The 56,193-nt window shown below is 71.4% G+C and carries 55 protein-coding genes and 1 pseudogene (1 of these 56 cut by a window edge); 39 read left to right on the plus strand and 17 right to left on the minus strand.

Going from position 1 to position 56,193, the window contains the following annotated elements:
* From AB0G16_RS07845 to AB0G16_RS07875, 7 genes and pseudogenes are all read right to left on the minus strand, one after another.
* Positions 1–621 (minus strand): annotated as a pseudogene (locus AB0G16_RS07845) (hypothetical protein); the annotation flags it as partial.
* Between the two features lie 224 nt (positions 622–845).
* Complete coding sequence (clpB, locus tag AB0G16_RS07850; protein ID WP_362800357.1) at positions 846–3,428, minus strand: ATP-dependent chaperone ClpB; 2,583 nt, start codon at positions 3,426–3,428, stop codon at positions 846–848.
* 121 nt (positions 3,429–3,549) lie between these two features.
* Positions 3,550–3,897, minus strand: a complete 348-nt coding sequence (locus AB0G16_RS07855; protein WP_362800360.1) for a helix-turn-helix transcriptional regulator — start codon at positions 3,895–3,897, stop codon at positions 3,550–3,552.
* Between the two features lie 2 nt (positions 3,898–3,899).
* Positions 3,900–5,102, minus strand: a complete 1,203-nt coding sequence (dnaJ, locus tag AB0G16_RS07860; protein WP_362800363.1) for a molecular chaperone DnaJ — start codon at positions 5,100–5,102, stop codon at positions 3,900–3,902.
* 34 nt (positions 5,103–5,136) lie between these two features.
* A complete protein-coding gene (grpE, locus tag AB0G16_RS07865; protein WP_362800365.1) occupies positions 5,137–5,748 on the minus strand; it encodes a nucleotide exchange factor GrpE in 612 nt (203 codons plus the stop codon).
* Positions 5,749–5,776: 28 nt separating this feature from the next.
* The gene (gene dnaK / locus AB0G16_RS07870) at positions 5,777–7,654 is read right to left on the minus strand and encodes a molecular chaperone DnaK (RefSeq protein ID WP_362800368.1); all 1,878 of its coding nucleotides are present in this window, start codon (positions 7,652–7,654) and stop codon (positions 5,777–5,779) included.
* Positions 7,655–8,022: 368 nt separating this feature from the next.
* Positions 8,023–8,511, minus strand: a complete 489-nt coding sequence (locus tag AB0G16_RS07875) for a hypothetical protein (protein ID WP_362800371.1) — start codon at positions 8,509–8,511, stop codon at positions 8,023–8,025.
* A gap of 129 nt (positions 8,512–8,640) precedes the next feature.
* Between AB0G16_RS07875 and proC the strand changes: the two genes are divergently transcribed.
* From proC to AB0G16_RS07915, 8 genes are all read left to right on the plus strand, one after another.
* Complete coding sequence (proC, locus tag AB0G16_RS07880; protein WP_362800374.1) at positions 8,641–9,435, plus strand: pyrroline-5-carboxylate reductase; 795 nt, start codon at positions 8,641–8,643, stop codon at positions 9,433–9,435.
* 280 nt (positions 9,436–9,715) lie between these two features.
* Complete coding sequence (locus AB0G16_RS07885) at positions 9,716–10,879, plus strand: acetoin utilization protein AcuC (RefSeq protein ID WP_362800377.1); 1,164 nt, start codon at positions 9,716–9,718, stop codon at positions 10,877–10,879.
* Between the two features lie 85 nt (positions 10,880–10,964).
* The gene (locus AB0G16_RS07890; protein ID WP_362800380.1) at positions 10,965–11,744 is read left to right on the plus strand and encodes a phosphatase; all 780 of its coding nucleotides are present in this window, start codon (positions 10,965–10,967) and stop codon (positions 11,742–11,744) included.
* 322 nt (positions 11,745–12,066) lie between these two features.
* Positions 12,067–12,270: a helix-turn-helix domain-containing protein gene (locus tag AB0G16_RS07895; protein ID WP_012887307.1), complete on the plus strand. Its 204-nt coding sequence runs from the start codon at positions 12,067–12,069 to the stop codon at positions 12,268–12,270.
* A 300-nt stretch (positions 12,271–12,570) separates the two neighbouring features.
* Positions 12,571–12,669 carry an AURKAIP1/COX24 domain-containing protein gene (locus AB0G16_RS07900; protein WP_018654693.1) on the plus strand — a complete coding sequence of 33 codons (99 nt, stop codon included), beginning with the start codon at positions 12,571–12,573 and terminating at the stop codon, positions 12,667–12,669.
* 22 nt (positions 12,670–12,691) lie between these two features.
* Positions 12,692–13,717 carry an NAD-dependent epimerase/dehydratase family protein gene (locus AB0G16_RS07905; protein ID WP_362800383.1) on the plus strand — a complete coding sequence of 342 codons (1,026 nt, stop codon included), beginning with the start codon at positions 12,692–12,694 and terminating at the stop codon, positions 13,715–13,717.
* A complete protein-coding gene (locus tag AB0G16_RS07910) occupies positions 13,714–14,658 on the plus strand; it encodes a lysophospholipid acyltransferase family protein (protein ID WP_362800386.1) in 945 nt (314 codons plus the stop codon). The genes AB0G16_RS07905 and AB0G16_RS07910 overlap by 4 nt, the downstream gene beginning before the upstream one ends.
* A gap of 302 nt (positions 14,659–14,960) precedes the next feature.
* On the plus strand, positions 14,961–16,031 hold the full coding sequence (locus AB0G16_RS07915; RefSeq protein WP_362800389.1) for an alpha/beta hydrolase: 1,071 nt from the start codon (positions 14,961–14,963) through the stop codon (positions 16,029–16,031).
* A 44-nt stretch (positions 16,032–16,075) separates the two neighbouring features.
* On the opposite strand, the gene AB0G16_RS07920 is transcribed toward AB0G16_RS07915, so the two are convergent.
* From AB0G16_RS07920 to AB0G16_RS07930, 3 genes are all read right to left on the minus strand, one after another.
* Positions 16,076–16,873 carry an HAD-IB family hydrolase gene (locus AB0G16_RS07920; RefSeq protein ID WP_362800857.1) on the minus strand — a complete coding sequence of 266 codons (798 nt, stop codon included), beginning with the start codon at positions 16,871–16,873 and terminating at the stop codon, positions 16,076–16,078.
* A 419-nt stretch (positions 16,874–17,292) separates the two neighbouring features.
* Positions 17,293–17,904: a DUF5667 domain-containing protein gene (locus tag AB0G16_RS07925; RefSeq protein WP_362800392.1), complete on the minus strand. Its 612-nt coding sequence runs from the start codon at positions 17,902–17,904 to the stop codon at positions 17,293–17,295.
* Positions 17,905–18,273: 369 nt separating this feature from the next.
* A complete protein-coding gene (locus AB0G16_RS07930) occupies positions 18,274–18,918 on the minus strand; it encodes a sigma-70 family RNA polymerase sigma factor (RefSeq protein WP_362800394.1) in 645 nt (214 codons plus the stop codon).
* 204 nt (positions 18,919–19,122) lie between these two features.
* Between AB0G16_RS07930 and AB0G16_RS07935 the strand changes: the two genes are divergently transcribed.
* A complete protein-coding gene (locus AB0G16_RS07935) occupies positions 19,123–21,084 on the plus strand; it encodes an antibiotic biosynthesis monooxygenase (RefSeq protein WP_362800397.1) in 1,962 nt (653 codons plus the stop codon).
* 136 nt (positions 21,085–21,220) lie between these two features.
* Here AB0G16_RS07935 and AB0G16_RS07940 read toward each other — a convergent pair whose 3' ends face one another.
* Positions 21,221–21,469: a glutaredoxin family protein gene (locus tag AB0G16_RS07940; protein WP_362800400.1), complete on the minus strand. Its 249-nt coding sequence runs from the start codon at positions 21,467–21,469 to the stop codon at positions 21,221–21,223.
* 242 nt (positions 21,470–21,711) lie between these two features.
* Between AB0G16_RS07940 and AB0G16_RS07945 the strand changes: the two genes are divergently transcribed.
* From AB0G16_RS07945 to AB0G16_RS07970, 6 genes are all read left to right on the plus strand, one after another.
* Entirely contained in the window at positions 21,712–22,407 is a 696-nt protein-coding gene (locus AB0G16_RS07945; RefSeq protein WP_362800403.1) for a redox-sensing transcriptional repressor Rex, read from the plus strand.
* Between the two features lie 100 nt (positions 22,408–22,507).
* The gene (locus AB0G16_RS07950) at positions 22,508–23,842 is read left to right on the plus strand and encodes a glutamyl-tRNA reductase (RefSeq protein WP_362800406.1); all 1,335 of its coding nucleotides are present in this window, start codon (positions 22,508–22,510) and stop codon (positions 23,840–23,842) included.
* A complete protein-coding gene (gene hemC, locus AB0G16_RS07955; protein ID WP_362800409.1) occupies positions 23,839–24,759 on the plus strand; it encodes a hydroxymethylbilane synthase in 921 nt (306 codons plus the stop codon). The genes AB0G16_RS07950 and hemC overlap by 4 nt, the downstream gene beginning before the upstream one ends.
* Positions 24,756–26,336 (plus strand): bifunctional uroporphyrinogen-III C-methyltransferase/uroporphyrinogen-III synthase, encoded by a 1,581-nt coding sequence (locus AB0G16_RS07960; RefSeq protein WP_362800412.1) that lies wholly within the window; start codon positions 24,756–24,758, stop codon positions 26,334–26,336. Before hemC ends, AB0G16_RS07960 begins: the two co-directional genes overlap by 4 nt.
* 134 nt (positions 26,337–26,470) lie before the next feature.
* Positions 26,471–27,457 carry a porphobilinogen synthase gene (gene hemB, locus AB0G16_RS07965; RefSeq protein WP_362800415.1) on the plus strand — a complete coding sequence of 329 codons (987 nt, stop codon included), beginning with the start codon at positions 26,471–26,473 and terminating at the stop codon, positions 27,455–27,457.
* A gap of 254 nt (positions 27,458–27,711) precedes the next feature.
* Complete coding sequence (locus AB0G16_RS07970) at positions 27,712–28,353, plus strand: bifunctional DNA primase/polymerase (protein ID WP_362800418.1); 642 nt, start codon at positions 27,712–27,714, stop codon at positions 28,351–28,353.
* Positions 28,354–28,371: 18 nt separating this feature from the next.
* Here AB0G16_RS07970 and AB0G16_RS07975 read toward each other — a convergent pair whose 3' ends face one another.
* Positions 28,372–28,557: a hypothetical protein gene (locus AB0G16_RS07975; protein ID WP_362800421.1), complete on the minus strand. Its 186-nt coding sequence runs from the start codon at positions 28,555–28,557 to the stop codon at positions 28,372–28,374.
* Positions 28,558–28,737: 180 nt separating this feature from the next.
* Here AB0G16_RS07975 and hemL point away from each other — a divergent pair, with 180 nt between their 5' ends.
* Positions 28,738–30,033 (plus strand): glutamate-1-semialdehyde 2,1-aminomutase, encoded by a 1,296-nt coding sequence (hemL, locus tag AB0G16_RS07980; RefSeq protein WP_362800424.1) that lies wholly within the window; start codon positions 28,738–28,740, stop codon positions 30,031–30,033.
* A 40-nt stretch (positions 30,034–30,073) separates the two neighbouring features.
* Here hemL and AB0G16_RS07985 read toward each other — a convergent pair whose 3' ends face one another.
* Both AB0G16_RS07985 and AB0G16_RS07990 read right to left on the minus strand, forming a co-directional pair.
* The gene (locus AB0G16_RS07985; RefSeq protein ID WP_362800427.1) at positions 30,074–30,670 is read right to left on the minus strand and encodes a Uma2 family endonuclease; all 597 of its coding nucleotides are present in this window, start codon (positions 30,668–30,670) and stop codon (positions 30,074–30,076) included.
* Positions 30,671–30,712: 42 nt separating this feature from the next.
* On the minus strand, positions 30,713–31,645 hold the full coding sequence (locus tag AB0G16_RS07990) for an EamA family transporter (RefSeq protein WP_362800430.1): 933 nt from the start codon (positions 31,643–31,645) through the stop codon (positions 30,713–30,715).
* A gap of 73 nt (positions 31,646–31,718) precedes the next feature.
* Between AB0G16_RS07990 and AB0G16_RS07995 the strand changes: the two genes are divergently transcribed.
* The 6 genes from AB0G16_RS07995 to ccsB all read left to right on the plus strand — a co-directional run bounded on the left by AB0G16_RS07995 (position 31,719) and on the right by ccsB (position 37,699).
* The gene (locus AB0G16_RS07995) at positions 31,719–32,711 is read left to right on the plus strand and encodes a LysR family transcriptional regulator (protein WP_362800433.1); all 993 of its coding nucleotides are present in this window, start codon (positions 31,719–31,721) and stop codon (positions 32,709–32,711) included.
* Between the two features lie 119 nt (positions 32,712–32,830).
* Positions 32,831–33,469, plus strand: a complete 639-nt coding sequence (locus AB0G16_RS08000; RefSeq protein ID WP_362800436.1) for a histidine phosphatase family protein — start codon at positions 32,831–32,833, stop codon at positions 33,467–33,469.
* A 56-nt stretch (positions 33,470–33,525) separates the two neighbouring features.
* A complete protein-coding gene (locus AB0G16_RS08005; RefSeq protein ID WP_362800439.1) occupies positions 33,526–34,095 on the plus strand; it encodes a TlpA disulfide reductase family protein in 570 nt (189 codons plus the stop codon).
* A complete protein-coding gene (locus tag AB0G16_RS08010) occupies positions 34,085–34,819 on the plus strand; it encodes a cytochrome c biogenesis protein CcdA (RefSeq protein ID WP_362800442.1) in 735 nt (244 codons plus the stop codon). The genes AB0G16_RS08005 and AB0G16_RS08010 overlap by 11 nt, the downstream gene beginning before the upstream one ends.
* Positions 34,820–34,854: 35 nt before the next feature.
* Positions 34,855–36,720, plus strand: coding sequence for a cytochrome c biogenesis protein ResB (locus AB0G16_RS08015; RefSeq protein ID WP_362800445.1), 1,866 nt, complete (start codon positions 34,855–34,857; stop codon positions 36,718–36,720).
* Entirely contained in the window at positions 36,710–37,699 is a 990-nt protein-coding gene (gene ccsB, locus AB0G16_RS08020) for a c-type cytochrome biogenesis protein CcsB (RefSeq protein ID WP_362800447.1), read from the plus strand. The genes AB0G16_RS08015 and ccsB overlap by 11 nt, the downstream gene beginning before the upstream one ends.
* 88 nt (positions 37,700–37,787) lie before the next feature.
* Here the strand turns inward: ccsB and AB0G16_RS08025 are convergent, their stop codons facing one another.
* Positions 37,788–38,087, minus strand: coding sequence for a PLD nuclease N-terminal domain-containing protein (locus AB0G16_RS08025; RefSeq protein ID WP_362800450.1), 300 nt, complete (start codon positions 38,085–38,087; stop codon positions 37,788–37,790).
* Positions 38,088–38,322: 235 nt separating this feature from the next.
* Here AB0G16_RS08025 and AB0G16_RS08030 point away from each other — a divergent pair, with 235 nt between their 5' ends.
* A complete protein-coding gene (locus tag AB0G16_RS08030) occupies positions 38,323–39,036 on the plus strand; it encodes a hypothetical protein (RefSeq protein ID WP_362800453.1) in 714 nt (237 codons plus the stop codon).
* 10 nt (positions 39,037–39,046) lie between these two features.
* Positions 39,047–39,286: a hypothetical protein gene (locus tag AB0G16_RS08035; protein WP_362800455.1), complete on the plus strand. Its 240-nt coding sequence runs from the start codon at positions 39,047–39,049 to the stop codon at positions 39,284–39,286.
* Between the two features lie 276 nt (positions 39,287–39,562).
* Here AB0G16_RS08035 and AB0G16_RS08040 read toward each other — a convergent pair whose 3' ends face one another.
* Positions 39,563–39,802 (minus strand): BldC family transcriptional regulator, encoded by a 240-nt coding sequence (locus AB0G16_RS08040; protein WP_012887349.1) that lies wholly within the window; start codon positions 39,800–39,802, stop codon positions 39,563–39,565.
* Positions 39,803–40,064: 262 nt separating this feature from the next.
* Between AB0G16_RS08040 and AB0G16_RS08045 the strand changes: the two genes are divergently transcribed.
* Entirely contained in the window at positions 40,065–40,262 is a 198-nt protein-coding gene (locus tag AB0G16_RS08045; RefSeq protein ID WP_362800458.1) for a DUF4229 domain-containing protein, read from the plus strand.
* On the opposite strand, the gene AB0G16_RS08050 is transcribed toward AB0G16_RS08045, so the two are convergent.
* The gene (locus AB0G16_RS08050) at positions 40,246–41,571 is read right to left on the minus strand and encodes a hypothetical protein (RefSeq protein WP_362800461.1); all 1,326 of its coding nucleotides are present in this window, start codon (positions 41,569–41,571) and stop codon (positions 40,246–40,248) included. The two genes, AB0G16_RS08045 and AB0G16_RS08050, sit on opposite strands and share 17 nt — an antisense overlap.
* A gap of 77 nt (positions 41,572–41,648) precedes the next feature.
* Between AB0G16_RS08050 and AB0G16_RS08055 the strand changes: the two genes are divergently transcribed.
* The 14 genes from AB0G16_RS08055 to nuoL form a co-directional block, all read left to right on the plus strand.
* Positions 41,649–42,386, plus strand: coding sequence for a demethylmenaquinone methyltransferase (locus tag AB0G16_RS08055; protein ID WP_362800464.1), 738 nt, complete (start codon positions 41,649–41,651; stop codon positions 42,384–42,386).
* 149 nt (positions 42,387–42,535) lie between these two features.
* Positions 42,536–43,813, plus strand: a complete 1,278-nt coding sequence (locus AB0G16_RS08060) for a geranylgeranyl reductase family protein (RefSeq protein ID WP_362800467.1) — start codon at positions 42,536–42,538, stop codon at positions 43,811–43,813.
* Positions 43,814–43,940: 127 nt separating this feature from the next.
* Positions 43,941–44,300 (plus strand): NADH-quinone oxidoreductase subunit A, encoded by a 360-nt coding sequence (locus tag AB0G16_RS08065; RefSeq protein ID WP_362800470.1) that lies wholly within the window; start codon positions 43,941–43,943, stop codon positions 44,298–44,300.
* 2 nt (positions 44,301–44,302) lie between these two features.
* Positions 44,303–44,854, plus strand: coding sequence for an NADH-quinone oxidoreductase subunit B family protein (locus AB0G16_RS08070; protein ID WP_344891063.1), 552 nt, complete (start codon positions 44,303–44,305; stop codon positions 44,852–44,854).
* Positions 44,851–45,540, plus strand: a complete 690-nt coding sequence (locus AB0G16_RS08075; protein WP_362800475.1) for an NADH-quinone oxidoreductase subunit C — start codon at positions 44,851–44,853, stop codon at positions 45,538–45,540. The genes AB0G16_RS08070 and AB0G16_RS08075 overlap by 4 nt, the downstream gene beginning before the upstream one ends.
* Entirely contained in the window at positions 45,537–46,862 is a 1,326-nt protein-coding gene (locus AB0G16_RS08080; protein WP_362800478.1) for an NADH-quinone oxidoreductase subunit D, read from the plus strand. The genes AB0G16_RS08075 and AB0G16_RS08080 overlap by 4 nt, the downstream gene beginning before the upstream one ends.
* On the plus strand, positions 46,859–47,695 hold the full coding sequence (nuoE, locus tag AB0G16_RS08085) for an NADH-quinone oxidoreductase subunit NuoE (RefSeq protein ID WP_362800481.1): 837 nt from the start codon (positions 46,859–46,861) through the stop codon (positions 47,693–47,695). Before AB0G16_RS08080 ends, nuoE begins: the two co-directional genes overlap by 4 nt.
* Positions 47,696–47,771: 76 nt before the next feature.
* Complete coding sequence (gene nuoF / locus AB0G16_RS08090; protein ID WP_362800484.1) at positions 47,772–49,058, plus strand: NADH-quinone oxidoreductase subunit NuoF; 1,287 nt, start codon at positions 47,772–47,774, stop codon at positions 49,056–49,058.
* A gap of 67 nt (positions 49,059–49,125) precedes the next feature.
* A complete protein-coding gene (locus AB0G16_RS08095) occupies positions 49,126–51,714 on the plus strand; it encodes an NADH-quinone oxidoreductase subunit G (protein WP_362800487.1) in 2,589 nt (862 codons plus the stop codon).
* On the plus strand, positions 51,714–53,063 hold the full coding sequence (nuoH, locus tag AB0G16_RS08100; protein WP_362800490.1) for an NADH-quinone oxidoreductase subunit NuoH: 1,350 nt from the start codon (positions 51,714–51,716) through the stop codon (positions 53,061–53,063). The genes AB0G16_RS08095 and nuoH overlap by 1 nt, the downstream gene beginning before the upstream one ends.
* A complete protein-coding gene (nuoI, locus tag AB0G16_RS08105; protein WP_362800493.1) occupies positions 53,050–53,565 on the plus strand; it encodes an NADH-quinone oxidoreductase subunit NuoI in 516 nt (171 codons plus the stop codon). The genes nuoH and nuoI overlap by 14 nt, the downstream gene beginning before the upstream one ends.
* Positions 53,558–54,394 carry an NADH-quinone oxidoreductase subunit J gene (locus tag AB0G16_RS08110; RefSeq protein WP_362800496.1) on the plus strand — a complete coding sequence of 279 codons (837 nt, stop codon included), beginning with the start codon at positions 53,558–53,560 and terminating at the stop codon, positions 54,392–54,394. Before nuoI ends, AB0G16_RS08110 begins: the two co-directional genes overlap by 8 nt.
* Positions 54,391–54,687 carry an NADH-quinone oxidoreductase subunit NuoK gene (nuoK, locus tag AB0G16_RS08115; protein WP_362800499.1) on the plus strand — a complete coding sequence of 99 codons (297 nt, stop codon included), beginning with the start codon at positions 54,391–54,393 and terminating at the stop codon, positions 54,685–54,687. The genes AB0G16_RS08110 and nuoK overlap by 4 nt, the downstream gene beginning before the upstream one ends.
* 66 nt (positions 54,688–54,753) lie before the next feature.
* Positions 54,754–56,193, plus strand: the 5' portion of a protein-coding gene (nuoL, locus tag AB0G16_RS08120) for an NADH-quinone oxidoreductase subunit L (protein WP_362800860.1). It continues 423 nt past the right edge of the window; only the first 1,440 of its 1,863 coding nucleotides appear in the window; its start codon is at positions 54,754–54,756; the stop codon falls past the right edge of the window.

Consider the following 56,193-nt stretch of genomic DNA (forward strand, 5'->3'; position numbering starts at 1 on the left):
GGCCGGTGCCGCGGGGGCCTCGGCGGGAGCCGGTGCCGCGGGGGCGTCGGCGGCCGGGGCCGGGGTGTCGAGGGTCGGGGCCTGAGCCTCGGCCGGGGTGTCGGTGGGGGCGGAGGCCTGGGGGGCTTCCGCGATCACCGGGGTCCGGGCGGACTCGGCGTCGGCCGGGGCGGCCTCAGCCGGGGCCGGGGCGGGTGCCTCGGCCGGGGCCTCAACGTCGGTAGGGGCAGGAGCCTCGGCGTTCGCCGGGGTTCCGATCTGCGGCCGGGTCTCGTCAACGGCGGCCGGGGCCTCGGCGGGTGCCGGGGCCATGACTGCCGGCGTCGCGCCGGCCGGCGCCTCCGCAGAAGGTGCCTGAGCGGAAGGTGCCTCGGCGGAAGGTGCCTGGGCAGAAGGTGCCTCGGCGTTCGCCGGAGTCCTGGTCTCCCCGCTCGCCGGCGCCTCGGGCTCGTCGCCGGGCGGAGGAACCTCGTCACCGGCGGTCGCCGTGTCACCGGTGACCGTGCTCTCCAGGATCACGACCTCTTCACAGGCGCCCGAAGCGGTCCCGGGCGTCTGGGACGTCCCCACCGCGTCCGGGTCGGCGCAGGGCGCCATTCCCGCCGCGGCCGGAGCGACCATCGTCCATCCTGCACCGGCCGTGAGCACCGCCACCGCGAGAAATCCTCGGATGTTCCGTGATGCGTTCGACATGCACATCCCCCTGTTGCGTTCGGTAATCCGACGAATGCCGAACGTAACAGGGGGGTCTCGACGGGGAGCCGGCTTGGCTCAATGCTGGTCAAGCCCTTACCGGTCCTCAAACGCTCGCGACCGGTCGTCTGGTGGGCCTCACTCCCCCGTGGTCAGCCTCTTACCGCGCCGATCGTCAGGCTGTCGCTCGCCGGGTCCAGGTCGACCAGCACCTCGTCACCGTCCTGGACCTCGCCGGAGAGCACCTTCCTGGCCAGGCTGTCGCCGATCGCGGACTGCACGAGGCGGCGGAGCGGACGGGCGCCGTACAGGGGGTCGAAGCCCGTCAGCGCCAGCCAGTCGCGTGCCGCCGGGGTCACGGTGAGCGTGAGCCGCCGGTCGGCCAGGCGCCTGGCCAGGTGGGCCACCTGCAGATCAACGATCTTGGACAGTTCCTCCGTGCCGAGCGCGTCGAACTGGATCACGTCGTCGAGCCGGTTGAGGAACTCCGGCTTGAAGGCGTTCCTGACCGCGGCCATCACGGCCGTCCGCTGGGCCTCCTTGGTCATGCCCGGGTCCACCAGGAACTGCGAGCCGATGTTCGAGGTGAGGATCAGGATCACGTTGCGGAAGTCGACCGTGCGGCCCTGACCGTCGGTGAGCCGCCCGTCGTCGAGCACCTGGAGCAGGATGTCGAAGACCTCCGGGTGGGCCTTCTCGACCTCGTCCAGCAGCACCACGGTGTACGGGCGGCGCCGTACGGCCTCGGTGAGCTGGCCGCCCTCCTCGTAGCCGATGTAGCCGGGAGGGGCGCCCACGAGCCGCGAGACGCTGTGCTTCTCGCCGTACTCGCTCATGTCGATGCGGACCATCGCCCGCTCGTCGTCGAACAGGAAGTCCGCCAGCGCCTTGGCCAGCTCGGTCTTGCCGACGCCCGTAGGGCCCAGGAACAGGAAGCTGCCGGTGGGCCTGTCCGGGTCGGAGATGCCCGCCCGCGCCCGCCGTACGGCGTCGGAGACGGCCTCGACGGCCTGCCGCTGGCCGATCAGGCGCCTGCCGAGCTCCTCCTCCATGCGCAGCAGCTTGCTGGTCTCGCCCTCCAGCAGGCGTCCCGCGGGGATGCCGGTCCAGGAGGAGATGACCTGCGCGATGTCGTCGGAGCCGACCTCCTCCTTGACCATGGCGTCCTCGGGCTGGGCGGTCTTGCTGGCCTCGGCGAGCTCGGCCTCCAGCTTGGGCACCTCGGCGTACATCAACCGGGAGGCGTTCTCGAAGTCGCCGTCGCGCTGGGCCCGCTCGGCGGCGCCGCGCACCTCGTCGATCTGCTTCTTCAGGTCGCCGACCCGGTTGAGCCCGGCCTTCTCCTGCTCCCAGCGGGCGACCAGGGCGTTGAGCTCCTCCTGGCGGTCGGCGAGCTCCTTGCGGAGCCGCTCCAGCCGCTGCAGGCTGCTCTCGTCGGTCTCCTTGGCGAGCGCCAGCTCCTCCATCCGCATCCGGTCGACGTTCCGCTGGAGCTGGTCGATCTCCACCGGGCGGGAGTCGATCTCCATGCGGAGCCGGGAGGCGGCCTCGTCGACGAGGTCGATCGCCTTGTCCGGCAGGAACCGGGAGGTGATGTAGCGGTCGGAGAGCGCGGCGGCGGCCACGAGCGCGCCGTCGGCGATCTGCACCTGGTGGTGCGCCTCGTAGCGTCCCTTGAGGCCGCGCAGGATGGCGATGGTGTCCTCGACGCTGGGCTCGCCCACGTAGACCTGCTGGAAGCGCCGCTCCAGCGCCGGGTCCTTCTCGATGCGCTCGCGGTACTCGTCCAGCGTGGTCGCGCCGATCATCCGCAGCTCGCCGCGGGCCAGCATGGGCTTGAGCATGTTGCCCGCGTCCATCGAGCCCTCGGCCGCGCCCGCGCCGACCATGGTGTGCAGCTCGTCGATGAAGGTGACGACCTGGCCGTCGCTCTCCTTGATCTCGCCGAGCACGGCCTTGAGGCGCTCCTCGAACTCGCCGCGGAACTTGGCGCCGGCGACCATGGCGCCCAGGTCGAGCGCGATCAGGCGCTTGTCGCGCAGGCTGGAGGGCACGTCGCCGGCCACGATCCGCTGGGCGAGCCCCTCCACCACCGCGGTCTTGCCGACGCCGGGCTCGCCGATGAGCACCGGGTTGTTCTTGGTACGGCGGCTGAGCACCTGGACGACCCGCCGGATCTCCGAGTCGCGGCCGATCACCGGGTCGAGCTTGCCCGCCCTGGCCTGCTCGGTCAGGTCGATCCCGTACTTCTCCAGCGCCTGGTAGGTGTCCTCGGGCGTCGCGCTGGTCACCTTGGCGTGCCCGCGCACCTTCTCGAAGGCGTCCAGCAGGGCGGCCGGGCTCGCGCCGGCGGAGGTGAGCAGCCGGGCGATCGGGCCGCCGTCGGTGGCCAGGCCGACCAGCAGGTGCTCGGTCGAGACGTACTCGTCCTCCAGGCTGCGGGCCCGCTGGGCGGCGGTGTTCAGCACGGTGAGGAGCTGCCGCGAGCTGGAGGGCGCACCGACCGTGGAGCCCTGCGCCTTGGGCAGGGCGGCGAGCTGCGTCTCGGCCTCGGTCCTGAGCTTCTTCCAGTCGGCGCCCACCGCCTCCAGCAGGGGCACGGCGGTGCCGCCGGTCTGGGCCAGCAGCGAGGTGAACAGGTGGGCCGGGGCGACCTCGGGGTTGCCTTCGGCGGCTGCCCGCCGGATGGCGGAGGAGACCGCCTCCTGGCTCTTCTGGGTGAGCTTGTAGTCCATGCTTACCAGGCCTTAGTGCAGAGGGCGACGCTGCGCGCCGCGGTTCGGACGCTCGTGCCCGGTCCGACGACGGCGCCGTGCGCCGCGCGCGTTCGCTGTGGAACGGGACCGGACGGGACTCTCAGGCGGGGGGCAGCTGGTATTGGATCAGGGCGCGGATCATGTTCATCTCCGCGCGGAGACGGTGGTTCTCGTCGCGCAGCCGCAGGGCCTCGTTCTCGAGGGCCAGGATGCGCTTGATGCCCGCGAGGTTGATGCCCTCCTCCTGGGAGAGCCTCTGGACCTCGCGGAGCATCACGATGTCGCGGGTGGAGTACAGGCGCCCGCGTCCGGCCGTACGGCCCGGACTGACCAGACCGAGACGGTCGTACTGGCGCAGGGTCTGCGGGTGCAGACCGGACAGCTGGGCGGCCACTGAGATCACGTAGACGGGTGTGTCGTCCGACAGATCGAAGTAGTTGGCTTCCATGGCTACTCGCTCCTGGCCTGTGCTATCAGGTCAGCCCGCGGGTCACCTCCCGAGGTGGCGTCGCGGAACTCCTCCAGGGCGCCTCGCGCCTTGTCCTCCAGCGTCTGCGGCACCAGGACCTCGATCGTGGCGAGCAGGTCGCCCTTGGTGCCGTCCTTGCGGGTCACGCCCCTGCCGCGCACCCGGAAGGTGCGGCCGTTCGGTGTGCCCTCGGGGATGCGCAGGGTGACCGGCATCCCCTTGAGGGTCGGCACCTTGATCTCGGCGCCCAGCGCGGCCTCGGTGAAGGTGACCGGGACGGTGACCGTCAGGTTCTCACCCGTCCTGCCGAACACGGAGTGCGGCTTGACGTGGATCTGGACGTAGAGGTCGCCGGCCGGGCCGCCGTTCTCGCCGGGCGCGCCCTTGGCCTTGATCTTGATGCGCTGGCCGTCGCCGACACCGGCCGGGATGCGGGCCTGGATCGTGCGGGTGCTCTTGCCCCGCCCGCTCCCGTCGCACACCGGGCACGGGTCGTCCACCAGCAGCCCGCGGCCCTTGCAGTCGCGGCACGGCTCGGAGAAGGCGAAGTTGCCCAGGTTGCGGCTGGCCGCCCCGGTGCCGTCGCAGGTCGGGCAGACCCGCGGGGTGGTGCCGGCCTTGGCGCCGGTGCCCCCGCACGCGGTGCACGCCGACGAGCTGGTCAGGCGGAGCGAGACCGTGGTGCCCTCGACCGCCTCGGAGAAGCTGAGGGTCACCTCGGACTCGATGTCCTGGCCCCGGCGCGCCCTGGTGGTCGTCCCGCCGGGGCGGCCCGCGCCGCCCCGGTTGAACAGGCCGCCGAAGATGTCGCCGATGCGCTCCCCGGCGCCGCTCTGCTGCTGGTTGGTGCCCCCGAACAGGTCCCCCAGGTCGAACGGGAAACCGCCCGCGCCCGGCCGCGGTGCCCCCGCGCCCCCCGGGTAGCCGCCGATGCCCGATCCGAACAGCGTCCGCGCCTCGTCGTACTCCTTGCGGCGCTTGGTGTCGGACAGGACGTCGTAGGCCTCGGAGACCTCCTTGAACTTCGCGGTGCTCGCGGAGTTCTCCGAGCTGCCGGGGTTGGCGTCCGGGTGGTACTGCCTGGCCAGCTTCCGGTACGCCTTCTTGATCTCATCTGCCGTGGCGGACTTGGGCACACCAAGGACGGCGTAGTAGTCCTTCTCCAGGTAGTCCTTGGTGCTCATCCATCTTCCTTCTCAGAGATCAGACGTGGGGGTGTCAGTTGTCGTCCGCGGCGGGCGTCTCGGGCTCGGCCACCGCGACGCGCGCGGGGCGGAGCACTCGCTCGCCGATCCGGTAACCGGGCTGCAGGATCTCCACACAGGTCGCTTCCGTGACCTCGGAGGAGTAGCTGTGCATCAGCGCCTCGTGCACCATCGGGTCGAACGCCTCGCCCTTGGTGCCGTAGGAGCTGAGCCCCAGCTTCCCGGTGGCCGCCTCCAGTGACTCGCTCACCTTGGCGAAACCGCCGGTCAACTCCCCGTGGTCGCGGGCCCGGCCGATGTCGTCGAGGACCGGCAGCAGCTCCGACAGGACGCCGGCCACCGCCTGCTCCTTGACCGCGACCCGGTCCCGCTCGACCCGCTTGCGATAGTTGGAATACTCGGCCTGAAGGCGCTGCAGGTCCGCGGTGCGCTCGGCGAGCTGGGTGGCCAGCTCGATCGAGGCCAGGTCGGACGTCAGGGAGGACGGCGTGTCGCCCTGCTCCCCGACGTCCTGGCCGGTGGCCTCCGCCGGGTCCGCCTCGCGTGGCCGGCCCGTCTCCGGGTCGATCTTCCGGTTGTCGCGGATCACCGGCTCCTCTCCGGAACCGTTCTCGCGCGTGCTCACGCTGGTGCTCCCCTCGGCTTTCCGGCCGTCACTTGGCGCCGTCGTCGCGCTTCGGCTCGTCGTCCACGATCTCGGCCTCGACCACGTCGTCGTCGGTCTTCTGCTCGTTCGTGGCGCCCGCGTCCGCGTCCGGCGTGCCGGTCGGGGTCTCGGACCCCTGGGACTGAGCGTAGATCGCCGAGCCCATCTTCTGGCTGACCGTGGCGAGCTTCTCGGCGGAGGCGCGGATCTCGGACGAGTCGGTGCCCTCCAGAGCCTTCTTCAGCTCGGCGACGGCCTCGTTGACCTCGTTCTTGATGTCGTCCGGGACCTTGTCGGCGTTCTCGCCGAGGAACTTCTCGGTCTGGTAGACGAGCGAGTCGGCGTTGTTGCGCGTCTCGGCCTCTTCGCGGCGCTTCTTGTCCTCCTCGGCGTAGGACTCGGCCTCGCGCATCATGCGCTCGATGTCGTCCTTCGGCAGCGCGGAGCCGCCGGTGATCGTCATCGTCTGCTCCTTGCCGGTGCCGAGGTCCTTGGCGGAGACGTTGACGATGCCGTTGGCGTCGATGTCGAAGGTGACCTCGATCTGCGGGATGCCGCGCGGCGCCGGGGCGATGCCGGTCAGCTCGAAGGTGGCCAGCTTCTTGTTGTACGCCGCGATCTCGCGCTCGCCCTGGTAGACCTGGATCTGCACCGACGGCTGGTTGTCCTCGGCCGTGGTGAAGACCTCGGAGCGCTTGGTCGGGATCGTGGTGTTACGCTCGATGATCTTCGTGAAGATCCCGCCCTTGGTCTCGATGCCCAGGCTCAGCGGGGTCACGTCGAGCAGCAGGACGTCCTTGACCTCGCCCTTGAGCACGCCGGCCTGGAGGGCGGCGCCGATGGCCACGACCTCGTCCGGGTTGACGCCCTTGTTGGGCTCCTTGCCGCCGGTCAGCTCCTTGACGAGCTCGGCCACGGCGGGCATGCGGGTCGAGCCGCCGACGAGCACCACGTGGGCGATGTCGGAGACCTTGATCCCGGCGTCCTTGACGACCTGGTTGAACGGGCCCTTGCACCGCTCGAGCAGGTCGGCGGTGATCCGCTGGAACTCGGCGCGGGTGAGCTTCTCCTCCAGGTGGAGGGGACCCTCGGCCGAGGCCGTGATGTACGGCAGGTTGATGGAGGTCTCCGACTGGCTGGAGAGCTCGATCTTGGCCTTCTCCGCGGCCTCGCGCAGGCGCTGCAGGGCCATCTTGTCCTTGGTCAGGTCCACGCCGTGCGCGTTCTTGAACCGGTTGGCCAGCTCGTCCACGACGCGCTGGTCCCAGTCGTCGCCACCGAGGTGGTTGTCGCCGCTGGTGGCCTTGACCTCGACGAAGCCGTGACCGTCCTCCTGGCCGACGTCGAGCAGGGACACGTCGAAGGTGCCGCCGCCGAGGTCGAAGACGAGGATGGTCTCGTCCTTGTCCTTGTCGAGGCCGTACGCCAGCGCGGCGGCGGTGGGCTCGTTGATGATGCGCAGCACGTTGAGGCCGGCGATGGTGCCCGCCTCCTGGGTCGCCTGGCGCTGGGCGTCGTTGAAGTAGGCGGGAACGGTGATCACCGCGTCGGTGATCTTCTCGCCCAGGTAGGCCTCCGCGTCCTGCTTGAGCTTCTGCAGGACGAACGCGCTGATCTGCTGCGGGTTGGACTTCTTGCCGTCGATCTCGATGGACCAGTTGGTGCCCATCTCGCGCTTGACCGAGCGGATCGTCCGGTCGACGTTGGTGACGGCCTGCCGCTTGGCGACCTCACCGACGAGGACCTCGCCGTTCTTCGCGAACGCGACCACGGACGGGGTGGTCCGCGAACCCTGAGCGTTGGCGATGACGGTGGGCTCACCGCCCTCAAGAATCGAGACGACGGAGTTGGTCGTCCCCAGGTCGATACCTACCGCACGTGCCATGAGTACGTCCTTGTAGTCAAAGTTGAGTCGATGAGACTCATAGTGGAACCTCGAGCGAGGTTTGTCAAACGACTTGAGTCTATTGGGCTCAACCCTGAATCGCGCGCGAGCATTCCCGATCTCCCGTAAACGGGCAGGGGACGCCCACCCCCTCTGACGAGGGAACACCCGGGGATCGTTCCCGGCGCGGCGACCGGGGACCGTCCGGCCGCCACGGGCAGGACGGGAGGCGTTCGGGGCGCGGGAGGGAGTCCTTCGGGGGCGGGGGCGGAACGTGCCCGGTGTTCCGAAAAGGGCGCCCCCTTCCCGTACCGCCGGGACGTGGACGGCGGCGCGGGAAAGGGGCGCCCGGAGGTACGGGGCGGGCGTCAGCGGGCGCCGTCGACGACCTTGCGGGAGCCGAGGGGCTTCTTGAGCTTGACGGTCGTCACCTTCTTGATGGCGATCTCGATGCAGGCGACGTTCTGGGCCTTGCTGCTCGGCCCCTCCCAGAGGGTGACGGTCACCCGCTTGGAGGTCTGCCGCACGGTGACCCGGTCGAGGACGTTGCACGGCTCGACGCCGGACCACCAGACGACCCGCAGGCTCCGGCCGTCCTTGGAGGGGGTGGCCTTCAGCCACCTGATCTTGCGCGGGTTGTCGGTGTCGCCCTCGGGCCTCGTGGGCTTCGGGGAGTCGCCGGTGGGCTCGGTCCGGGGGGCCACGGTCCCGCCCGCCGGCTGTGAGGGGGCGCCGGAGACGGCCGTGTCGTGGCTCGCCGGCTGCGAGGGGACGCCGGTGGCGACCGTGGCGCTGGGTTCGGTGCCGCAGCCCAGAACCAGCAGCAGGCTTCCGGCCAGGATGGGGTTCGCGATCATACGCATACCCCCAAGACGGATCGGGACCCCGGACGGTTCAGGCGTTCCGGCGGAAGGCCGTGTCCGGCGGGGTGCCGGCGGGGTGCCGGTAGGGTTCGGGGGTTCGGTCCCCGACCTCGAGGTGCTCTCATGATCGCGATCCTTGGAACCGGCAAGATGGGGGAGGCCCTGCTCTCCGGGCTGCTCAGGGCCGGGTTCAAGCCGGGTGACGTGCTGGCGACGGCGCGGCGCGCCGAGCGCCGCGAGGCCCTCGCGGAGCGGTACGGGGTCCGGGTGGTCTCCAACGACGAGGCCGCCAAGACCGCCGACACGATCATCCTCGCGGTCAAGCCGCAGGACATGGGGACCCTGCTGGCCGAGATCGCCCCCCACCTGCCGACCGACCGCCTGGTCGTCTCGGCCGCGGCGGGGATCACGACCGCCTTCGTCGAGTCGCGCCTGGGCGCCGAGATTGCGGTGGTCCGGGTCATGTCCAACACGCCGGTGCTGGTGGACGAGGCGATGAGCGTGATCTCGGCCGGGGCGCACGCCTCCGAGGAGCACCTGCGGCGCGCCGAGGACCTGTTCAGCCCGGTGGGCAAGGTGCTGCGCATCCCCGAGTCGCAGCAGGACGCGGCCACCGCCCTGTCCGGCAGCGGCCCCGCGTACTTCTTCTACCTGGTCGAGGCCATGGTCGACGCCGGCATCCTGCTCGGCATGCCCCGGGCCGCCGCCCTCGACATGGTCACCCAGTCGATCGTCGGTGCGGCGATCATGCTCCGCGACTCGGGCGAGCACCCGGTGATCCTCCGCGAGGCGGTCACCTCGCCGGGCGGCACCACCATCGCGGCCATCGCCGAGCTGGAGAGGCACAGCGTCCGCGCGGCCTTCCTGGCGGCCATCGAGGCCGCCCGGGACCGGGGGCGCCAGCTCGCCGAGGGGTGACCGCCGGGACCCGTTCGGACCGGCACTCGTTCAGACCCGTATCCGCCCGAACCGGCCATGTCCGGGCCGGTGCCGCTTGAACCGGCGCCCGCCCGGGCCGGGCACGCTCGGAAAACAGGGCGTCGAACAGCAATAAATCCCCATGTTTCGGTTAGATGAAAAGCATCGCTCCTCCAAGACGCCTGGGTAAACGCCCTTCCGCGCACGTGCGGTAACGTCGAGCGGGGAGCAGGCGGATCCGGCCGCGGCGCGCGGCGCCGCGACCAGACAGGGAGTGCGCATGAGCCGGTCCGTACGGGTCGTCTGGGACGATGCGCTCACCTCGTACGACTTCGGCCCCGGCCACCCGCTCGCGCCCGTGAGGGTCGAGCTGACGATGGCGCTGGCCAGGGAGCTCGGCGTGCTGGACCTGGTGGAGATGAGCGGCTGCGCCCCCGCCACCGACGACGAGCTGGCCCTCGTGCACGAGCGCGGTTACATCGAGGCCGTCAAGCGGGTCTCCGCCACCGGGCGGCCCGACGTGACCCACGGCCTGGGAACCGACGACAACCCCGCCTTCCCCGGCGTCCACGAGGCGTCCGCGCTGATCACGGGCGCCAGCCTGGCCGCGGCCCGCGCGGTGTGGACCGGTGAGGCCGAGCACGCGGTCAACGTCGCGGGCGGCCTGCACCACGCGATGGCCTCCTGGGCGAGCGGCTTCTGCGTCTACAACGACCCGGCCGCCGCCATCGCGTGGCTGCTGGCGCAGGGCGCCTCGAGGGTGGCCTACGTGGACGTGGACGTGCACCACGGCGACGGCGTCCAGGCGATGTTCTACGACGACCCGAGGGTTCTCACCATCAGCCTGCACGAGAGCCCGCGCACGCTCTTCCCCGGCACGGGCTTCCCCGAGGAGCGCGGCGCCGAGGGCACCGCGGTCAACGTGGCGCTGCCCGCCGGATGCGGTGACGGCGGCTGGCTGAGGGCCTTCCACGCGGTGGTCCCGCCGCTGCTGCGGGAGTTCGCCCCCGAGGTCCTGGTCACCCAGCACGGCTGTGACAGCCACGCCCTCGACCCCCTGGCCAACCTGATGCTCAGCCTGGACGGCCAGCGCGCCGCGTACGCGGCCCTGCACGAGCTGGCCCACGAGACCGCCGGCGGCCGCTGGGTCGTGACCGGAGGCGGCGGGTACGAGCTGGTGCAGGTCGTCCCCCGTGCCTGGACGCATCTGATCGCCGAGGTGGCGGGCCACCCGCTCGACCCGGCGACCGCCACCCCCGAGGCCTGGCGTACGTTCGTCAAGGAGCGCACCAACCAGTCGGCCCCCCTGACGCTGACCGATGGTCGCGACCCGGAATTTCGTGATTTCTCCGCTGGTTATGATCCAGCAGACCCGATCGACCGAGCCATCATGGCCACGAGGAACGCCGTCTTCCCTCTTCATGGCCTTGATCCCCTCCCGTGACGCGGGGACTCACCGGTCCCTCCCCGACGACGAAACGGCCCGGCCGGTATCCCGGTGAACAGGACCGAGGAACAAAGGTGCGCCGATGACACACGCCGAGCTTCGCGAGCACCTGGTCCGGACCAGGATCGCCGGGGACGTGGCGACCAGCCGGGAGAACAACCTGGATCACTACCGGTCGCTGGCCAACCGTGATCCGCACTACATGTTCGGGCTGACGCTGGACGGCCCCTGGGCCTACCGGGACATCCTCGAGCTGATGGTCAAGTCCGCGGGGGTCGTGGCCGACCGCGATCACCGCGAGGGCCAGGACACCATCGACCCCGACCGTACGATCGAGGCCGTCGAGAGGATGGGGGACACGATCGCGGGCGTGCTCCGGCAGGAGAGCCCCCGCATCCTGATCGCCACCGGTCACCCCACCGGCCTGCTCACCATCCACATGGCCCTGGCGCGGATGATCAGGGCGCGGGGCCTGACCCTGATGAGCCCGGCCGAGGGCTGGTCGTACTGGGGAAGCGGGTTCGGCCGCAGGCGCAAGATCCGTTACATGGACGACGTCGCGATGCTCGACGACAAGGGTTCCTTCGTGCACACCCACGACCCGGCCCCGATGCGGGCGATGCTCTCCGAGCTGGGGACGGACCGGCCCGATCTGGTGATCGCCGACCACGGCTGGGCCGGAGCCGCCGGAGAGGCGGGCGTCCTCACGGTGGGGTTCGCCGACAGCAACGACCCGGCGCTCTTCGTCGGCGAGGCCGAGGGCAAGATCGCGGTGACCGTGCCGCTCGATGACAACGTGCTACCCCGCTATTACGAGCCGCTGACGCGCCACCTGGTCGAAAGGGTCCTGCGGGACCTCTGAGACAGGGGATGCGTGAATTGGGACATCCCTATACGGGCATTTCGCGCCTGCATTCCACGGAGCTCGCCGACCGTTTGCCAACTTTTTGAGGATTGTGGGCGACTCTAATGGGAGACAGTTGGTCCGTTCCATGATCGAGTCAAGGGGCACGGTCAGGCTGCTGGCCAGCGATTTCGTCAGTTTCGCTGACGTGGGAGACCGCGGGCTGAGAAAATAGGGGGTTTGCGTGCCCGGGGTCGAGACTTACGCTGACAGCAGTACACGTGCGTGAGCAATGGCACCAGTGGGGATAACCCGGATACACGTGCGGAAGAGGCGTCCGATGGGTGCAGGCGAAAGACCTCTCAGTGAGGTGAAGTTCCTGACGGTGGCAGAAGTGGCCACTGTCATGAGGGTGTCCAAGATGACTGTGTACCGACTCGTGCATTCGGGCGAGCTGCCGGCCATCCGGGTCGGTCGATCCTTCCGGGTGCCGGAGCAGGCGGTGCACGATTATCTCAGGGACGCCTACATCGAGGCAGGCTGAGGCAGGGGCGGCCCGGTGCGCCGCGCCGAGCGTCGGGGATGACCCGGTCGCGAGGCGAACCAGGCGCATCGGCCGGCTCGTGACCTGTTCGTTCCGGTCTGACCGGTGAGTGATTTCCGGTAAGCCCGGCATTGGGTGGGTCTCGGCCTCGTCGGGGTAGCGACGCGGTCACCGCGTCGTGAGTTCACGCGCCCGGGGTCCCCCAGGGGCGATCCACCACGGATCGCCGGTAGTCTGTTGTGCCGGTGTGCTCTCGCGTACCGGTTCGACATTCTCGGCTACCAGCTACCTGGGGGTCCCGTGGGCTCTGTGATCAAGAAGCGCCGTAAGCGCATGGCGAAGAAGAAGCACCGCAAGCTTCTCAAGAAGACCCGCATCCAGCGGCGTAACAAGAAGTAGTAGCGCGGTCTGCGAGGCGCCGATGACCCATATCGTGCTTGTCACCGGGGTCTCGCGCCACATCGGCGCCCGAGTGGCGAGCGCTCTCGCGGATGACCCGGGCATCGACCGGGTCATCGGAGTGGATACGGTGCCGCCGCCCTCGCTCTCAGGTGATGGCGGCGTACCTCTCGGGCGGATGGAGTTCGTCCGCGTCGATCTGCGCGGTCCCGACATCTCCCGGGTGATCGCGGACGCCGACATCGACACCGTCGTTCACATGAGCCTGGTGAGCGCTCCTCCCCGGAGCGGTGGCCGGATGCTCATGAAGGAACACAACGTCATCGGCACCATGCAGTTGCTCGGTGCCTGTCAGCGATCCGCGACGGTCCGCCGTGTCGTGGTGCGCTCCACCACCGCCGTCTACGGTTCCTCCCCGCGCGACCCGGCCGTCTTCACCGAGGACGCCGAGCCGGGGGAGCCGCCCGGCCGCGGCTACGCCAAGGACGCCTCCGAGGTGGAGGGGTACGTCCGGGGCTTCGCCAGGCGGCGGGGGGACGTGGCCGTGTCGACACTGAGGTTCGCCAACTTCATGGGACCCGGCGTCGACTCCCCGCTGACGCGCTACTTCACCCAGCCCCTCCTGCCCACCGTGCTCGGCTTCGACCCGAGACTGCAGTTCGTCCACGAGGACGACGCCGTCGAGGTGCTGCGCCGGACGGCGACGAACGATCACCCCGGCACGTTCAACGTGGCCGGGGACGGCGTGCTGCTGCTGTCGCAGTGCGCGCACAGGGCGGGTCTGCTCCCGCTGCCCGTCCCCTCCCCGCTGTTCCGCCTCGTGGGCGAGGCCGCCCGGGGGGCGCGGCTGGTCGACTTCTCCCCCGAGCAGCTCCGCCTGATGTGCCACGGGCGCGTGGTCGACACGGCCCCGCTGGCCGCCGCACTGGGCTGGAGGCCGAAGTTCTCCACGGCCGCCGCCTTCGAGGACTTCCTGCGTGCCCGCGACCTGGCCGGCGGCCTTCCCGCCGCCCTGCTGGAGGTCTTCTCCCGGGCGGTGAAGAGGTGAGCGGGAGCGCGGAGGAGCCCGGGGACGCCGACGAAGCGGATGCGACCGGCGGGACCGACGGGGCGGACACGGCCGGCGGGGCCGACGCGACCGGTGGGGCCGAGGATCGTCTGGCCGAGCTGCTGGCCTTCCTGCGACGTCGCCTGGCGGGGGAGTACGAGGTCGACGAGTTCGGCTTCGACGCGGAGCTCACCGACAGGGTCGTGCTGGAGCTGCTCCGCCCGCTCTACCGCCACTGGTTCCGTACCGAGACCGTCGGCATCCACAACGTGCCCGGCGACTCCGGCGCCCTGATCGTGGCCAACCACTCGGGAACCCTCCCGCTCGACGGGCTCATGCTCCAGGTGGCCCTTCACGACGACCATCCCGATCGCCGCGCGCTCCGCCTCCTGGGGGCGGATCTGGTGTATCGGCTCCCGGTGCTCGGACACCTGTCGCGCAAGACCGGCCACACCCTCGCGTGCCGGGAGGACGCCGACCGGCTGCTCCGGAAGGGGGAGGTCGTGGGCGTCTTCCCCGAGGGGTTCAAGGGGGTGGGCAAGCCGTTCTCGGAGCGCTACCGGTTGCAGCGCTTCGGACGCGGAGGTTTCGTCGCCTCCGCCATCCGGGCGGGCGTGCCCGTGATCCCCTGCGCCGTCGTGGGCGCCGAGGAGATCTATCCCAAGCTGGGCGACCTGCCCTTCCTGGCGAGGGCGCTGGGGCTCCCGTACATGCCGGTCACGCCGCTCTTCCCGTGGTTCGGCCCTCTCGGACTGGTGCCGCTCCCGTCCAAGTGGATGATCGGCTTCGGGGAGCCGATCCGCACCGACCGGTTCGACCCGGACGACGCCGACGACCCTATGGTGGTCCTCGACCTGACCGACCGGATCCGGGAGGCCGTCGGGCAGCGGCTCGACGAGCTCCGGCTCCGCCGCGGCCCCGCCTTCCCGCCCCTCTTCTGACCGCGCCACCCGCGCCACCCGCGCCACCCGCGCCACCGGCCCGCCACCGGCTCGCCGCCGACACGAGCTCCTCGTTCGAGCTCCTCGGCCGGGCCCTCCGGCGGGACTCCTCGTTCGAGCCTCTCGTCCGCGCCCGGCGCGACGGCCGAGGCCGCCGAAGTCGCCCGGGCGATCGGAGGCGTCGACGTCGTGCGCATCCCGGCGACGAAGGACGCGATTTTTATTGTCCTCAGCGTCTAACAGTGTGGGTACGCGCTGGATAGGGTGTGCGCGGTGCCGGGCTCACGGATGCGGAGGTGGTCATGGACGCGGGGCGTACGGCGGCCGTCGCCGGGCTGGCGGCGGGCACGGTGCTCGGGGTGGTCGCGCGACGGCGGCGGGCGGCCGCGGGAGACCCCGGCGGGGGTCTCAACGCGGGTCCCACCGGGGGTCCGGGCGGGCACCTCGGCGCGCACGGCGGCAGGCCGGTCACGGTCACGACCGACGACGGCGTGCGGCTCGCGGTGGACGTGGAGGAGGCCGCCTCACCGGGGGTGGCCGTGGTCTTCACCCACGGCTGGGTGATGAACCGGCACTGCTGGCACTTCCAGCGCGAGGCGCTGGCCGGACGGGCCACCCTGATCTTCTACGACCAGCGCGGGCACGGTGACTCCTCGGCCGGCGCGCTCGACGCCTGCACGGTCGACCGGCTCGGTGACGACCTCGCCGCGGTGATCGAGGCCGCCGTGCCCGGAGGGCTGCCGGTGGTGCTCGTCGGCCACTCCATGGGCGGTATGACCATCATGGCCTTCGCCGAGCGGCATCCGCAGACGCTGGCCGCCAGGGTGGCCGGGGTGGCGTTGCTGAGCACGTCCCCGGGCCGGCTGCGCGACAGCACGTTCGGGCTTCCGGGGCCGATCGGGCGGCTCGCGCCCCGCGTCACGCCCGTCATGTTCGAGCGCATGCTGGCCAGGGGCGCCCTCATCGACCGCAGGCCCGCCCTCAGGTCGCGCACCAACCTGCCGGTGACCCGGTACGTCGCCTTCGGGCCGCGCGCACCGCGCGAGCACGTGCGTTTCGTCAACGACATGGCCGTGGCCACTCCGACGGAGGTGATGGTCGGTTTCTTCCGTGCCTTCCTCGTCCACGACAAGCTGGCCGCACTGGCCGCGCTCGGTCCGGTGGAGACGCTCGTCATGGTCGGTGAGCGGGATCGTCTCACCCCGGCGGAGCACAGCCGCCGCATCGCCGACGCCCTGCCCGGCGCCCGGCTGCTCGTCCTCCCGGGTGCCGGACACATGATCGGCCTGGAGCGTCCCGTGGCCGTCAACCGGGAGCTGGTCGCCCTGCTCGACCGGGTCGTGACCGGCGGGACGGGACGCCCCGGGCACTGAGAGCCGGGGCGCCGCCGCGGAGGCCGGGAAGCCGCCCGGCGGGGTCAGTGCTCGGTGCGGTAGTGGCGGCGCAGGGCGATGGCGGCGGCGATCCCGCCCGCGAGCGCCCCGGCGCCCACGGCGATGGGAACGCCGACCATGGTCGCCTTGCGCCCGGTACGGAAGTCCTTGACGTCCCACCCGTTCTCCCGGGCGAAGTCGCGCAGATCGCCGTCCGGGTTGACCGCGGTGGCGTGACCGACGACGGAGAGCAGCGGCAGGTCGTTGGCCGAGTCGCTGTAGGCGTGGCAGCGGGCCAGGTCGAGGCCCTCCCGGCGGGCCAGGGCCCTGACCGCCTCGGCCTTGGCCGGGCCGTGCAGCAGATCGCCCACCAGGCGGCCGGTGTAGACGCCGTTCTCGGTCTCCGCGACGGTGCCCAGGGCACCGGTCAGGCCGAGCCGCTGTGCGATCACGCGGGCCAGCTCCACCGGGGTCGCGGTGACCAGCCAGACCCGCTGGCCGGCGTCGAGGTGCGCCTGGGCGATGGCTCGCGTACCGGCCCAGATGCGGTCGGCCATCACCTCGTCGTAGATCTCCTCGCCGAGGCGGACGATCTCCTCGACCGAGTTGCCGGCCGCGAAGGCCAGCGCGGTCTCCCTGGCCTCGGCGATGTGGGCGGGGTTCTCGTCGCCGCGGACCCGGAAGACCACCTGGCCGAGGGCGAACCGGAACAGGTCCCCGCTGGTGAACAGGCCACGCGAGGCGAGGCCTCGGGCGAAGTGGTAGATGGAGGCGCCGCGCATCATGGTGTTGTCGACGTCGAAGAAGGCGGCGGCCACCGGGTCGGGCTCGGCCATCGGCATCGCCACGGCGGCCGCTGCGGCGACCTCACCGGCCATGACCTCTCCGGCCGTCGCCTGCCCCGCCGTTCCCGCCTCGCCACGCCGTCGTAGTAGCCGCCTCATAGCATCTCAGCTTAACCGGGACACAGGGGTGAGATCGGTAGCCGCCGTATGAGCCGGATGTGACGATCCGGCGTCGTTCCAGAGGTGGTGTGCCCGTCGGAACGACTCTTCGAGGCGGCCCGAGACCACCCTCGCGATTCCCTGGAGAACGGCCACCCGGCCCTGCCGGAACGGCGCGGCGGACCGGTCCGGAACGGCCGGGGACGGCCGGGGACGGCCGGGGACAGGTCGAGAACGACCGGGGGCGTGCGGGGACAGGCGGGAGCGGCCGGGGGCGGCCGGAGAACATCGGGGGGCGGTCCGCCCGGCTGGGAGCGTCAACCGGGCGGGGCCAGCCCGTCGATGTAGTCGAGGTACCCGTGGGCCCTGCGCTGGTCCTCGGCGTCCATCTTCGGGAGCATCCCGGTGATCTGGGTGCGCTGTTTCCGCACGAAGTGCTTGAGCTCCTCGAACTCCTCGAGCTCGACGGCGACGGCGCCGTGGGCGTCGCGGCGCCGTACCTGCTCCAGGGAGGTCACCGCGGAACGAGTGGTGTCCTCCATCGCCTGGAGGGTCTCCCCGATCATGTCCTTGCGCTCTCCGGAGCCCAGGAGCTCCTGGACCTCGCGGGCGCGGGTCTCCGCGTACCCCAGGGAGCGGTTCGCCCGTTCGGCCTCGTCGGTACTCAGGTGGAACAGGGTGCTCTCGGCCGCTCGCTTGAGCGGGTAGAAGGTGTCGCCGGGCATCGAGCGGTACGTCCAGACGCCGGACAGGACCATCGAGGCCACCAGGACGGTGCTCAGCAGCCGCGGGAACAGCGAGCCGCGTGATCTCCGCCTGGAGTGGCGGGGGCCCGTCGTCCGCGGTTCGGGACGCTCCTGCTCGGGCAGGGGCCGGGTGAGCTGCTCGCGGAGCGTGGCCTGGAACTCGGGGCGGGGACTGGCCGTCATCCGGGCACCGAGTCGCGACACACGGTCCTGGATACGGGCCTGCGATCTCCGTGAGATTCCAGGCAGCCACTTCCCCATGAACGCTCCCCGCCGCCCCCAGCTCATGATCCAACGGTGTCACTTGCCTAACGACGACTCCGCACGCCAGGTTACGCGGTACACCGGCATCGGCATGGTGAACATCGTCACGGGCGCGGCACCGGTCGCCGGACACCGGAAGGCTCGGCGGGAACACGGCCCGGAGGCGGCCCGTCCGCGCCGGTCCGCGCCGGTCCGGGCAGGGGCGCGCCGGTCCGGGCAGGGGCGGACCGCCGCGAACGCGGCGGGAGGCGGACGGGGGAACCGGCGGGGAACCGGCGAGAGGCGCCGTCAGCTCAGGTCGGGGGGGAGCGCCCGGCCCAGGGCGCGGATCGCGCGGAACTGCAGCGCCTTGATCGCGCCGCTCTTCTTGCCCATGATCAGCGCGGTCTCGGCCAGCGACATGCCGTGCAGGAAACGCAGCACCACGCACTCCTGCTGCTCGGGGTTGAGGTCGCGGACGGCCCCGAGCACCCGGTCGCTGATCATCGCGGTGACGACGGCGTTCTCCGGGATGTGCGGGCCGTCGAGCGGGGTGTCGATCACCTCGGCGGTCGTGACCTCAAGGCGGTACCTGCCGGACTTGAAGTGATCGGTGATCAGGTTCCTCGCGATGGTCACGAGCCAGGCCCCGAAATCACGCCCTTGCCATGTGAAGTCCGTGATCCGGCGGAGCGCGCGGAGAAAGGTCTCGCTCGTGAGATCCTCTGCCAGCGGGTGTGAGCCGACCCGGAAGTAGACGTAGCGGTACACGAGCGTGAGGTAGCGGTCATAGAGCGTGCCAAAAGCATCCGTGTCTCCGGTTTTGGCACGCAGAACCAGCCTCCGGAGCTCGTCGGAGGCATCCTCACGTACGGTGAGGTCACTACTGCGGACGGGCTGGGCCACCCCGGCGGTCGTGGGGAGGTGCCCGGCGAGCGGCCACGTTTCAGGCATCCGGTATCCCTGAGGGGAAGGGGGTACGGCGTGCTCGATCACTCTAGAAATCACCGCCTAATTCCACAATCTACTTTGAAACATCGTGACTGGGGGTAATCGCCGGATACGGTGTGGAGCCGGTCCTCGTCGGACCGGTCCCGGGAGCGGAGCACAGCTTCGGCTACCGGTTAGGGGGTAATGTCCGGCAGCATTGGAGACACCATGGAAGTCCTCGTCGCTGTCATCGCTTTCGCCGGTGCATTGCTCGCAGCCATCGCCACCGGTGCCCTCGTCAGCCGTCTGCGTGGTGAGCCCAAGGGCTGGCTGATCGCCTGGAGCATCACGACGGCGTCCCTGTCCGTTTCACTCGCAGTAATCGCCACCGGTCACCTGATCGGTTTTGGACCAGGCACGTTCCGCATTTACCAACTGACCGGATCCATGCTGGCCCCGCTCTGGCTGGCCGTGGGGGTCATCCAGCTCCTGGCCCGCAAGAGCACGGCCCGCTTCGCCTCGTGGCTGCTGGGGATCGCCCTCACCGTCATCGCCGCGGTGATCCTGGCGATCGACCCGATCCTGCTGGAGAAGGACTTCGCCAAGACCCTCCCGCCGGGGGGCACGCACTGGGGCCTGTTCGCGACGTCCCTGCTCCTGGCGGTGCACGTGATCGTCGCGGTCGTGCTGCTGGGCGGGACGGTGCTCGCCGCCCTCCGCAACCGGGGCGGCGACGACTACGACGCCGACAACCTGCACGCGCTCCTGGTGCTCGGTCCCACCGGCCTCGCCCTCGTCGGTGCCGTCAGCTTCGCGGTGCCCGGCATGTTCACCGTGCTCCTGTTCCTCGTCACGGCCGCGGCGGTCTGGTACGTCCTGCTCCGCCCGCTCGCGCCCTACGAGGACGAGGACGAGGACGCGGCGGACGACGACTGGGAGAACCGGCCGCCGACGCTCAGGCCCCCGGAGCGCGAGCCTCGCGACGTGCAGGTCGCGGGCCGCCGGATCACCCCCGAGGAGGCGCCCCGCGCGGTGGCGGCCGAGGAGGTGCCCCGGCGCTCCGGCCTCGGCGACCTGGTGGCCGAGTACCGCGCGGGCGAGCAGGACGTGGACTACGCGGCCCGCATGCGGCAGCAGCAACCCGCCCCGGCCGACGACCCGTTCGGCGGGCCCGCCACCGGAATGTTCATGGCGGGCGAGTACGGCATGCCGCTCCCCGGCCGGCCGCCCGGCGGGGATCCCGGCAGGCGCGGTGGCGACCACGGCGCGCAGCCGCCGGTGACCGGCCAGTTCGGCATGCCCCCGGCGGGCCCCTCGACCGGCGAGTACGACATCCCGGCCAACGAGTTCGGCAGGCACGGCGCTCCCGGCTCCAGGTCCTCCGCTCCCGGCAGGTCGCCGGGACCGGCGACCGGGGAGTTCGGCCGGCCGGTGGGCACGGGAGAGTTCGGCATGCCGCCCGGCCCCGGTGCGGGCGGCCCCGGCACCGGTGAGTTCGGCCGCCCGGCGGGTTCCGGAGAGTTCGGCATGCCGCCCGGCCCCGGGACAGGGGAGTTCGGCCGCCCGGCGGCCCCCGGTGACTTCGGCAGGCCGGCCGGTCCCGGGACAGGGGAGTTCGGCGGGGCGGGCAGCCTGCGGCCCATGCCCGCCGAGCAGGCGTTCGGCGGCGCGCCCGCCCAGGGACCGGGGCTCGGCGGTCCCGCCGGCCACGACCGGAGCGGTTCCCGCGGGCCGGGGTCCCCGGCCGGTGCCCCGCCGTCGGCGGGTGCCCGGTATCCGGGGACGACAGGGCCGGGCGGTGGCCTGCCGGGCGGTGGCCTGCCGGGCGGCGGGCTGCCGGGTGGTCCCGGCCGTCCCTCGCCGGGCATCTTCGGGATGCTGACCGTCTTCACCCTGCTCGACGGCACCGGCGAGAGGTTCGACCGGCTGGCCGAGGAGACCGTGGAGGCGGTCCGCGGCTCCGAGCCGGACACGCTCGTCTACTCCTGCCACTCGGTGAAGTCGGCGCCGCTCCAGCGCATCGTCTACGAGCTCTACCGGGACGAGGTCGCCTACAGCGAGCACCAGCGACGGCCGCACACCGAGCGCTTCGTCACCGAACGCCAGTCCATGGTGCTCGCCACGAATGTGATCGAGCTCACCCTGAACGCCGCCAAGGTGATGCCGCTCCCCACGGCCTTCGGGCCGTGACCGGGTGCGCGGGCCCGTGCCCGTGCCCGCGCACCCGGCCGCCGCGGCGGCCTCCGTGCCGCGACCAGGACCACGGCCGCGACCAGGACCACGGTCTCGATCGCGGCCGGGACCGGGACCGGGGTCGCGGTCCCGGTCAGGCGCCGAGCGCGGCGCGCAGGCGGTTCTCGTCGACGCGCCAGAAGTCGTGCTGGACGCCGTCGACGAGGGTGACCGGGATCATCTCCCAGTAACGGGCCTGATCCTCTTCCGATGCCGTGATGTCGCGTTCCTCCCAGGGGACGCCGAGTTCCGCGGCGACCCTCTCGATCACCGCCCGCGCGTCGTCGCACAGGTGGCAGCCGGGTTTGCCGAGCAGGGTGATGCGATGGTCTCGCGGTGACATGACCGCCACCGTAGCCGAGCGGGAGCAGGGCGCGCGGGGCCGGGCGGGAGGGCGGGGGAGGGGCCGGGGAAGGGGCCGGTCGAGGGACCGACCCCGGGCATGACCAAGATTGTGAACACTGACTTTGTGCATCGGTTCACAAAAGGACTAACCTGAATGACAGTGGCCTCACCTCGTCATCCGTCGCGTCCGGGCCGCGCCGGCCGCCTGTCCCCCTGGAGCTCCGGCACGTGATCCGCCGTATGTCCCAAGCCCGCGAACGCGGCATACCCGAGGCGACCGTCGCCCGGCTGCCGCTCTATCTGCGCGCGCTGAACGGCATGGCCGAGCGTGGTCTGGCGACCGTGAGCTCGGAGGACCTGGCCGTCGCGGCGGGCGTCAACTCCGCCAAGCTCCGCAAGGACCTCTCCCACCTGGGCTCGTACGGCACCCGCGGCGTCGGCTACGACGTCGAGTACCTGATCTACCAGATCAGCCGGGAGCTGGGTCTCACCCAGGACTGGGCGATCGCGATCGTCGGGGTGGGAAACCTCGGCCGCGCGCTGGCCAACTACGGCGGGTTCGTCTCCCGCGGGTTCAGGATCGCGGCGCTCCTCGACGCCGACCCCGAGGTGGTGGGCGACCACATCGCGGGGTTGAATGTGGAGCACATCGACGAGCTGGAGGCCGTGATACGACGGCGGGGAGTGTCGATCGTGGTGCTCGCGACGCCGGCCGTGGCGGCCCAGCAGGTGGCCGACCGGGTCGTCGCCGCGGGGGTCACCAGCATCCTGAACTTCGCCCCCGTCGTACTTTCCGTGCCTGATGGCGTCGATATCCGTAAAGTCGACCTATCTATCGAACTGCAGATCCTGGCGTTCCACGAGCAACGCAAGACGGATCGGATGACGGGGGGGCCCGCGATGGCCGAGGAGTGGCCCGAGGCGGTGGACCTGTGACGGGGAACCCGAGAGGACAACGCGCAGGAGCCCGCGGCGACCGTGCCCGCGCACCGCGCGGGACGGATCACCTCCTCCCCGCCGGGACCGGGGAGGGCCGATGAGCGTCCTCGTCGTCGGCCTGAGCCACCGGACGGCGCCGGTGGCCCTGCTGGAGCGGGTCTCGGTCTCCGGTGACTCGCTGGTCAAGCTGCTCCGGGACGTCCAGCAGGACGCCCACGTCGCCGAGGTCATGGTCGTCTCGACCTGCAACAGGGTCGAGGTCTACGCCGATGTCGACCGGTTCCACGCCGCCGTGACCTCGATCTCCCGGCTGCTCGGCACCCACTCCGGCGTCCCGGTGGAGCAGCTCGCCTCCCACCTGTACGTGCACTACGAGGACCGCGCGGTCGAGCACCTGTTCTCGGTGGGGGCAGGGCTGGACTCGATGGTCGTGGGCGAGGGGCAGATCCTCGGCCAGGTGCGCGCGGCCCTCAGGCTGGCCCAGCAGGAGGGCACGCTCGGCCCGACGCTCAACGAGCTCGTCCAGCAGTCGCTGCGGGTGGGCAAGCGCTCCCACACCGAGACCGGTATCGACCGGGCCGGCGCCTCCCTGGTCGGCGTGGGGCTCACCCTGGCCGAGCGCGTCCTCGGCCCCCTGCCGGGGCGGCGGGCCCTGGTGGTCGGCGCCGGCTCGATGAGCGCCCTGTCGGCCGCGACCCTCCAGCGGGCCGGCGTGAGCGACATCGTGGTGGTCAACCGGACCCACGAGCGCGCGGTGCGGCTGGCCCAGACGGTCGGGGGCCGGGCGGCGGTGTTCGGCGACCTGGCGGCGGAGCTGGCCGGGGCCGACCTGGTCGTCTCCTGCACCGGTGCCACCGACGTGGTCGTCACCGCCGACATGGTGACCCCCCGGGAGATGTTCCTGCTCGACCTGGCCCTGCCGCACGACATCGACCCCGCGGTCCGGCGGCTGCCCGGGGTGACCCTGGTCGACCTGGAGACCATGCAGGAGGGCGAGGCCGAGACCGGCGACGACGGCCGGGCCGAGGCGGTCGCCGCGGTGCGCGCCATCGTCACCGAGGAGGTCGACGCCTACCTCTCGGCGGAGCGGGCCGCGCGCGTCACGCCGACCGTGGTCGCGCTGCGCAGCAAGGCGGCCCGGGTGGTCGAGGCCGAGCTCGAACGGCTCGTCTCACGGGTCCCCGAGCTCGACGGACGCGTCAGGGACGAGGTCGCCCAGACCGTCAGGCGGGTGGTCGACAAGCTCCTCCACGAGCCCACCGTGCGTGTCAAGCGGCTGGCCGAGTCCCCCGCGGGTGATCATTATGCGGAGGCGCTGCGAGAACTGTTCAATCTTGACCCGAAGGTGCCCGAAGCGGTGCGGCGTATCGAGACGATGGACGTCGAGCCGGGTAGGAACACCGAGCCGAGCAAGAAGGAGGCAGGCCTGTGAGCAGCGTTTCCCCTCCGCTCCGGCTGGGAACGAGGCGGAGCGTCCTGGCGACCACGCAGTCGGGGACGGTCGCCACCCGCCTGACCGAGCTGACCGGCCGCACCGTCGAGCTCGTGGGCGTCACCACCTTCGGCGACGTGACCAGGGCCGACCTCACGCAGCTCGGCGGCACGGGCGTCTTCGTCAGCGCGCTGCGCGACAAGCTGATCGAGGGGACGATCGACTTCGCGGTGCACTCCCTCAAGGACCTGCCCACCACACCCGACCCGCGCGTGGTCATCGCGGCGATCCCGCCGCGCGAGGACCCCAGGGACGCCCTGGTGAGCGTCGCCAAGCTGGCCGACATGCCGCCCGGCGCGAGGATCGGCACGGGCTCCCCCCGGAGGATGGCCCAGCTCCGGATGCTCCGCCCCGACCTCGACTACGTGCCCATCCGCGGCAACGCCGACACCCGGATCGGCAAGGTCACCTCGGGCGAGCTGGACGGCGTCGTGCTCGCCGCCGCCGGGCTCGGAAGGCTGGGCCGCGAGGCCGAGATCTCGCAGATCTTCGAGGTCACCGAGATGCTGCCCGCCCCCGGGCAGGGAGCGCTGGCCGTGGAGTGCCGCGCCGACCGCGCCGACCTCGTCGACCTGCTGGGCGTGCTCGACGACGCGCCCACCCGCGCCGCGGTCACCGCCGAGCGCGCCGTGCTGGGCGCCCTGGAGGCGGGGTGCGCCGCCCCGGTGGGCGCGTACTCGGCCTGGCGTGGGCACGACCTGATCCTGACCGCCGCCGTCGTCGCCGTCGACGGCGGGCGAGCGGTACGCAAGTCCGCCGCCGGTGGCTCTTCCGCGCCCATGGATCTCGGCCGCGACCTCGCGGCCGAGATGATCGCGGAAGGGGCCGGCACGTTGATAGGGGAGCAGGCACATTGAGCTCCGGAAGCACCACCTTCGAGCACCCGTCCGGGTTCGTCGCCTTCGTCGGCGCGGGGCCCGGTGACGAGGGCCTGCTCACGCTCCGCGGCGCCGACCTGCTCTCCCGGGCCGACGTCGTCATTCTCGACCAGGAGACGTACGGGCCGCTGTTGCGCCACTGCCGCGAGAACGTCGAGATCGTCGGCACGGCCGACGACGGCGCCGTCTCGCTGAAGGTCGTCAAGACGGCCAAGGGCGGCAGCGTCGTCGTGCGCCTGTGCGCCGGCGACCCGATGTTCTTCTCCTCGATCACCGAGGAGGTCGCGGCCTGCGTCAAGGCGGAGGTGGACTTCGAGATCGTGCCCGGCGTGCCGCCCGCGACGGCGGTGCTCACCTACGCCGGGATCCCCGCCGCGGTGTCGGTGCCCGAGTTCCGGGTGGTGGACGCGGCCCAGATCGACGACTGGTCGGCGTACGCGGGCGGGGCCGGCACCCTGGTGATCTACAACGGCGTCGCCGAGGCCGCGGCGATCGGCAAGGCGCTGATCGCCGCGGGCCGCCGCGACTCGACGCCGGTGGCGATCAGCGCCGCGGGCACCACGACCGAGCAGCACACCGTGGTGACCACGCTGGGCCGGATCGCGCCCGACCTCAAGCACGCCGGGATGGCCGAGCCCGCCCTGATCGTGGTCGGCGAGGCCGTCGGCATGCGCGACCGCCTGTCGTGGTTCGAGACCAAGCCGCTGTTCGGCTGGCGGGTGCTCGTCCCCAGGACCAAGGAGCAGTCGGCCGACCTGGTCGAGCAGCTGCGCTCCTACGGCGCGGTGCCCGAGGAGGTCCCCACGATCTCCGTGGAGCCGCCCCGCACCCCGCAGCAGATGGACCGCGCGATCAAGGGCCTGGTCACCGGGCGCTACGAGTGGGTGGCCTTCACCAGCGCGAACGCGGTCAAGGCGGTGCGCGAGAAGTTCGAGGAGTACGGCCTGGACGCCCGCGCGTTCGCCGGCCTCAAGGTCGCGGCCGTGGGCGAGAGCACCGCCCGCGCGCTGGTGCGGTTCGGCGTCAAACCCGACCTGATGCCGTCGGGCGAGCAGTCCTCGGAGGGTCTGCTGGCCGAGTGGCCGCCGTACGACTCGATGCTCGACCCGATCAACCGGGTGCTGCTGCCGCGGGCCGACATCGCGACCGAGACGCTCGTGGCCGGGCTGACCGAGCTCGGCTGGGAGTGCGACGACGTGACCGCCTACCGGACGGTCCGGGCCGCGCCGCCGCCCGCCCCGACCCGTGAGGCGATCAAGGGCGGCGGGTTCGACGCGGTGCTCTTCACCTCCTCCAGCACCGTGCGCAACCTGGTGGGCATCGCGGGCAAGCCGCACAACGTCACGGTCATCGCGGTGATCGGCCCGCAGACCGCCAAGACGGCCGAGGAGTTCGGGCTGCGGGTGGACGTCATGGCCGAGAAGCCCTCGGCCTCCGCGCTCGCGACGGCGCTGGCGGCGTACGGCGCCGGCCAGCGGCAGGCCGCGGTCACCGCGGGCGACACCCCCCGCAGGCCCTCGCAGACCCGGCGGGGAGCCCGGCGCCGGGCGAAGTGACCCCGGCCGCGACGGCCGCGACGTAGCCTGGAACGCGGCGGCCCCGGCACCCGGGCGGCGGGTGGCGGGCCGGACCACACAGACGAGTTCCTCCGGCCGCGTTCCTCTACCGGCCGGAAAGAGGGGGAGACACCATGACGGCCCAGTTCCCTGCCGCGCGTCCGCGCAGGCTCCGCCGCAGCGCGCCCGTGCGCCGGATGGTCGCCGGCACCCGCCTGCACCCGGCGGAGCTGGTGCTGCCGGTGTTCGTCAAGGAGGGCATCACCGAGCCGAACCCGGTCGGCTCGATGCCCGGGGTGTTCCAGCACACCCGCGAGTCGCTGCGCAAGGCCGCCTGCGAGGCGGCCGAGGCCGGGGTGGGCGGCCTGATCCTGTTCGGCATCCCGGCGGTGAAGGACGCGCGCGGGTCGGCGGCCGACGACCCCGACGGCATCGTGCAGCTCGCCCTCGCCGACCTGGTCTCCGAGGTGGGCGACGCGCTCGTCGTGATGGCCGACACCTGCCTGGACGAGTTCACCGACCACGGGCACTGCGGCATCCTGACCGACGGCGGCGAGGTCGACAACGACGCCACCCTGGAGCGCTACGCGGCCGCGGCCGTCGCCCAGGCGCGGGCCGGGGCGCAGGTCGTCGCGCCGAGCGGCATGATGGACGGGCAGGTCGCGGCCATCCGCGCCGCGCTGGACGGCGACGGCTTCGAGCAGATCCCGATCCTGGCCTACTCGGCCAAGTACGCCTCGGCGTTCTACGGCCCCTTCCGCGAGGCGGCCGAGTGCGCCCCGCGCTCCGGGGACCGCAACGCCTACCAGCAGGACGCGGCCGGGCCCGTCGGGGAGGCGCTGCGCGAGGTGCGGCTGGACCTCGCCGAGGGCGCCGACGCCGTCATGATCAAGCCCGCGCTGGCCTACCTCGACATCCTGCGCCAGGTGCGCGACGCCGTGGACGTGCCGGTGGCGGCGTACCAGGTCAGCGGCGAGTACGCGATGGTCGAGGCCGCCGCGGCGAACGGCTGGCTCGACCGGGACCGGGCGATCATGGAGTCGCTGGTGGCGATCCGCAGGGCCGGCGCCGACCTGATCCTCAGCTACTGGGCGACCGAGGTGGCCGCGAAGCTGCGCTGAGCCGGTGGCGCGCACCCGGTCGCGGCAGGACCGCCGGTGGTGAGGTCGCGGCGAGGCCGGTGGCGCGTGCCCGGGAGCCGAGAACCGGAGGTTCGCCACCTGAGGAGGAAGCGTGTGCGTTAGAGTGCGATGACCGGTGCGGATGTGTCCCAGGTGGCGTAGACCCTGGGCGGTTTGACGTTCCCCACTGACCAGAGTGTGGACAGGTCCTCGCATCCGGACGGCACGCGGGATGCGGGACGACGGAGGACGCGATGGTCGGGGTACCGCTGGTTCGTCGAGGCAGACGACACGGCCGTCCGAGGCAGGTGATCGACTCCGTGCTGGAGTACGCCGCCCTGGGCTGGGCGAGCTGCCTGGGCGCCCGGCCGCTGACCGCGGGGTCGCGCTCGTGCTCCTGTGACCGCGTCGGCTGTCCCGATCCCGGCGCGCACCCGCTCTCGCGGACCTGGCAGATGGAGGCCAGCACCGACCCGGCGCTGCTGGCCGGCTGGTGGCGGCACGACCCCGAGGCGAACGTGGTCCTGCCGACGGGGCGGGTGTTCGACGTCTTCGACGTACCGCTCGCCGCGGGGCGCACCACCCTCGCGGCCATGGACTCCGCCGGAGTCGTCCCGGGCCCGGTCGCCGTCAACGGCGACCGGGCCCTGTTCTACGTGGCCACCCGCAACGCCTCCGAGGACGAGGACGAGTGGTGGTCCTGCGCCCTGGACGCCGGCCCCTCGGTCATCGACGACATGCCCGGCCTGCGCTGGCACTGCCGTGACAGCTACGTGCTGGCCCCGCCCTCGCTGCTGCCGACCGGCCTGACCGGCTCCTGGCTGCGTCCGCCGGACCGCGGCCCGCTGCCCGACCCGCTCCGGGTCCTGGACCTGCTCGCCGACGTCTGCGACTGAGCGGGCACCCGGGACCCGTCACGGGGAGCCGCCCAGCCCGGCCACCGGGTCACGGCCACCGGCCAGCGTGTCGATCAGCCGGGACGGCTCGGAGTGGAGCACGCCGACGACCGCCGCCAGGGTGCCGTTGACCAGGACGCCGTTGACCACGGTGCGGACGCCGGGCGGCCAGGTCCTCGGCCGCCCGGCGGGACGTGTCGTCACCGCTGTCCCCGAAGGATTCCGTACGCGGTGTCCCGTCGTCCTGGGACCGGTGTCCCGTGCGTGCGGGTCCCGCACCGGGACCGGTGGTCCGCCCGGTGGGACGGATTCCGCGGGGCCCGCGCCGGGAGGGCGGCTCGCCCGGGGGACGGACCGGGCGTTTCCCTGGCTACGCTTGGGGACGTGAGCCGTACCGAGAACTCCGAGGACCTGTTCGCCCGCGCCCGCGAGATCGTCCCGGGAGGCGTCAACTCCCCGGTCCGCGCCTTCGGCGCCGTAGGCGGCACGCCGCGCTTCATGACCTCGGGCCAGGGCCCCTACATCACCGACGTGGACGGCAACCGCTACGTCGACCTGGTCTGCTCCTGGGGGCCGATGATCCTCGGTCACCGGCACCCCGCGGTGATCGAGGCGCTGCAGGAGGCGCTGCGCGACGGCACCTCGTTCGGCACGGCCACCCCCGGCGAGGTCGAGCTCGCCGAGGAGATCGTCGCGAGGGTCGAGCCGGTGGAGAAGGTCCGCCTCGTCAGCTCCGGCACCGAGGCCACCATGTCGGCCGTACGGCTGGCCCGCGGCTTCACCGGCCGCTCCAGGATCGTGAAGTTCGCCGGCTGCTACCACGGCCACGTCGACGCGCTGCTCGCCTCGGCGGGCTCCGGCGTGGTGACCTTCGGCCTGCCCGACACCCCCGGCGTGACCGGCGCCTCGGCCGCGGACACCGTGGTGCTGCCCTACAACTCCACCGAGGCGGTCACCGAGGCGTTCCGCGCGTTCGGCGCCGACATCGCCTGCGTGATCACCGAGGCGTGCCCGGCCAACATGGGCGTCGTGCCGCCGTTGGACGGGTTCAACGCCACGCTGCGCGAGCTGTGCACCGAGCACGGCGCCCTGCTGATCGTCGACGAGGTGCTCACCGGCTTCCGCGTGTCGGAGTCCGGCTGGTACGGGCTCGACCCGGTCGAGGCCGACCTGATGACCTTCGGCAAGGTGATGGGCGGAGGCCTGCCCGCCGCCGCGTTCGGCGGGCGCGCCGACGTGATGGCCCACCTCGCGCCGGAGGGCCCGGTCTACCAGGCCGGCACCCTGTCGGGGAACCCGCTGGCCTGCGCCGCGGGCCTTGCCACCCTGCGCGCCTGCGACGAGGGGGTCTACGACCAGGTCGACGCCGCCGCCCTGGTCATCGGCCGCGCCGCCGCCGACGCCCTGGCCGCGGCCGGGGTGCCGCACCGGCTGCAGCGCGCCGGGAGCCTGTTCTCGATCTTCTTCACCGAGGACCCGGTCACCGACTTCGCGGCCGCCCAGACCCAGGACACCGCCGCCTACCGGGCCTTCTTCCACTCCATGCTGGACCAGGGCGTCTACCTGCCGCCGTCGGCGTACGAGGCGTGGTTCCTGTCGTCGGCCCACGACGACGAGGCCCTCTCCCGTGTCGCCGAGGCCCTGCCCGCCGCCGCCAAGGCCGCCGCCCAGGTCCTCTGAGGCTCCCCGAGATCCCGACCTGCGGGGCGCGGGCGGGACCCTACCCGGGCAGGTCGCCGAGGTCGATCGTGATCGGGAAGGGCACCGGCACGGTCAGCCGGTCGTGGTGGATGCCGGTGAGCGCGTACATGCGCGTGGCGGGGTCGAGCTCGTAGACGTAGACCACCGGGGCGCCGTCGTTGTTCTCCACCCGCCAGAAGTGCGCGATGCCCGCCTCGGCGTACCGGGACGGCTTGGTCTTGCGGTCCCGGTCCTCGGACTCGGGTGAGACCACCTCGACGACGAGGTGCACCTCGTCGGGGGTGTAGAACGTCCGGTCGTCGTCCTCGGCGGCCCCGGCGTCGATGACGACGACGTCGGGGCAGGGGCGCATCCGGTGCCCGAGCCTGACGTCCATCTCCATCACGGCGGTGACGTGCTCGGGGGCCTGAGCGTTTAGGGCGACCCGAAGGCCGAACAGCATGCGCTCATGGAAGCGCTTCTGGGGGGACATGAAGACGAGGGCTCCATCGATGAGTTCGACGTGCTTGAAGAAGTCGGGCTCGCCGTTCGGTCCCTCCAGCGGAAGACGATCGAGGTCGTCGGCGGTCCATCCCCACGGGGGAGGGGAGGGCCAGTACTCGAGTGCGGCGCTCACGTCGGTCACCGTAACATCGTCTCCGTCACCGTGTGTGTTCATTCACATCATCTCCGTTGCCCTCACCTTATTCTCTCCCGTTTCCCCCTCGGAGGAAGCCGGAGCCGGGGATGTGGAGGTCGTCGGAGCGGGGGTGCGGCGGGGGCGGGTGCCGGCGTACAGGACACCGCAGATGATCAGGACGCCCGCGGCGAGCCTGAAGGGGGTGATCTGCTCGCCGATGAACAGCGCCGCCGACGACATGCCGAACACCGGGACCATCAGGGCGGTCGGGGAGACCACCGAGGCGTCGTAGCGCTTGAGCAGGAAACCCCAGACGGCGAAGCCCGCGAGCGTGGAGATGAACGCCACGTACAGCAGCGCGAGGCCGCCCTCCACCGAGAACTCCAGCCGGGGCACCCCCTCCACCGCCAGGCTGAACGCCAGCATCGGGGGGGCGGTGACCGCGCTGAGCCAGACCATGAAGCGCAGCGAGTCGGGCGGCGAGGCCTTCCTGACCACGATGTTCCCCACGCTCCAGAAGAACGCCGAGCCGACCACCAGCAGGAACGCGCCGACGGGGCCTCCTGGCCCCAGGTCGGTGGCGATCAGCGCCAGACCGGCGAACGCGACCACCATGCCGACGATCCGCCGCCGGGTGAACCGTTCCCCCAGCAGCGTGACGGCCAGCACGGCGGTGAAGACCGCCTGAACCTGGACGACGAGCGAGGTCAGCCCGGCGGGCATGCCGGCCCGCATGCCCGTCAGCAGCAGGGCGTACTGGCCGGCGCCGAGTGTGGCGCCGGCCAGGAGCACCTTCCGCCAGGGCACCCCGGGGCCGCCGACGAACAGCAGGGCCGGGAAGGCGGCCAGGGCGAAGCGGGCCGCCACGAAGAACAGCGGGGGGAAGTGCCGTAGCCCTACCTCCATGACCACGAAGTTGAGGCCCCACACGAGGGTGAGGCCGACGGCCAGGAGGATGTGCCGGGTACGCATTCGCCCATAGTGGTTGATAACGACATTTCAGAACAAGTTAGTATTTCTTGCTCGGGTCGTTTAGGCTTGCTACATGCTGGATCTCAACCGTCTCAAGGCCCTGCACGCGGTCTCCGTCTACGGCTCGGTGGGCGCGGCGGCCGAGGCGCTCATGGTGACCCCCTCCGCGGTCTCCCAGCAGCTCGCCAAGCTGGAACGGGAGACCGGCGCGACCCTGCTGGAACGCAGCGGGCGCGGCGTGCGGCTGACCGACGCGGCCGGACTGCTGGCCGACCACGCCGAGCGCATCCTCGCGCTGGTCGAGACGGCAGAGGCCGACTTCGAGGCGCTGCGCGGGCAGGTCGTGGGGCGGCTGAGCATCGGCGCGTTCCCCACGGCGGCCCGGGGGCTGATGCCCGCCGCGCTGACCCTCCTGCAGACCCGTCACCCGGACCTGCGCCTGGAGCTCACCGAGCGCGAGCCCGAGCGGCAGGTCCGCGAGGTGAGCAGGGGCGAGCTCGACCTCGGGGTGATACAGGACTGGATGAACCGCCCGGTGGCGATCCCCGAGGGGCTCTCCCGCGCGACGTTGTTCGACGACATCGCCGACGCGATCCTGCCCGCGTCACACCCGCTGGCCGACCGGGCCGAGATCGAGCTGGCCGAACTCTACGGAGAACGGTGGATCAGCTCCACGCCCGGCACCATCTGCCACGACTGGCTGGTCCACACGCTCCGCTCGGCCGAGCTGGAGCCGGACATCGCCTGCATGGCGGACGAGTGCCCCACCCAGATGGCCCTCGTCGCGGGCGGGCTGGGCTGCGCGATCATCCCCCGGCTGGGGCGCGACTACGTCCCCGCGGGGGCGCGGGTGGTGCCGATCAGGTCCCGTCCCACCCGCAGGATCTACGCGCTGTGGCGGACCGACGCCGCGCGACGCCCGGCGATCCGCGCCGCGGTCGAGGCGTTGAAGGTCGTCGCCGCCGACTTCCAGTGCCCCGCCTCCCCGGGCGGGCCGCCGGCGTCCGAACGGTCCCCGGGATCCCCCGCGACGGTGCTCCCGGCGGTGTCGCCGGTGTCACCCTGACGGGTTCCCCGCGCCTCGCGCGGTCCCGCGGGCCCCGTCCGTCCGCCCCGCTCCATCGGCCCCGGCGGGCCCACCTGCCCTGTCACCGGCCCGGTCCCTGTCGGTAGGCTGGCGGCACCATGGCTGAGACCACCGTCGTCCACCTCCTGCGCCACGGCGAGGTGCACAACCCCGACAACGTCCTGTACGGCAGGTTGCCCGACTACCACCTGTCCGACAACGGCAGGCAGATGGCCGAGACGGTCGCCAAGACGGTCGCCGGCCGCGACGTGACCGCGATCTTCTCCTCCCCCCTGGAACGCGCGCGGGAGACCGCCGTCCCGCTCGCCGAGGCCTTCCGGCTGGACGTCACGATCGACGAGCGGCTCATCGAGGCCGAGAACATCTTCGAGGGCCTCTCCCTCGGCAGGGGGGACGGCCTCTTCCGCAACCCGCGCTTCTACCGCTACCTGTGGAACCCGTTGCGCCCCTCGTGGGGGGAGCGCTACACCCATCTGGTCAGGCGCATGAGCGCCGCGATCGTCGCGGCCCGCAGGGCGGCGCGCGGCCATGAGGCGATCATGGTCAGCCACCAGCTCCCGATCTGGACCATCCGGCTCGCGGCCGAGGGCAGGCGCCTGCCGCACGACCCGCGCCGCAGGCAGTGCGGGCTGGCCAGCCTCACCACCTTCTCCTTCGAGGGAGACCGGCTGATCAGCGTCGGATACAGCGAACCGGCCGCCGCGCTCGTCAAACGCCCCACTGTGCCGGGCGCCTGAGGCCGCCGGTAGAGTTACCGCTCTACCGGTTGTAGTACAGGGAGCCTCCGTCACCCATGCGCGCCACATCCTTCGCCGCCGCCGCGCTGCTCGTCGCCGTGGCCGGGTGCGCCGGAAACCAGGGATCGCAACCCCAGACCGGTGACACCCGTTTCGTCCCCGGTGACGGCAAGGTCACCATGTTCCAGGCCGCCGACCGCAAGGTCGCCCCCGAGGTGAAGGGCGAGACCCTCGACGGGGGCACCGCCTCGCTGGCCGCCCACCGCGGCAAGGTCGTGGTGATCAACTTCTGGGCCTCCTGGTGCGCCCCCTGCCGGGCCGAGGCGCCGGTGCTCAAGGAGATCTCCGCCGCGAAGAAGGCAGACGGCGTGGTGTTCCTCGGCATCGACTTCAAGGACCGCAAGGCCGACGCCCTGGCGTTCGAGCGCGGTCACGAGCCCGGCTACCCGAGCATCTTCGACCAGCCGGGCAAGGTGGCGCTCTCGTTCCAGGGCACGGTCCCGCCCGCGGCCATCCCCTCCACGCTGATCATCGACCGCCAGGGCCGCATCGCCGCCAGGGCCCTGGGCGCGGTCACCTACAGCGACCTGCTGAACGCCGTCACCAAGGTCGGCGATGAGCGTTGACCTCGTGGGCACCGTCGCCGGCGGCTCCCTGGCCCTGGCGCTGCCGATAGCGGTCGCGGCCGGGCTGGTGTCGTTCCTGTCGCCGTGCGTGCTGCCGCTGGTGCCGGGCTACCTGTCGTACGTGACCGGCATGAGCGCCGACCCCAGGCGAGGGCGCATGGTGGCCGGGATCGTGCTGTTCGTCCTGGGGTTCGCCTCGGTCTTCGTGGCCGGAGGCGCGCTCTTCGGCGGGCTCGGCGCGGCGCTGTTCGAGAACGCGGGGATCATCACCCGGGTGCTCGGCGGTCTCACGATCGTGCTCGGCCTGGCCTTCATGGGGGCCGTCCCCGGCCTGCAGCGCGACGTCCGCATCCACCGGGTCCCGGCCGCGGGCCTGGCCGGGGCGCCCCTCCTCGGCGTGGTCTTCGGTCTCGGCTGGACCCCCTGCATCGGCCCCACCCTCGCCGTCGTGCTCACCCTGGGCCTGAACGAGGGCAGCGCCGGCCGTGGCGCCGTGCTCGCCTTCGCGTACGCGCTCGGTCTCGGCCTGCCGTTCGTGGCGGCGGGACTGGCCTACAGCAGGGCACTGCGGACCTTCAAGGCGGTACGGCGGCACTCGCAACTGATCACGCGCGTGGGCGGCGTCATGCTGGTCGCCGTCGGGGTGCTGCTCGTCACGGGGCTCTGGGAGCAGCTCGTCGCGGCCATGCAGGGCTGGGTCGGCGGATTCGAGCCGGTGATCTGATGGAGCGCATCGGCTCGGGAACGGGAGATCCGGCGATGACGGAGGCCGTGGATCGGCAGAGCGGACGGGCCCGGACCGCCACCGGGTCGTCGCGGACCGGCGGCGGAGACCGGGGCCGTCCGGCCGGGCTCGGCGTCGTGGGATGGGCGCGCTGGTTCTGGCGGACGCTCACCTCCATGCGGACCGCGCTGATCCTGCTCTTCCTGTTCGCCCTGGCCTCGGTGCCCGGCTCGATCTGGCCGCAGCGCGGCGTCTCGGACGCCAAGGTCGCCCAGTACTTCGCCGACGACCCCGCGCTGGCCGGATGGCTGGACCGGTTCTGGCTGTTCGACGTGTTCCAGGCGCCCTGGTTCGCCGCGATCTACCTGCTGCTGTTCGTCTCCCTGATCGGCTGCGTGCTCCCGCGCACCGCGGTCCACCTGCGGGAACTGCGCAAGAAGCCGCCTCCGGCGCCGCGCAACCTGAGCAGGCTGCCGCACCACGCCTCCTTCTCGTCGCGTCTGACCGCGGACGAGGTGGCCGGGCGGCTGCGCGCGCGGCGGTTCCGGGTGACCACCGGCCCGGGGTGGGTCGCCGCGGAGAAGGGCTACCTGCGCGAGAGCGGCAACCTGCTGTTCCATGTGGCCCTGCTCGGCCTGCTGGTCGCGGTCGGCGCCGGTGCGCTGTACGGCTACCGGGGGAACGTGCTGGTCGTGGAGGGCGAGGGGTTCGCCAACACGGTCGCCGCCTACGACCGGTACATGCCCGGCCAGCAGGTGAGCGCCGAGTCGCTGGAACCGTTCTCCTTCACCGTCGAGGACTTCCAGGCGACCTACATCGCCAAGGGGGAGAAGGCCGGCCAGGCCCTCGACTACGCGGCCAGGCTCAGGGTCGAGGACGCCCCAGGGGCGGCCGGCCGCGAGCACCTGCTGAAGGTCAACGAGCCGCTGGATGTCAACGGCACGCTGAGCTACCTGATCGACCACGGTTACGCGCCGACCTTCAAGATCACCGACGGCAAGGGCCAGGTCGCCTTCGAGGGGCCGGTGGCCTGCCTGGTCGCCCAGCCCGCCACCTTCACCTCCGAGTGCGTGATCAAGGTCCCGGACGCGCGCCCCGAGCAGCTCGGCCTGCTGGTCGCCTTCCTGCCCACGACCGTGCCGATGGGCTCGGAGTGGGTCTCGATCTTCCCCGGCGCCGCCAACCCCACCGCGCAGGTGTACGGGGCCTTCGCCGGTGACCTCGGCCTGAGGAGCGGCCGGCCGCAGTCGGTCTACGAGCTCGACCCGGCGAGCCTGAAGAAGATGAAGCCGCTCCTGATGAAGGCCGACCCGCTGCGGGTCGGCGCGAGGCTCGCGCTGCCGGGCGGGGCCGGCTCGGTCGAGTTCACCGGGGTCAGGGAGTGGATCGCCCTGCAGATCACCTACGACCCGGGCAGGATGCCCGCCCTGGTCTCCGCGGTCCTCGCCGTGGCCGGCCTCGTGCTGACCCTGACCGTCCGCCGCCGCCGGGTGTGGGTACGGGTCCACGACGCCTCCCCGGGCGGGGAGGGCGGAACGGACGGCGGCGGCCCGTACCGTGTCGAGGTGGGCGGCCTGACCCGTACCGAGGGCGGCGACTTCGGTGAGGAGTTCGCCGAGATCGTCTCCTCCCTCGACACGGCTTCCCCGGCCCAGGCTTCCCCGGACACGGCCGCCACGAACACGGGCGTCCCGGACGGGGAGCCCTCGGGCGCGAGGCCCTCGGACGGGGAGTCCTCGGACGGGGAGTCTCCGGACGAGGAATCACCGGCGGGGCGACCGGCCGGCGGAAAATCACCGGTCCGTGAACCGGCGGACGAGGAACCACCGGACGCGGGACGTCCGGACCGGGGACGTCCGGATCAAGGACCTTCGAACCCAGGAGTGCAGGATGCCCGCTGAGGTCGATACCGGCCTCGCCACGTTGAGCGACCAGCTCATCCTGGCGACGGTGCTGCTCTACGTCTTCGCAATGATCGCCTACGCCCTCGACCTGGCCTTCGGCCGCTCCGCGGGGACGGCGGCCGGCGCCGCGCGCCCCGTGCCCGCCGCCGTCGGGGCCGGCGTCGTCGGGGCCGGCGTCGCGCGGGACGGGGCCGTCCCCGCGCGGGACGACGAGCCGGCGCTCCGCCCGGCGGACAGGGAGCCTCCCGCCTGGACCAGGTGGGCGGGACCGGCGGGCGTCGCGCTGAGCTGGCTCGGCTGGGCCGCCAACCTCGCCTCCCTGCTCACCCGCGGCCTGGCCGTGGGCCGCTGGCCGTGGGGCAACATGTACGAGTTCGTGGTCGCCATGTGCTTCGCGGCGATGAGCGCGTTCCTGTTCATGCAGCTCCGCTACCGGATCCGCTTCCTGGGCGCGTTCGTCGCGGTCGCCGCCGCCCTCGGGCTCGGCTTCGCCGTCCGCTACCTGCACGTGCAGGCCGGTCCGGTGGTGCCCGCGCTGAACTCCTACTGGATCGCGATCCACGTGTCGGCGGCGATCATCGCCAGCGGGCTGTTCATCCTGGCGGGCGTCTCCGGCATCCTCTACCTGGTCAGGAAGGACGGCTCGGTCCGCCTGCCGTCCCGGCCGGACCTGGAGCGGGTCGCGCACCGGGCCATCGTCATCGGTTTCCCGATCTGGACCTTCGCCGTCATCGCCGGGGCGCTCTGGGCCGACAAGGCGTGGGGCCGTTACTGGGGCTGGGACCCCAAGGAGATCTGGGCGTTCATCACCTGGATCGCCTACGCGGCCTACCTGCACGCCAGGGCCACCGCGGGCTGGAAGGGCAAGGCGGCCATGATCGTTCAGCTCGTCGCCTTCGGATGCCTGCTGTTCAACCTGGTCGGGGTGAACATCTTCCTGGGGGGCCTGCACTCCTACGCCGAGGTCCCCGGCTGAGCCCGGTCGCCGGGGGCAGGCCGTCCGGCGGCGCGACCCCCGGCCGCCGCGGCACCCGGTCGGATGCCGGGCCGGGACGACGGTCCCCTCAGTCCTCGTCGCGGAGCCTGCGGTCGAGGTCCTTGAGGAAGTCGGGGTCGTCGTCGGGGCCCTTGGGCGCCGCGGGGCGCGGGGGCCTCTCCTGCAGGGGCAGTGATCGGGGTGCCCGAGGGCCGGTCGGACGGCCGAGCAGGAGCCAGAAGACCCCTCCGACGACCGGCATCAGCACCACGATGACCGCCCAGAGCAGCTTGGGCAGGTTCCTTGACTCCTGGTCCGGCGTGGTGATGACGTCGAACAGGCAGTAGAGCCAGAAGGCGAGTATCGCCAGACCGACAAGCATGGGCATGCCCGAACTGTAAGCCATCGCGAGAACCACTGCGGTCGGCCCGAGGTTACGGGTGACCGGCGGGGGGCGCACCCCGTACCGTAGAGGCGTTGCCGCTTCCCCAGGGGGTGCGATGGCACATTCGGGCGACAAGGGCCGCCATCGACGGCGGTGGTGGCAGCGGAGTCCGGCTCCGCGTGCGGAGAGTCCCCTGCGGGGGACTCCGCGTGAGGTCCCTCGCGAGGCCGAGGGCCGGGTGGGCACGGTCACCGCACCGGTGGTCGACCGCCCGCAGTACACCTGGAAGGACTTCGAGCTCGACGACGAGCGTCCCCGGGCGCAGCCCAACTCCCCCGACACCCCGGGCCTGGGCGACGGCCTGCGCCACTGCGGGCGGCTGGAGCGCATCCTGCACCGCCAGTGGGACTCGCGGCGCGAGGTGCCGACGCCGGAGGTCGTACGGGCGGTGGAGAGCCTGGCCAGGTTGCCCGAGGCGCTCAAGGAGAAGCTGGCCGACGGCCTGGACGGGATCTACATCGGCGCGGGCGGCGTGCCCGACCTGGACGACATGGGCTACCTGCGCGGGGCCCCGCTCCCCTCGGGCCGGGCGACCTGGGACGTCTGCGCCGGCGCGTACGGCGACCGCAAGATCGTGGTGGGGGACCGGCCCTCACCCACCCCCGACGTGATGATGCACGAGGTCGGACACGCCCTGGACGACGTGGACGCCCCGTACGGAGACTGGGTCTCCGACTCCCCGGAGTTCGCCGCCCTCTACGAACGGTGCGTCCCGATGCTGGCCTCGGGGTTCCACCTGCAGTCCGGTGACCTGGGGCGCAAGGAGTTCTTCGCGGACGCCTTCGCCGCGATCGTCTCCCGTCAGCGTCCCGCGCTGGTCGACATGCTCGGCGGGGACACGCGGATGGCGCTCGACGTCATGCTGTTCTTCAACCGGCGCTACGGAATCTAGGTGATCTGGGATGTACGTCGTCAGGCTCGCCGACGGGACATTGCGTGTACCGCAGACCCTGGCCAGCGAGGACGGGCGTCTGATCGGCAATGCCTACGTGGAGGTGTCCCCGGGGGACCCCGACTACGAGCGCTGGCTGGCCGAGTCGCTCACCGAGGAGGAGTGGGCCGATCGCCGCAGGCGCTGGCTGAAGGAGAACGACGAGCTCGAACGGGAGTTCCTGGCCTTCAAGGCCGAGCAGGAGACCTGAAGGCGAACAGGACACCTGAACGGGCCGGGACCGCGGGCGGGGACGAGAAGGATCGCTCCGGGCGGCGCCGGGTGGCTCCACGGACGTGACGCGGTGAGGGGGGAGGTCACCGTCGTTGTCGATCGATGCCGTTCGATGCCGCTCGCTTTTTCGCGGTGTTTCTCGGTGTTTTCCGGTGTTTTCCGGTGTCGCGTGAGGCCTCGGACGACTCCACGGTGACCCTGCGGCTTCCGGGTAGGGCGCGCAGGATCACCGATGGTGTGACGTCCTAAGTCGTCAGACGCGCGGGGACTCGCCAGCCGGCCGTTCGGCCGTCAAGACGTCCTCTCCACGCAGAAGGGCGTGCACTTCCGACTCGCGGAAACGCCGGTGCCCTCCGGGGGTACGGATGCTGCTGATGCGGCCTGCCGCGGCCCAGCGTGTAACCGTCTTTGGGTCGACCCGAAAGAGGGCGGCAACCTCTCCGGGCGTCAGCAGACGCTCGCTGCTACTCTCCACAATCTCTCCCCCTCGCATCCCGCTTCCTGCCAGCGGGCGGACAGGTAACCAGTGTGCCGAGCGAAGCCTGATTTATCCGTGGTTTTCAACAAAGATCACGGGTTGTTATCGACTGCCTGCCCGATTGTTATATGATAGAGCCTTTTTGAGACGCTCGTGGGTGTTTCTTTACGAAACTGATCTCTTGTGAAGACTAGCAGTGCTCGCAGTCGATGCGAAGGGTGTCGGCCAGGCCGCCCACGATCGTGCCTGGAGGAACGGGTGGCGTAACCTCGATGGCGTGCATCCCGTCATCGTTTACACCGCGTCCCGGGCCGGCCTGCTGATCGTGAGCCTGGGAGTGCTCTATATCCTCGGCCTGCGCCAGCCCCTGGTCCTGCTGGTCGCCGCATTCCTGGTCAGCGGGGTGGCCAGTTACGTCCTGCTCTCGAAGCAGAGGGACGCGGTGAGCGAGCGAATCGCTAAGAATCGGGAGTGATCGGCAACGGGAACATGCCGACTCGGGCATGGTACTCGTGACCAAGCCGGGTTGTGTCACTACCAACGAGTAATCCACCCCGATGGGCCAGGAATGCCTTGACTCCGATTCCTGGATCACGGGTGGGGTTCCATGTCAGCGCCCTGCCGGTGCGCGGATGGATCGCCCCGATCCCCGGTCGCGCCACCGCGCCGGGGCCCGCGGAGTCGCGTCCGCGTGGATTGTCCAGCCAGCGCTGGTGCCCGCCGACGTAGACGGCCGCCCCGGTCGCGGCCACCGCGTAGAGCGAGTCGCCGCCGGTGTGGTTCACCCAGGTCGGCCGGACCGGCCCGGCCGCGCCCGTCTCGAAGCGCGCGGCGGTGTCGCACATCGTCCGCGGGCCCATGGGCCCGCCGGTCGTGACGACGGCGAGGTGGTCCCCGCCGGGGGAGAAGTCCAGGCCCCGCAGGTAGCCGGGGAAGTCCGACCGGCACCTGCCCCGGTAGGCGTCGGTCCGCCAGGGCGCGACCGCGGCCGGTGAGGCGGTCACGTCGACCAGGGCGAGCTGGGGACGCGACCGGCCGCCGAGCGTGCCGAAGTCGCCGGCCACCGCCAGCCTGGTGCGGCTCAGGGCCAGGGCGTGCACCCTGGTGCGGCCGCCCCTGGGCGCGGCCGGTTCGACCGTGAACGCCGGATCGGCCACGCCGGTCACGGCGTCCAGCCTGGCCAGCGCGGTACGCGGGACGTCCCCGACCGCGGTGAAGTCGCCGCCCGCGTACAGGGCGCGGCCCGACCTGACCAGGGAGGTGACCGTGCCGCCCCGCACCGGCGCGCCGAAACGGGCCACCGCCGAGCCGTCGGAGAGCCGCAGCAGGACCAGTCCGCGCGCCCACCTCCCGCCCGCGGAGGTGAACCGGCCGCCCGCGTGGACGGTGCCGTGCACCCCCGCGGCGAGCGCCTGGACCGGGCGGTCGGGCTGCGGCGCGAAGCCGGGCAGCACCCGGCCGGTGGCCAGGTCGTAGGCGAAGAGGTTGCGGTGCCGGAACGTCGCGGAGCCGCCCGCCTCGCGCACCCCGGTGAACGAGCCGCCGACCACCACCGTGCCGCCCACCAGCGCCAGGGCGTTGACGATCCCGTCGAGCACGTGCGGGGTGGTGTCCACCGGGTCGGCCGAGACGACCCGGCCGTGCCCGACGCCGCCGGCGGCCGAGACCGGGGCGGCGGACGGAACGGCGGGGAGGTGCGGAGCGGTGACCGGGACGGCGACCGCAGGGGCGGCCAGGGGGACGACCAGGGAGACGACCGGCACGGAGACGCTGCTGGCAAACATTTGACAATATTTAGCACGCGGAGGGTGATCGGTCGCCTACTTTCCGTGGATCGTCCGCGCGGGCCTAGTCTTGGTCCATGACGCGCGCTTCTCTGGACAAGCAGCCGCACGAGGTCGCCGCGATGTTCGATCGCACGGCCCGGCGGTACGACCTGGTCAACGACGTGATCTCACTGGGGCAGGTCCGGCTCTGGCGCAAGGCGGCCGCCGCGGCCGTCGACGCCGGGCCCGGTGAGCTGGTCCTCGACCTCGGCGCGGGCACCGGCACCTCCACCGACTCCTTCACCGCCCTGGGCGCCCGCGCGATCGCCTCGGACTTCTCGCTCGGCATGCTGGGCACCGGGGTCCGGCGCCGGGGCGGCTCGGGCATCCGGGGCGGCGGCGTCCGGGGGGTCAGCTTCATCGCCGGGGACGCGCTCCGGCTGCCCTTCGCCGACGACGTCTTCGACGCGGTGACGATCTCCACGGCGCTGCGCAACGTGCACGACACCGCCGGGGCGCTGCGCGAGATGTACCGGGTGGCCAGGCCGGGCGCGCGCCTGGTCATCCTGGAGTTCTCGCACCCGACGCCCAGGTCGTTCGACCTCGTATACTCGCGGTACCTGATGAAACTGATGCCGCGGGTCGCCAAGGTCCTCGGGTCCAACGACGACTCCTACGAGTATCTGGCGGAGTCGATCCGGGCCTGGCCCGACCAGGCCGGCCTGGCGAGGATCATCCAGGGAGCGGGCTGGGAGCGGGTGGCCTGGCGCAATCTCAGCCTCGGCATCGTGGCTCTTCACCGGGCATACAAGCCCGAGCGCGAGCGCGCGTAGAAGGTTGCCGATCCGTAGCCGCACCCACCTGACACTTTGCTCCGCAAAGGCGTTAGACTTCGGCGCGACAAGTTTGTGAAGACCTTCACAAAGGAACGAAAGGCCCCTCACCCCGAGGCCCCCACAGCGTGTAGGACAGGACAGGTCCCGTGACCGTGCCAGCCGTCGTACAGCGAAAGATCGCTGAGGCTGACGCCGACGTCATCGTCGTCGGCGCCGGGCCCGCCGGTTCGACGACCGCATTCCATCTCGCCCAGGCCGGACTCGACGTCCTGCTGCTCGAGAAGACCGTCTTCCCCCGCGAGAAGGTCTGCGGCGACGGCCTGACCCCGCGCGCGGTCAAGCAGCTCATCGCCATGGGGATCGACATCGACGCCCCCGGCTGGGTCCGCAACAAGGGCCTGCGCGTGGTCGGCGGCGGCATGCGCTTCGAGCTGGACTGGCCCGAGCTGGCCAGCTACCCCGACTTCGGCCTGGTCCGCACCCGCCAGGACTTCGACGAGATCCTGGCCGACAACGCGGTCAAGGCGGGCGCCCGGCTCCTGCAGGGGGTCAACGTCACCGCCCCGGTCCTCGACGACCGCAGCGGGCACGTGGTCGGTGTGGTCGCCAGGCGCGACGGCGAGGAGGTGACCTACCGCTCCCGGCTGGTGGTCGCCGCCGACGGCAACTCCACCCGGATCTCCCTGGCGATGGGGCTGCACAAGCGCGAGGACCGCCCGATGGGCGTCGCGGTGCGGACCTACTTCGAGAGCCCCCGCCACGACGACGACTACCTGGAGACCTGGCTGGAGCTGTGGGACGGCGACACCCTGCTGCCCGGCTACGGCTGGATCTTCGGCGTCGGCGACGGCACCTCCAACGTGGGCCTGGGGCTGCTCAACACCAGCGAGTCCTTCAAGGGCATGGACTACCGCGACCTGCTCAAGCGCTGGGTGAAGGGCATGCCCCCCGAGTGGGGCTACGTCGAGGAGAACATGACCTCCCCGATCAGGGGCGCCGCCCTGCCGATGGCCTTCAACCGCCAGCCGCACTACACCCGGGGCCTGGTGCTGGTGGGCGACGCGGGCGGGATGATCAACCCCTTCAACGGCGAGGGCATCGCGTACGCGATGGAGAGCGGGCACATCGCCGCCGAGTCGGTCGTCCAGGCGCTCGGCAGGGTGACCCCCGCCCAGCGCGAGCGGGTGCTGCGGGCCTACCCTCAGACGTTGAAGGACGCCTACGGCGGCTACTTCACCCTGGGCCGGGGGTTCGTGGAGCTCATCGGGCACCGCGGGGTGATGAACTTCGCCACGCGTCACGCGCTGCCGCACCCACGCCTGATGAGGTTCGCGCTCAAACTCCTTGCTAATCTCACCGACCGGCGGGGAGACGCGTCCGACCGCATCATCAACGCCCTGTCGAAGGCGGCGCCACCGGCATGATCACTGATCGGCGGGCCCGACGGCACCTGCGACCCGGGGCGATCATCGCCCTGCCTAGACTTTCGGAACACACCGACATGCAGAGCTACGCGCCGGCGCGCGTGGAGATGGGAGAGGAGGCGTAGCGATGGACCTTTACGCACCCATCCTGGTGCTCGCCGTGCTCGCGGCGGGATTCGCGATCTTCTCGGTGACGATCGCGCCCTTCACCGGTCCCAGGCGCTGGAACCGCGCGAAACTCGACGCCTACGAGTGCGGTATCGAGCCGACGCCGCAGCCCGTGGGCGGAGGACGTTTCCCGCTGAAGTACATGATCACCGCGATGCTCTTCATCGTGTTCGACATCGAGATCATCTTCCTCTACCCGTGGGCGGTCGCCTTCGACCAGCTCGGGATGTTCGGGTTGGTCGAGATGCTCCTGTTCATCGTCACCGTGCTCGTGGCCTACGCGTACGTGTGGCGCCGCAAGGGTCTGGACTGGGACTAGATATGGGTCTTGAAGAGAAACTTCCGAGCGGATTCATGCTCAGCACGGTCGAGCAGGTGGCCGGCTGGGCGCGCAAGAACTCCGTCTGGCCGGCGACCTTCGGTCTGGCCTGCTGCGCCATCGAGCTGATGTCCACCGGTGGACCCAAGCACGACCTGGCGCGCTTCGGCATGGAGCGCGCCTCGGCGTCTCCGCGCCAGGCCGACCTGATGATCGTCGCGGGCCGGCTGTCGCAGAAGATGGCCCCGGTGCTGCGCCAGATCTACGACCAGATGGCCGAGCCCAAGTGGGTCATCGCCATGGGCGTCTGCGCCTCCAGCGGCGGCATGTTCAACAACTACGCGATCGTGCAGGGCGTCGACCACGTCGTGCCGGTGGACATCTACCTGCCCGGTTGCCCGCCGCGTCCCGAGATGCTGATCGACGCGATCGTCAAGCTGCACGACAAGATCCAGAACACCAAGTTCGGCGCGCACCGGGCCAAGCAGATCGACGATCTCGAGCTGCAGGCGCTGCGGACGCTGCCGCTGATCGACCAGGGAACCGTCAAATGACGACCGAACCCACCGGCGGCAACCTTCCCGAGGTGCCCGAGCAGCCGGTGACCCGCCTGGGCATGTTCGGCGCCAAGGACAGCGGCGACACCTCGGGCTACGGCCGCCTCGTCGTGCGGCGCAAGCCCGAGCTGTCCAGCGTCCGCCCCTACGGCGGCTACTTCGACACGATCGCCGACGAGCTGGAGCGCGCCCTGGGCACCTCCTTCGGCGAGGCCGTCGAGCGCGTGGTCGTCGACCGCGGCGAGCTGACCTTCCACGTCAGGCGCGAGCGCCTGCCGGAGGTCATGCGGGTGCTCCGCGACGACCCGCAGCTGCGCTTCGAGCTCTCGCTCGGCGTCTCCGGCGTGCACTACCCCGAGCGGGAGGGCGAGGAGCTGCGCGCGGTCTACCACCTGTGCTCGATCACGCACAACCGCAGGATGCGCGTCGAGGTCTCCTGCTCCGACGCCGACCCGCACATTCCCTCCACGGTCTCGGTCTACCCGACGCACGACTGGCACGAGCGCGAGACCTGGGACTTCTTCGGCATCGTCTTCGACGGCCACCCGGCGCTGACCCGGATCATGATGCCCGACGACTGGGACGGCCACCCCCAGCGCAAGGACTACCCGCTCGGCGGCATCCCGGTCGAGTACCGCGGCGCCGAGATCCCCGCGCCGGACCAGAGGAGGTCTTACACATGAGCGCCCCCTACGAGGAGGCCACCGAGGGCAAGGTCTACACCGTCTCCGGCAACGACTGGACGGACCTGGTCGAGACCCTCACCGGCCAGCAGGACGAGCAGCTCGTCATCAACATGGGCCCCCAGCACCCGTCCACGCACGGCGTGCTCCGGCTGGTGCTGAACCTGGACGGCGAGACGGTCACCGAGGCCCGCACGGTCATCGGCTACCTGCACACCGGCATCGAGAAGAACCTCGAGTACCGGACGTGGACCCAGGGCCCGACGTTCGTCACCCGGATGGACTACCTCTCGCCGATCTTCAACGAGACCGCGTACTGCATGGCGGTGGAGCGGCTGCTCGGCATCACCGACCGCGTGCCCGAGCGGGCCCAGGCCATCCGCGTGATGATGATGGAGCTCACCCGCATCTCCTCGCACATGGTGGCCATCGGCACCTTCGGCATGGAGCTCGGCGCGACCACCCCGTTCCTGTTCGGCTCCCGCGAGCGCGAGATGGTGCTCGACGTGATGGAGTACATCACCGGCCTGCGGATGAACATGGCCTACGTCCGGCCGGGCGGCGTCTCCGTCGACCTGCCGGCCGGCGCCGTCGACAAGGTCGGCGAGCTGCTCAAGATCATGCCGCAGCGGATCAGGGACATGCGCAAGATGCTCGACGCCAACCCGGTCTACCTGGCCCGCACCAAGGACGTCGCCTACCTCGACCTCACCGGCTGCATGGCGCTGGGCATCACCGGCCCGATGCTGCGGGCCGCGGGCCTGCCCTGGGACCTGCGCAAGTCACAGCCCTACTGCGGCTACGAGACCTACGAGTTCGACGTGCCGACCGAGAAGAGCGCCGACGTCTACGGGCGCTACCTGGTCCGGGTGGCCGAGATGGAGGAGTCGCTCAAGATCATCGAGCAGGCCCTCGACCGCATCTCCGGCCCGCTCAAGAACGACCGGGTCATGATCGACGACAAGAAGATCGGCTGGCCCGCGCAGCTCGCGCTCGGCCCCGACGGCCTGGGCAACTCGCCCGACCACATCGCGCACATCATGAGCGGCTCCATGGAGGCGCTCATCCACCACTTCAAGCTGGTCACCGAGGGCTTCAGGGTCCCGGCCGGGCAGGTCTACTCCCCGGTCGAGTCGCCCCGCGGCGAGCTCGGCGCCCACGTGGTCAGCGATGGGGGCACCCGCCCCTACCGCGTACACTTCCGCGATCCGTCCTTCACGAACCTGCAGGCCGTGCCCGCGACGTGCGAGGGCGGAATGGTCGCCGACGTCATCTCGGCGGTGGCCTCCATCGACCCGGTGATGGGAGGTGTCGACCGATGAGCGCGAGCACGCGACCGGCCGGCGCGCCGGACAACACCCCGCGCGGGGAGCCCGTCGCGTCCACCGGCACCGGCCTGACGGGCGAGACCGCCCTGGGCACGAGCACCGGCACGGGCGGCGAGCCCTCGAACGCGGCCGTCCCCGGGACCGACCCGGGGCGGGGCGCGGTCCAGGAGGGGGGGTACGCCCCCGAGGTCCGCGAGCGCCTGGAGCGCGACGCCAAGGAGATCATCGGCCGCTACCCCAGGCCGCGCTCGGCCCTGCTGCCGCTGCTGCACCTGGTGCAGTCGCAGGACGGCTACGTCTCCGACGCCGGCCACGAGTTCTGCGCCGAGATCCTCGGCCTGAGCAAGGCCGAGGTGGTGGGCGTGTCCACCTTCTACACCATGTACAAGCGCAAGCCGATGGGCCAGTACCACGTGGGCGTGTGCATCAACACGCTCTGCGCGGTCATGGGCGGCGACCAGATCTGGGACGAGCTGAGCGAGCACGCCGGCATCGGCCACGACGAGACCACCCCCGACGGCAAGGTCTCGCTGGAGCGGCTGGAGTGCAACGCCGCCTGCGACTTCGCCCCGGTGATGATGGTCAACTGGGAGTTCTTCGACAACCAGACCCCCGCCTCGGCCAAGCAGCTCGTCGACGACCTGCGGGACGGCAAGGAGATCTCGCCGACCCGCGGCCCGAAGAAGCTCTGCACGTTCAAGGAGGCCTCGCGGGTGCTGGCCGGTCTGCCCGACGGCCTGGCCGGCGACGGCCCCTCGGCGGCGGGTTCCTCCCTGGAGGGGCTCACGATCGCCAAGGCCAACGGATGGAAGGCTCCCGAGGCGTGAACGGGCGCAACGAACGAGCCGGCATGCACGGCGCGACCCCGTCGCCGGGCGGCGGGCTGCCAGGCGAGGAGACGACGTGACCACTCTCACCCCGGTTCTCACCGCGAACTGGGACCAGCCGAACTCCTTCACCCTGGAGGGCTACGGCGACTACTCGGCCGCGAAGAAGGCGCTGGGCATGGACCCGGACGCCGTCATCCAGGCGGTCAAGGACTCCGGCCTGCGCGGCCGGGGAGGCGCGGGCTTCCCCACCGGCATGAAGTGGGGCTTCATCCCGCAAGGGGACGGCAAGCCGCACTACCTGGTGGTCAACGCCGACGAGTCCGAGCCGGGCACGTGCAAGGACATCCCGCTGATGATGGCCAACCCGCACGCGCTGGTCGAGGGCGTCATCATCACCGCGTACGCGATCCGCGCCAACCACGCGTTCATCTACGTGCGCGGCGAGGTCGTGCACGTCGTGCGCCGCCTGCAGGCGGCCGTGGCCGAGGCGTACGCCAAGGGCCTGCTCGGCCGCGACCTGTTCGGCTCCGGCTTCGACCTGGAGCTGGTCGTGCACAGCGGGGCCGGCGCCTACATCTGCGGCGAGGAGACGGCGCTGCTCGACTCGCTGGAGGGCTACCGGGGCCAGCCCCGCCTCAAGCCGCCCTTCCCGGCCGTGGCGGGCCTGTACGCCTCGCCCACCGTGGTCAACAACGTCGAGTCGGTGGCGAGCGTCCCCTCGATCATCGCCAACGGCGCCGACTGGTTCGCCGGGATGGGCACGGAGAAGTCCAAGGGCTTCGGCATCTTCTCGCTGAGCGGCCACGTCACGCGCCCCGGCCAGTACGAGGCGCCGCTCGGCATCACACTGCGCGAGCTGCTGGAGATGTCCGGCGGCATCCGCGAGGGCCACACGCTCAAGTTCTGGACCCCCGGCGGGTCGAGCACCCCGATCTTCACCGCCGAGCACCTGGACGTCCCGCTGGACTTCGAGTCCGTCGGCGCCAAGGGCTCCATGCTCGGCACCCGGGCGCTGCAGATCTTCGACGAGACCACCTGCGTGGTGCGCGCCGTGCTGCGCTGGACCGAGTTCTACGCGCACGAGTCCTGCGGCAAGTGCACCCCCTGCCGGGAGGGCACCTTCTGGCTCAAGCAGGTGCTCAAGCGGCTGGAGAAGGGTCAGGGCACCGAGGAGGACCTGACCACGATCACCGACATCGCCGACAACATCCTGGGACGCTCCTTCTGCGCCCTGGGCGACGGTGCCACCAGCCCCATCCACTCGTCGGTCAAGCACTTCCGCGACGAGTACCTCAAGCACTTCGAGATCGGCGGCTGCCCGTTCGATCACGCCCCCTCCAGAGCGTGGGCGGCGAAGTGAGCGCGCGCAGGCAGCCAACCGGCAAGCACAGCACCGTCTCGGTCACCGGGCCGACGGAGGAGACGCCATGACCGTCGAAGCCACCACCCCGGCGCAGACGCCGGTGGACCTGGTCACCGTCACCATCGACGGGTTCCAGGTGAGCGTCCCCAAGGGCACGCTGATCATCCGGGCGGCCGAGCTGCTCGGCATCCAGATCCCCCGGTTCTGCGACCACCCGCTGCTGGAGCCGGCCGCCAACTGCCGCCAGTGCCTGGTGGACATCCCCGACGCCGGCAACGGCCGGGGCTTCCCCAAGCCGCAGCCCTCCTGCGCGATCGAGGTCGCGCAGGGCATGGTCGTGCAGACCCAGCTCACCTCCCCGGTCGCGGAGAAGGCCCAGCGCGGCGTCATGGAGATGCTGCTGCTGAACCACCCGCTGGACTGCCCGGTCTGCGACAAGGGCGGCGAGTGCCCCCTGCAGAACCAGGCCATGTCCAACGGCCAGGGCGAGAGCCGCTTCGTGGAGACCAAGCGCACGTTCGAGAAGCCCGTGGCGCTCTCCACGGAGGTGCTGCTCGACCGTGAGCGCTGCGTCCAGTGCGCGCGCTGCATCCGCTTCTCCGACGAGATCGCCGGCGACCCGTTCATCGACTTCTTCGAGCGCGGGGCCAAGGAGCAGGTCGGGGCCGCCGACGGCGAGCCGTTCGAGTCCTACTTCTCGGGCAACACCGTGCAGATCTGCCCGGTGGGCGCGCTGACCGGCGCCGCCTACCGCTTCCAGGCCCGCCCGTTCGACCTGGTCTCCACCTCCACCGCCTGCGAGCACTGCGCCAGCGGCTGCTCGCTGCGCACCGACCACCGCCGCGGCAAGGTCACCCGCCGCCTGGCCGGGGACGACCCCGAGGTCAACGAGGAGTGGAACTGCGACAAGGGCCGGTGGGCGTTCACCTACGCCACCCAGCCCGACCGGCTGCGCACGCCCCTGGTCCGTGACGAGCGGGGCCACCTGGTCCCGGCCTCCTGGCCCGAGGCGTTCGCCGCCGCGGCCAAGGGCCTGGCCGCCGCCCGCGGGCGCGCCGGCGTGCTCGTCGGCGGCCGGGTCACCGTCGAGGAGGCCTACGGGTACGCCAAGTTCGCCCGGCTCGCGCTCGGCACCAACGACATCGACTTCCGCGCCCGGCCGCACTCGGCGGAGGAGGCGCTGTTCCTGGCGCACGCCGTGGCCGGAAAGGGCATCGAGGTCCGCTACGCCGACCTGGAGAAGGCCCCGGCGGTGCTGCTGGCCGGGTTCGAGCCCGACGAGGAGTCGCCCATCGTCTTCCTGCGGCTGCGCAAGGCGTGGCGCAAGAAGGGCCTGAAGGTCTTCTCGGTCGCGCCGTTCGCCGGCCCCGGGCTGGCCAAGATGGGCGGCACGCTGATCCCGGCGGTCCCGGGCACCGAGACCGCGGTGCTCGACGATCTGGCCGCCACCGACCCGGCCGCGGCCGCGGCGGTCCGCCTGCCGGGCGCGATCATCCTGGTCGGCGAGCGGCTCGCCACCGTGCCGGGCGCGCTCTCGGCGGCGCTGAGGCTCGCCTCCGCCACCGGTGCCCGCCTGGCCTGGGTGCCGCGCCGCGCCGGTGAGCGCGGAGCCCTGGAGGCAGGCGCGCTGCCGAACCTCCTGCCGATCGGCCGCCCGGTCGGCGACGAGGACGCCCGCGCCGAGATGGCCCGCGCCTGGGACGTCGCCTCCCTGCCCGAGGCCGAGGGGCGCGACACCACCGGCATGCTGGCCGCCGCGCTGGACGGCGAGCTGGACGCCCTGGTGGTCGCCGGGGTCGACCCCTACGACCTGGCCGCCCCGCACGCCGCCCTGCTGGCCATGGAGAACACCCCGTTCATCGTGAGCCTGGAGCAGCGCGCCAGCGCGGTCACCGACCGCGCCGACGTGGTGTTCCCGGTCGCCGTGACGGCCGAGAAGTCGGGCACGTTCGTCGACTGGGAGGGACGCGGGCGCACCTTCACCGAGGCGCTCACCGTCCCCGGCGTCATGAGCGACCTGCGGGTCGTCTCCGCGATCGCCGACGCCATGGACGTCCACCTGGGGCTGCCCGACGCCGCCGCGGCCCGCCGCGAGCTGACCGTGATCGGCGCCTGGCGCGGCTCCCGGGCCGCCGCCCCCGACGCCGCCGGCCGCCCCGCGCCCCGCCCGGAGGCCGGGCAGGCCGTCCTGGCGAGCTGGCACCTGCTGCTCGACGACGGACGCCTGCAGGCCGGTGAGCCGTACCTGGCCGGTACCGCCCGCCCGGCCGTGGCGCTGGTCTCCGCGGCCACCGCGGCCGAGGCGGGCCTGGCCGACGGCGGCGAGATCACGGTCGGCACCGAGCGCGGCTCGGTGAGTCTGCCGGTGCGGATCGCCGACCTGCCCGACCGGGTGGTCTGGCTGCCGGCCAACTCCGCCGGCCGCTCGGTCACCCGCGACCTGCGCGCGGTCGCCGGGGACGTCGTCACGATCGGCGCCTCCGCGCCCGGCGCGGCGGCGGGGTCACGGCGGGTCGCGCCCGCCGCGGCGAGCCCGGTCACGCCCGCCGCGGTGAGCACCGTCGCGGGCGCCGGCACCGGTCCTGACGAGCGTGCCCCCGGCACGACGGCCGGCGAGGCACGTGCCGCCGGCGAAGCCAACGAGGAGCGGTAATGAATGCCCGGACTCTTCTAGCGGCCGATCCGACCCTCGCCGACTTCGGCAAGGACCCGCTCTGGATCAGCATCATCAAGGCCGCCGTCATCTTCATCGTCCTGATGCTGGGCGTGCTGTTCGGCGTCTGGTTCGAGCGCAAGCTCATCTCGCGCATGCAGAACCGGTACGGCCCCAACCGCGCGGGCAAGTTCGGGCTGCTCCAGTCGGTGGCCGACGGCCTCAAGATGGGGCTCAAGGAAGACCTGATGCCCCGGACCGTCGACAAGGTGATCTACTTCATCGCCCCGGTCGTCCTCGCGGTCCCCGCCTTCCTGGCCTTCTCCGTCATCCCGATGGGCCCGATCGTCTCGATGTTCGGGGTCCAGACGCCGCTGCAGCTCACCGACCTGCCGGTCGCGGTGCTGCTGGTACTGGCCATGGCCTCCATCGGCGTGTACGGCATCGTGCTGGCCGGCTGGGGCTCGCGCTCGCCGTACTCGGTCCTGGGCGGCCTGCGCGCCAGCGCCCAGGTGGTCTCGTACGAGATCGCGATGGGCCTGTCGTTCGTGGGCGTGTTCCTGTTCGCCGGGACGCTGTCCACCTCCGAGATCGTCGCGGCCCAGGCCACGGGCGGGGTGTTCACGCTGGGAGGCGTCGACATCCCGATGCCCTCCTGGTACATGATCCTGCTGATCCCGTCCTTCCTGATCTACATCGTCACGATGCTGGGCGAGACCAACCGGGTCCCCTTCGACCTGCCCGAGGGCGAGGGCGAGCTCGTCGGCGGCTTCCAGACCGAGTACTCCAACTCGCTGAAGTTCGCGGTCATCATGCTCGCCGAGTACGTCAACGTCTTCGTGGTCTCCGCGGTCTCCATCACCCTGTTCATGGGCGGCTGGCGGGCACCGTTCCCGATCTCGATGTGGGACGGGGCCAACACCGGCTGGTGGCCGCTGCTGTGGTTCTTCCTCAAGATGGTGCTGGTCTTCTCCTTCTTCGTCTGGTGCCGGGCCTCGCTGCCGCGCGTCAGGTACGACCAGCTCATGGCGCTCGGCTGGAAGATCCTCATCCCGGTCAACCTGGCGTGGATCCTTCTCGTGGCCACCGTCAAGGCCCTCCGCCTGCCGGAGGTCGACCGGTCGCTGGTGCTCATCCTGGCCGCGCTGGTGCTGGCCGCCTGCCTGGGCATCTGGTGGCGCTTCGACAGCGTGCTGCAGAGGCGCAAGGAGGCCAAGGCCGCCCAGGTCGAGGCCGAGTTCGAGCAACTCCAAGCCGAGCCCGCCGCGGGCGGCTTCCCGGTTCCGCCGCTCGACCTGCCGCACTACCACGGGGTAGCGCGCAAGGAGGTTCCCAGTGGGAGCAACTGATTGGCTGAACCCCATCAAGGGGTTCGGCGTGACCTTCCACACGATGTTCAAGAAGGTCGAGACGGTCAACTATCCCGAGGAGCACAAGCCCACGGCTCCGCGCTTCCACGGCCGGCACCAGCTCAACCGCTGGCCCGACGGCCTGGAGAAGTGCGTCGGCTGCGAGCTGTGCGCCTGGGCCTGCCCGGCCGACGCGATCTTCGTGGAGGGGGCCGACAACACCGACGAGGAGCGCTTCTCGCCCGGTGAGCGCTACGGACGCACCTACCAGATCAACTACCTGCGGTGCATCCTGTGCGGCCTGTGCATCGAGGCGTGCCCGACACGGGCGCTGACGATGACCAACGAGTACGAGCTCGCCGACACCAGCCGTGAGAGCCTCATCTACACCAAGGAGATGCTGCTCGCGCCGCTCGGTCCCGGCATGGAGATCCCGCCGCACCCCATGCGTCTCGGCGAGACCGAAGAGGACTACTACCGGCTGGGACGCAAAAATGGGTGAGACCATCACGTTCTGGGTTCTGGCCGTCGTCTCCGTGGCGGCGGCCCTGGGGCTCGTCTTCAGCCGCAAGGCCGTCTACTCGGCGCTGATGCTGGGCGTCGTCATGCTCTCGCTGGCGGTGCTCTACGCGGTCCAGGAGGCCCCCTTCCTCGCCGCGGTGCAGATCATCGTCTACACCGGCGCGGTCATGATGCTCTTCCTGTTCGTGCTCATGCTGGTCGGCGTCGACTCCGCCGACTCGCTGGTCGAGACGATCAAGGGGCAGCGCGTCTGGGCGGCCGTGGCGGGCCTGTCGTTCGCCGCCCTGCTCGCCCTGGGCGTCGGCAACGCGGCCCTCACCGCGCCGGTCGGCATGGACAAGGCGGTGCAGGCGGCGGGCGGCAACGTGCCCTCGCTGGCCCAGCTGATCTTCACCAGGCACGTCTTCGCCTTCGAGGTCACCTCGGCGCTGCTGATCACCGCCGCGCTCGGCGCGATGGTGCTGGCGCACCGCGAGCGCGTCCGGCCCAAGGCCACCCAGCGCGACCTGGCCCGCGCCCGCTTCAACGGCCCGCAGCCCTCGCCGCTGCCCGGCCCCGGCACCTACGCGCTGCACAACGCGATCGACATGCCCGCCCTGCTGCCCGACGGCACGGTCTCGGCCAAGTCCATCAACCGCGTGCTCGCCCGGCACGAGATCGAGGACGGCTTCGCGCCGACCGACCCGGCCAAGGCGGCGCTCATCAAGCAGGTCCTGGAGAAGGACGCGGACACCGGCCGCGGACCCGCCCCGGACGCCGCGCCCGTCCAGGTGAAGGACGCGGCGCTCCCGCAGGAGGACGGCAAGTGACCACTCACTACCTGGTGCTCTCCGCGCTGCTGTTCGCGATCGGCGCCATCGGCGTGCTGGTGCGGCGCAACGCGATCGTGGTGTTCATGTGCGTGGAGCTCATGCTCAACGCCTGCAACCTCGCGTTCGTCACCTTCGCCAGGCAGCACGGCAACCTGGACGGCCAGCTCATCGCGTTCTTCGTGATGGTGGTGGCCGCGGCCGAGGTCGTCATCGGCCTCGCCATCATCGTGATGATCTTCCGAACCCGCAGGTCGGCGTCGGTGGACGACGCCAACCTGCTGAAGTACTAAGAGGTGGCCGTGGAACCCGCTGAGATCATCAAGCATGCCGGGGGTGCGATCGGGGTCTCCTGGCTCATGATCGCGCTCCCGTTGCTCGGCGCCGCGGTCCTGTTGCTGCTCGGGCGTCGCTCCGACCGCTGGGGACACCTCCTCGGCGTCGCGATGTCCGTGGGCGCCTTCGCGGTGGCCGTCGCCGTCTTCGCGCAGTTGCTCGCCCTGAACCCCGAGCAGCGCCGCCAGGGCGTCCCGCTGTACGAGTTCATCCCCGGCGTCGCCGACATGGGCCTGCTGATCGACCCGCTGTCGATCAGCTTCGCGCTGCTGATCACCGGTGTGGGATCACTGATCCACATCTACTCGATCGGCTACATGTCGCACGACCACGACCGGCGCAGGTTCTTCGCGTACCTGAACCTGTTCGTCGCGGCAATGCTCCTGCTGGTGCTGGCCGACAACTACGTCGCCCTGTTCATCGGCTGGGAGGGCGTGGGCCTGGCCTCGTACCTGCTGATCGGGTTCTGGTACGTCAGGCCGCGGGCCGCGGCCGCCGCCAAGAAGGCCTTCATCGTCAACCGGGTCGGCGACTTCGGCCTGCTGATCGCGATCTTCACGATCTTCACGGTGTTCGGCGCCGTCGACTTCCAGGCGCTCACCAAGACGGCCGTCGGCGGGGCGATGCAGGCCGGCGCGGTCTCCCAGGCGACGGTCACCGCGATCGGCCTGCTGCTCCTGCTCGGCGCCTGCGGCAAGTCGGCCCAGCTCCCGCTGCAGTCGTGGCTGCTGGACGCGATGGAGGGCCCGACCCCGGTCTCGGCCCTCATCCACGCCGCGACCATGGTCACCGCGGGCGTCTACCTCGTGGTCCGCTCCGGCGCGTTCTTCGAGCTCGCCCCGACCGCGCAGCTCGTCGTGACGATCGTCGGCGTGGTCACCCTGCTCGCCGGTGCGATCATCGGTTGCGCCAAGGACGACATCAAGAAGGGCCTGGCCGGCTCGACGATGTCGCAGATCGGCTACATGATGCTCGCCGCGGGCCTCGGCCCGGTGGGCTACGCGTTCGCCATCGCGCACCTGATCACGCACGGCTTCTTCAAGGCCAACATGTTCCTCGGCGCGGGCTCGGTCATGCACGCCATGAACGACGAGGTCGACATGCGCCGGTACGGCGGGCTGTTCCCGGTGATGAAGGTCACCGCGATCACGTTCATCATCGGCTACCTCGCGATCATCGGCTTCCCACTGCTGTCCGGCTACTTCACCAAGGACGGCATCATCGAGACGGCCATGGAGCACAACGCGATCCTGGGCTGGCTCGCGGTGCTGGGCGCCGGCATCACCGGCTTCTACATGTCGCGGATGGTCTTCATGACCTTCTTCGGCAAGCGGCGCTGGGCCGACGACGCCCACCCGCACGAGTCGCCCGCCGTGATGACGCTCCCGCTGGTCGTGCTCTCCATCGGCTCGATCTTCCTGGGCGCCTTCCTGGTCCTGGGCAACCGGTTCATGCTGTTCATC

The organism is Streptosporangium sp. NPDC023615, assembly GCF_040640155.1.
GTDB lineage: Bacteria > Actinomycetota > Actinomycetes > Streptosporangiales > Streptosporangiaceae > Streptosporangium.

Coding starts and splice junctions, on each gene's coding strand:
- AB0G16_RS07930 (WP_362800394.1), bottom strand. CDS start 18,918: ATGCCTGAAACGTGGCCGCTCGCCGGGCACCTCCCCACGACCGCCGGG.
- ccsB (WP_362800447.1), top strand. CDS start 36,710: ATGCCCGCTGAGGTCGATACCGGCCTCGCCACGTTGAGCGACCAGCTC.
- AB0G16_RS07950 (WP_362800406.1), top strand. CDS start 22,508: ATGAGCGTCCTCGTCGTCGGCCTGAGCCACCGGACGGCGCCGGTGGCC.
- AB0G16_RS07920 (WP_362800857.1), bottom strand. CDS start 16,873: ATGCCGATGGCCGAGCCCGACCCGGTGGCCGCCGCCTTCTTCGACGTC.
- AB0G16_RS07915 (WP_362800389.1), top strand. CDS start 14,961: ATGGACGCGGGGCGTACGGCGGCCGTCGCCGGGCTGGCGGCGGGCACG.
- nuoH (WP_362800490.1), top strand. CDS start 51,714: ATGAATGCCCGGACTCTTCTAGCGGCCGATCCGACCCTCGCCGACTTC.
- AB0G16_RS08050 (WP_362800461.1), bottom strand. CDS start 41,571: ATGTTTGCCAGCAGCGTCTCCGTGCCGGTCGTCTCCCTGGTCGTCCCC.
- AB0G16_RS08010 (WP_362800442.1), top strand. CDS start 34,085: ATGAGCGTTGACCTCGTGGGCACCGTCGCCGGCGGCTCCCTGGCCCTG.
- AB0G16_RS08005 (WP_362800439.1), top strand. CDS start 33,526: ATGCGCGCCACATCCTTCGCCGCCGCCGCGCTGCTCGTCGCCGTGGCC.
- clpB (WP_362800357.1), bottom strand. CDS start 3,428: ATGGACTACAAGCTCACCCAGAAGAGCCAGGAGGCGGTCTCCTCCGCC.
- AB0G16_RS08035 (WP_362800455.1), top strand. CDS start 39,047: ATGTACGTCGTCAGGCTCGCCGACGGGACATTGCGTGTACCGCAGACC.
- dnaK (WP_362800368.1), bottom strand. CDS start 7,654: ATGGCACGTGCGGTAGGTATCGACCTGGGGACGACCAACTCCGTCGTC.
- AB0G16_RS07940 (WP_362800400.1), bottom strand. CDS start 21,469: ATGTCACCGCGAGACCATCGCATCACCCTGCTCGGCAAACCCGGCTGC.
- AB0G16_RS08055 (WP_362800464.1), top strand. CDS start 41,649: ATGACGCGCGCTTCTCTGGACAAGCAGCCGCACGAGGTCGCCGCGATG.
- AB0G16_RS07890 (WP_362800380.1), top strand. CDS start 10,965: ATGACACACGCCGAGCTTCGCGAGCACCTGGTCCGGACCAGGATCGCC.
- AB0G16_RS07875 (WP_362800371.1), bottom strand. CDS start 8,511: ATGATCGCGAACCCCATCCTGGCCGGAAGCCTGCTGCTGGTTCTGGGC.
- AB0G16_RS08110 (WP_362800496.1), top strand. CDS start 53,558: ATGGGTGAGACCATCACGTTCTGGGTTCTGGCCGTCGTCTCCGTGGCG.
- hemB (WP_362800415.1), top strand. CDS start 26,471: ATGACGGCCCAGTTCCCTGCCGCGCGTCCGCGCAGGCTCCGCCGCAGC.
- AB0G16_RS08080 (WP_362800478.1), top strand. CDS start 45,537: ATGAGCGCCCCCTACGAGGAGGCCACCGAGGGCAAGGTCTACACCGTC.
- AB0G16_RS08070 (WP_344891063.1), top strand. CDS start 44,303: ATGGGTCTTGAAGAGAAACTTCCGAGCGGATTCATGCTCAGCACGGTC.
- AB0G16_RS07885 (WP_362800377.1), top strand. CDS start 9,716: ATGAGCCGGTCCGTACGGGTCGTCTGGGACGATGCGCTCACCTCGTAC.
- AB0G16_RS07895 (WP_012887307.1), top strand. CDS start 12,067: ATGGGTGCAGGCGAAAGACCTCTCAGTGAGGTGAAGTTCCTGACGGTG.
- AB0G16_RS08000 (WP_362800436.1), top strand. CDS start 32,831: ATGGCTGAGACCACCGTCGTCCACCTCCTGCGCCACGGCGAGGTGCAC.
- AB0G16_RS07995 (WP_362800433.1), top strand. CDS start 31,719: ATGCTGGATCTCAACCGTCTCAAGGCCCTGCACGCGGTCTCCGTCTAC.
- AB0G16_RS07855 (WP_362800360.1), bottom strand. CDS start 3,897: ATGGAAGCCAACTACTTCGATCTGTCGGACGACACACCCGTCTACGTG.
- nuoE (WP_362800481.1), top strand. CDS start 46,859: ATGAGCGCGAGCACGCGACCGGCCGGCGCGCCGGACAACACCCCGCGC.
- AB0G16_RS08065 (WP_362800470.1), top strand. CDS start 43,941: ATGGACCTTTACGCACCCATCCTGGTGCTCGCCGTGCTCGCGGCGGGA.
- AB0G16_RS08095 (WP_362800487.1), top strand. CDS start 49,126: ATGACCGTCGAAGCCACCACCCCGGCGCAGACGCCGGTGGACCTGGTC.
- AB0G16_RS07990 (WP_362800430.1), bottom strand. CDS start 31,645: ATGCGTACCCGGCACATCCTCCTGGCCGTCGGCCTCACCCTCGTGTGG.
- AB0G16_RS07925 (WP_362800392.1), bottom strand. CDS start 17,904: ATGACGGCCAGTCCCCGCCCCGAGTTCCAGGCCACGCTCCGCGAGCAG.
- dnaJ (WP_362800363.1), bottom strand. CDS start 5,102: ATGAGCACCAAGGACTACCTGGAGAAGGACTACTACGCCGTCCTTGGT.
- AB0G16_RS07905 (WP_362800383.1), top strand. CDS start 12,692: ATGACCCATATCGTGCTTGTCACCGGGGTCTCGCGCCACATCGGCGCC.
- AB0G16_RS08075 (WP_362800475.1), top strand. CDS start 44,851: ATGACGACCGAACCCACCGGCGGCAACCTTCCCGAGGTGCCCGAGCAG.
- AB0G16_RS07935 (WP_362800397.1), top strand. CDS start 19,123: ATGGAAGTCCTCGTCGCTGTCATCGCTTTCGCCGGTGCATTGCTCGCA.
- AB0G16_RS07945 (WP_362800403.1), top strand. CDS start 21,712: ATGTCCCAAGCCCGCGAACGCGGCATACCCGAGGCGACCGTCGCCCGG.
- AB0G16_RS08025 (WP_362800450.1), bottom strand. CDS start 38,087: ATGCCCATGCTTGTCGGTCTGGCGATACTCGCCTTCTGGCTCTACTGC.
- proC (WP_362800374.1), top strand. CDS start 8,641: ATGATCGCGATCCTTGGAACCGGCAAGATGGGGGAGGCCCTGCTCTCC.
- AB0G16_RS07970 (WP_362800418.1), top strand. CDS start 27,712: ATGGTCGGGGTACCGCTGGTTCGTCGAGGCAGACGACACGGCCGTCCG.
- AB0G16_RS08015 (WP_362800445.1), top strand. CDS start 34,855: ATGACGGAGGCCGTGGATCGGCAGAGCGGACGGGCCCGGACCGCCACC.
- AB0G16_RS08040 (WP_012887349.1), bottom strand. CDS start 39,802: ATGCGAGGGGGAGAGATTGTGGAGAGTAGCAGCGAGCGTCTGCTGACG.